Genomic DNA, 57,295 nt, shown 5'->3' on the forward strand with positions numbered 1-57,295 from the left:
AGATTCCTTGCAGGACTGATGAGTGAATATATCAACCGCTCCCCTCAATCAAAAATTCTCCAAGCCATCGGAGTTAAAAGCGGGATCATAACAAGTTTAAAAAAAGGGGACATTGATTTAGGAATAACAGGTCATCCGATTCAAGATGAAGAGATAGAGAGTTGTGTGCTGGTAAATGAAGATATTGTTCTGGCTTTGCCCTCAAACCACCGATTTACGGGTAAAACCGAAATTTCTTTACGTCTTGTCGCCGATGAACCATTTATTACCCTTGCTAATAATGAAGAGTATAGCGGTTTTACAGCCTCGCTTTGTGAAAAAGCCGGTTTCACCCCAAATATTGCATTTGAGGCGGATTCTCATTTACTTGTCGAGATTATAAAGCTGGATCGAGGTGTTGCGTTGCTTCCTATTTCAGTTTGCAGAACATTGGGGCTGAATTTTATAAAAGTGACTGATCACTCTGCTTCATATCCAGTCGGCTTATCTTGGATGAGACATAGGCTGTTATCTTCTTCGGTAAGAAATTTTCGTGACTTTATTATGTCGTACTATAAAGATAACGATGAAATGTTTAAGGTTTATTAAATAATTTTCACCCCCGATTTCCAATGAGGCGGAAGACTGGTCATTCGGAAACGGAGAGGCCAAGATGATATAAAAAAATCCCGCGGCATCCGCGGGATTTTTTTGTTAAACGGCTTTCGCCTTTTCTTCTTGTTTGCCTGTCTTTTTGTTTGTCAGCTTAATTGATTTAACAAACAGCGTGAGGATCAATCCGGCAGCGATAAAGGCCAGACCTGTGAAAAACACGCTGTGAAGCGAATCCATCAGTGACGTTTTCAAAACCGGCACGATATGGGAAGAAAATGCGGCCGGAATCTGCTTAATCGATTCCTGACTGAATAAGGATTGAAGCAGCCCTTCAGGATTCTTGTCAATCATCCCTTTAAACTGGGCGGCAAAGGCACTTGCCTGTTTCGGGAGTGAATCTAAGTAAGGCACCAGTCTGTCGGTTAAAAGGCTTCCTGATCTGGCATTCATGACAGCGCCGAGCACCGTAATGCCGAACGTTCCCCCGATCATCCGGAAAAATTGGCTTGATGAAGTCACAACGCCCAGCTCTTCTTTTGAAAACGTTTCTTGCAGAGCGAGTGTGAGAAGCGGCATGACAAGCCCCATTCCCAGACCGATCACGGCCATATAGCATGTAGCCGCGAGCTTGCTTGTATCCAGCTGCAAGGTCGTTAATAAGAAGAAGCCGACGGCCATGATCAGCATGCCGATCATGATTTGCGGTTTAATACCGATCTTATAAACCAGCTGGCCTCCGATAATACTTGTGATAATCATAGATACCATCATCGGCGTCATAATCGTGCCGGACGCGGTGGCGCTGACTCCGATAATTCCCTGCATAAAGAAAGGAACGAACGTAACGGCGCCGAACATGCCGATACTCATGAAAAACCCGATCAGATTCAGTACGGTAAACGTTCTGTTTTTAAACAGGTACATCGGCAGAATCGGTTCTTTTGCCTTGATTTCAGCGAAAATGAAGCCGACAATCCCGGCAAGCGCAAGCGCAAAGAGACCGAGAATCTGCCAAGAGCCCCATGCGTAATCCTTTCCTCCGAAGCTGAGCGCGAGGAGGAGGCTGACGATTCCGACGATCATTGTGAAAATGCCGGCGATGTCAAAGTTAATCGGCCCAGTCTGTTTTCTGCCTTGAAGTCCTCTTGCGATAAAGATCACGGCTAAAATTCCGACTGGCAGGTTGATATAGAAAACCCATTTCCAATTTAAAGAGTCAACAATCCAGCCCCCGATTTGCGGGCCGATAACGGAAGCAAGCCCGTAAATCGCCCCGAAAAGCCCTTGGAACTTGGCACGCTGTTTCCCTGTGAACAAATCCCCGATGACGATCATGGCCATCGGCATCATGACACCGCCGCCGATTCCCTGAAGTCCGCGGAAAATAATCAGTTCCGTCATGTTGCTGGCCATTCCGCACAGTGCGGAAGCTCCCATAAAAATCAATAAACCTGACACATAAACGACGCGGCGCCCCAATAAATCTGCAAGTTTCCCCGCAATCGGAACGATCGTCGTCGAAGTTAAAAGATATGCCGTGGTCAGCCACGTCATCATACTTAATCCCCCGAGGTCACCCACGATTTTAGGAATCGCCGTTCCTACGATGGTGCCGTCAAGGGCTGAGAAAAACATGGCGATGATTAAGCCCGTTATTAATAATGTGCGTTTTGGATCTTTCTTTTCAATGCTCATGTTTCGGCAGCTCCTCTTTCTATTCGTTTTCTTTTTGATCAGCCGCGTATTTCTCGGCGGCTTCCGCTACTTTGCGGATGATGTTCACGGACTGAATCAGTTCGTCGTCAGTCAGAACGGACAGGTTTCGCGCCAGTATCGCTTTCCGTCCTTCCACAACATCTTCGAATTTTGTTTCGCCTTTTTTGGTCAGGCTGATGTCGATGACGCGTCTGTCCTGCTGGTTATGTTTGCGGACGATAAGTCCTTTTTGTTCGAGGCGGTCGGCCATCAGCGTCACTGCGCTCGGCTTTACCTCCATGCGTTCCGCAATTTCGGAAACTTTGCAGCTCCCGTGTTTTTTCAGGCTGGCTAAAACAAATAATTGGGCAGGCGTCACCTCGTGTTTTGCCATGCTTTCCACCATTTCAGGCTGTATGTTTTGCAGCAGCGTCTGAAGAGATTTCTGGATGTCAGACACATATTGATCCGCGTTTTTCATAACTCCTCCTCATCTTGTTCCTCGAGAAAATAATTAACATTAGTTAAATATAAATAAGGATTAATGATAAGTCAATCTTTTTGTGCAAAAATAAAAAAGGATTGATGCTTGGCGAAAACATCAAATCCTTCTTCGTTTTACTGCTGGTAGGGAGACTGCTGCTGAATGGTCTGCCGGAACTTCTGATACGATTGCTGAAGCTTTTGGGTATCGGCTGCTTCAATGGAATACCAGCCATTTTGAAACATCACATCGTATAATCTTCTTTGCGCTTTTTGTGACTCATCGAAAATCGCCTGAATATCTTGATAAAGAGACTCGTGGCTGAACTCGTGCAGGGCTGTGCAATATGAAGCCGTGATGTATTTTTCTGTCGTCAGCAGCTCATTGACCAAGTCTCTATCATTCATTTGCGCCGTATTGGGCACGGGCGTTTGCGGATTCGTGATTTTTTGATTTTGCTGTTCCATGTATTGTCCTCCTATTGCATGTAGCCTGTTGTTGTCTGTCCGCCTTGATCGGGGTTCAAGCGGCCCAATATGTGCTGATAATGCTTCTCATGCATCCGGCCGATCTGATCAAGCTCTTGTTTTAACGTCTGATTCTGGCAGTGTTCCGCCATAAAATGCGCTTTTTTCATGGCAAGCAGATTCCAGTTCAGCATGTCCTCAAGATACAAATGGTCTTTCGTTGAGATGACGGCAGGCGGCAAGTTTCCGTGCTGCTCTTGGTTGTTCATATAAACGCCTCCTTCAATTCTGTTCTTTTTAGCTTTCTCTGCGATCGGAAATTCATACACGAATAAAAGAAAAAGGAGGGAGTTCATCCTTGCTGCGGAGTATATGTTTATTTTTGTCGAAAAATAAAATGCTTACAAAATTCGCCCAGGCTTACGGAATCCGCTTCGGCGCGGGAAGGTTCGTTGCAGGGGAAACGCTCACGGAAGCTGTGAAAACGGTAAAGCGGCTGAACCAAAAAGGGCTGTCGGCTTCGATTGATTATCTAGGTGAATATGCGGGTTCAGAGAAGGATGCGAAAAGGACGGCGGAAGAATGTAAAAAAGCAATCAGGGCGATTGCCGAGAATCAACTGGATTGTGAGCTGTCGCTGAAATTAACATCCATCGGTCTGGATATTTCCGAGGAACTCGCGGAACAGCATGTCAGAGACATATTGACGGAGGCAAAAGAACGCGGCGTGCCTGTAACGATTGATATGGAGGACTATTCAAGATGCGGCCGTACGCTTGAGCTGTATAAGCGGTGCAAGCCGGATTTTCCGATGCTCGGCACCGTCATTCAGGCTTATTTGTACCGGGCAGCTGAAGACATCAGCGGTCTGATGCCATATAAGCCGCGGCTCAGGCTTGTAAAAGGCGCTTATAAAGAATCGGCGGCCGTTGCGTTCCCTGATAAAAAAGCAACCGATCTTCATTTTCAGCAGCTGATTAAGCTGCAGCTTTTGAGCGGCCATGAAACGGCGGTGGCAACACATGATGATGACATCATTTCTTATACGAAAACACTCATCAGCGAGCATCAGATTCCACGGGAGCAGTTTGAATTCCAAATGCTGTACGGCATCAGAACGGAGCGCCAGAAGGAGCTTGCCGAAGAAGGATACAGGATGAGGGTGTATGTCCCGTACGGCACCGATTGGTACGGGTACTTGATGAGAAGAATTGCCGAGCGCCCGGCAAATGCGGCGTTTGTGCTGAAAGGAATCTTCAAAAAATAACGGCTGCTCCAAAAAGCAGCCGCAGTATGTTATTCCATGTTGTCTTTTTTATATTGCTGATTTTGGCTCGTCCGTTTGCCGCCGCCGTATTTTTGCCTCGGTCCCGCATTTCCTTTCATGCTGGCCGCGCTCACTGCGGCAGAAGACGGATCTTTTCTCCCTCGCACCATTCCCTTCACCTCCGGGTTTAAGTTTCCCGCCCGCGCCATGGAACATGCGGAAGCCGAAAAATTTAAAAAAATTCCATATTTGCTATTGAAGTCATCCTGAAAATCTTTTAAGATGAAAGAAGAAAAGGGTTTCATTTTTTTTGCCGAAAAAATGAATGACTATTCATTCAAAGTTCAAGGGGGATGACTCATGCACAAGTTTATAAAGAAAGCAGCCGTTCTCGGATCAGGCGTCATGGGGTCCGGAATTGCCGCGCACTTGGCTAACATCGGAATTCCCGTCCTGCTGCTTGATATTGTGCCAAACGAGCTGACAAAGGATGAGATGAAAAAAGGGCTGACATTAGAAAGCCCGGAGGTCCGCAGCAGACTGAGCCGATCGGCTATGCAAAAGCTGCTGAAGCAAAAACCGGCGCCGCTGACTTCGGCTGCCAATCTCGACTATATAACGGCGGGGAATTTGGAAGATGACGCAGCTCAATTGAAGGATGCTGATTGGATTATTGAAGTCGTCGTCGAAAATCTTGACGTAAAAAAACAGATTTTCTCACTCGTTGATGAATACCGGAAACCGGGAAGCATCGTGTCGAGCAATACGTCCGGTATCTCCGTCACAAAAATGGCGGAAGGCCGATCTGCCGATTTTAAAGCTCATTTCTTAGGAACCCATTTCTTTAATCCGGCCCGCTACTTAAAGCTTCTGGAAATCATTCCGATTCAGGAAACAGATCCTGACGTTCTGGAGTTTATGACTTCATTTGCAGAAAACACGCTTGGGAAAGGTGTCGTCATCGCAAAAGACACGCCTAACTTTATCGCCAACCGCATCGGTACGTACGGCCTCCTGGTCACGGTAAGAGAAATGCTTTCTTCCGGCTGCCGCATCGGCGAGGTGGACACGGTGACCGGGCCTTTGATCGGCAGACCGAAAAGCGCGACCTTCAGAACCCTTGACGTTGTGGGGCTTGATACTTTCGCTCATGTGGCAAAAAATGTGTATGATAAAGCCGACGGCGCTGAAAAAGACATGTTTAAGCTTCCTGAATTTATGAATGACATGCTGAAAAACAATTGGCTGGGCAGCAAATCAGGCCAAGGATTTTACAAAAAAGAAGGTAAAACAATATATGAACTCGATCCGCTGACCATGACATACGGTGAGCGCTCGAAAATGAAGACGCCCGCTTTAGAAGCCGCCAAACAGGCAAAGGGTGCCAAAGGCAAAATGAAAGCGCTTGTATATTCCGATGACCGCGCCGGACGCCTGCTTTGGAATATCACATCGCAAACACTCTTATACTCAGCCCGGCTTTTAGGTGAGATCGCTGATGATATCAAAGCAATTGATGACGCCATGAAATGGGGCTTCGGATGGGAGCTCGGACCGTTTGAGATGTGGGATGCCATCGGCGTCAGAAAATCAGCGGAGCGGCTCGAAGAAGAAGGCGCAGCACTCCCCGGCTGGGTGAAAGAAATGCTTGATCAGGGTCATGAAACATTTTATATGAAGGAAAACGGAACACAATTTTATTATTCAGACGGCCAATACAGGGCTGTGAAAGAAAATCCGAAACGGATCAGCCTGCAGACGTTTAAAGAAACAAAAGGCGTTATCACTAAAAACAGCGGCGCAAGTCTGATTGATCTCGGCGATGATATCGCGCTGCTGGAATTTCATACGAAAAGCAACGCGATCGGCTTAGACATTATTCAGATGATTGACAATGCGCTTGAGGAAACGGAGCGGAATTATAAAGGTCTTGTCATCGGTAACCAAGGCAGACATTTCTGCGCGGGAGCAAACCTTGCGATGATTTTAATGGAAGCCCAGGATGATAACTTCATGGAAGTCGATTTTGTCATCCGCCGTTTTCAGCAGACGATGCTGAACATCAAATACAGCGCTAAACCCGTTGTAGCGGCGCCATTCGGGATGACACTCGGCGGCGGTACGGAAGTCTGTCTCCCGGCGGCACGCGTTCAGGCGGCGAGCGAATCGTATATGGGTCTCGTTGAAACCGGCGTCGGTCTTATTCCGGGCGGCGGAGGAAACAAAGAGCTGTACATGAATTATTTGGACGGCGGAAGTGAACTGATGGACGCAGCGATTAAAACCTTCGAAACAATCGCGCTTGCCAAGGTGTCCGGTTCGGCACACGAAGCCCGTGACATGAAGATTTTGTCTGCGGCAGACCGTGTCAGCATGAATCAGGATCACCTGCTGCACGATGCGAAACAGCTGGCTGCTTCCTTATATGACAGCGGATACCGTCCGCCTGCCCGCAAAAAAGTGAAAGTCACCGGAGAAACCGGCTGTGCGGCATTACTGCTCGGAGCAGACCAAATGAGACGGTCGGGTTATTTATCCGATCACGATATGAAGATTGCGAAGAAGCTGGCCCATGTCATTGCCGGCGGAAGAGTCCCGTTCGGCACGGAGGTTTCAGAAGAATATTTACTCGAGATTGAAAGAGAAGCCTTTTTAAGCCTCGCTGGCGAGGCGAAATCTCAAGCGAGAATGCAGCATATGCTCGTCAAAGGCAAACCTTTACGGAACTAGGAGGGTGTTTATGAGAGAAGCAGTCATTGTGGCCGGTGCGAGAACCCCGGTCGGTAAAGCGAAAAAAGGATCGCTTGCAGCCGTTCGTCCTGATGATTTAGGCGCGCTTTGTGTAAAAGAAACGCTGAAACGGGCTGGCGGCTATGAAGGAAATATCGATGACTTAATTATCGGATGTGCAACACCTGAAGCCGAACAAGGATTAAATATGGCGCGGAATATCGGTGCGCTGGCGGGGCTTCCTCATACGGTGCCGGCCATTACGGTGAACCGCTACTGCTCTTCCGGACTCCAGTCCATCGCTTACGGTGCGGAAAAAATTATGATCGGCGCGGGCGACACCGTAATCGCCGGCGGTGCGGAATCCATGTCGCAAGTTCCGATGATGGGGCATGTGACACGGCCGAATATCGCTTTGGCGGAGCATGCGCCTGAGTATTACATGAGCATGGGGCATACGGCGGAGCAGGTCGCCGAAACGTACGGCGTATCCAGAGAAGACCAGGATGCATTTGCAGTCCGCAGCCATCAGAATGCCGCAAAAGCCCTTAAGGAAGGGAAATTCAATGACGAAATCGTGCCGGTTGAAGTATCGCTGACAGAAGTCGGGGATGACCATAAGCCGCGGAAAAAACAATTTACCTTTTCTCAGGATGAAGGCGTGCGCCCCGGCACATCGGCTGACGTCTTGGCGAAGCTCCGCCCGGCTTTTTCTAAAACGGGAACCGTGACGGCCGGGAACTCTTCACAAACGAGTGACGGCGCGGCGGCTGTCATGCTGATGGATCGCGAAAAAGCTTCGTCGCTCGGATTGGCGCCGCTAGTCAAATTCCGTTCCTTTGCCGTAGGCGGCGTTCCCCCTGAGGTAATGGGGATCGGTCCGATTGAAGCCATTCCGCGGGCGCTCAAGCTTGCCGGGCTCGAATTACAGGATATCGGGCTTTTTGAATTGAATGAGGCCTTTGCTTCACAGGCCATTCAAGTCATCAGATCGCTCGGGATAGATGAAGAAAAGGTGAACGTCAACGGAGGCGCCATCGCGCTCGGACATCCGCTCGGATGCACGGGGACGAAGCTGACCCTGTCACTTATACATGAAATGAAACGGAGAAACGAGCAATTCGGCGTGGTGACGATGTGCATCGGAGGCGGCATGGGCGCTGCCGGCGTATTTGAACTCATTTAAACAAAGGGGGAAACGAACATGAAACAGGAAACGGTCAACGTCAAAAAAGGCGGCAGCTTTCTGATTGAAGAGACGGGATATGATCAAATATTCACTCCGGAGGACTTTACAGACGAACATAAAATGATCGGCAAAACGACAGAAGACTATGTCGTAAACGATGTCCTTCCTTATATCGATGAAATTGAAAACCATCAGTTTGAGCATTCGGTCAGACTGCTGAAAAAAGCCGGGGATCTCGGCCTCCTCGGAGCAGACGTGCCTGAAGAGTACGGCGGAATCGGCCTGGATAAAATCAGTTCAGCCTTCATTACGGAAAAGTTTTCACGTGCCGGCAGCTTTTCGCTATCTTACGGCGCTCACGTCGGTATCGGCTCATTGCCGATCGTGTTCTTCGGAACGGAAGAACAGAAAAAAAACTATTTGCCGGACTTGGCTTCAGGACAAAGAATCGCGGCATACGCCTTAACTGAGCCCGGTTCAGGTTCAGATGCCCTCGGCGCGAAAACGACGGCTGTTTTGAATGAAGCGGGCACACACTATATTCTTAACGGGGAAAAGCAATGGATTACAAACTCCGCCTTTGCAGATGTCTTTGTCGTCTACGCTAAAGTGGACGGAGATAAGTTTTCCGCATTTATCGTAGAAAAGAACTATCCGGGCGTATCAACGGGACCGGAAGAGAAAAAAATGGGGATTAAGGGTTCATCGACAAGAACGCTGATTTTAGATCAGGCGGAAGTCCCGAAAGAAAATCTTCTCGGCGAAATCGGAAAAGGCCATGTCATCGCCTTTAATATCCTGAATATCGGGCGCTACAAGCTTGCCGTCGGCACAATCGGCGCTTCAAAACGGGTGATTGAGCTGTCTGCCGCTTATGCAAACCAGCGCCGGCAATTTAAAACACCGATCTCAAGCTTCACGCTCACTCAGGAAAAGCTTGCGACGATGTCAGCCCGGCTTTACGCCATGGAGAGCTCTGTATACAGAACAGTGGGCTTATTCGAAGATAATATGAGCAGACTGACGGAAGAGGAGCAAAAAGACGGACGCGAAGTCGCGAAGTCAATCGCCGAGTACGCGATAGAATGCTCGCTCAACAAAATGTGCGGTTCTGAAACGCTTGATTACATTGCCGACGAAGGGGTTCAAATTCACGGCGGTTACGGATTTATGCAGGAATATGAAGTGGAGCGCGCCTATCGCGACTCAAGAATCAACAGGATTTTTGAAGGCACAAATGAAATCAACCGCCTGATCGTAACGAGCACGTTTCTGAAAAAAGCCGTAAAAGGTCAGCTGCCGCTCTTTGAAAAAGCAAAAGCGCTCCAAGAAGAACTCATGATGCTGATGCCTGAAGAGCCGGGCTCAGAACCTCTTGAACAGGAAAAATACATTGTCAGACAGGCGAAAAAGATCGCCCTCTTGACAGCGGGTCTCGCGGCGCAGAAATACGGCAAAGAGATCGAAGGCGAGCAGGAAATCATGGTGAACATTGCCGATATTGTCAGCGCGCTGTATGCTTTGGAATCTGCCGTCCTCAGAACGGAAAAAGCAATTGCGGCGGACGGTGCCGAAAAAGCCGCGCAGAAGCTGTTATATACGGAAATCTTTGCCCAGGAAGCCCTTCAGAACATTGAAGCGCACGCCAAAGAATCACTGATCGCCATGGAGGAAGGAGATTCCCTCCGCATGATGCTTTCCGTGCTGCGCAAACTGACGCGCCTGACGCCGAAAAACCTCATTCAGAAAAAACGTGAAGCGGCAGCAGCCGTCTTCCGTGAAGAAAAATATACAGTCTGATCACATGCTGAAAGCGCTCCTTCATCAGGGGCGCTTTTTCATGAAGCAACGTTATAGGTTTTTACAAGTGATTGTGTTAAAATAACGACGATCATTTACAAGGGGTGAAGAAGATGTCGTTAAATTTTTACTGGTACCCTAAATGCGGAACGTGCCGTAATGCGAAAAAATGGCTGGAAGACCGCGGTAAGGAAATAAACGAAATACATATCGCGGAGGAAACTCCGTCGAAAGAAGAAATTAAAGACCTCTATGAAAAGAGCGGTCTTGAGCTGAAAAAGTTTTTCAACACGAGCGGAATGAAATACCGCGAGCTGAACTTAAAGGAAAAACTGTACCATATGTCAGAGGATGAACAGCTTGAACTCCTTGCATCAGACGGTATGCTCCTGAAACGCCCGATTACGACAGACGGCGAAAAAGTCACTGTCGGCTTTAAAGAAGACCAATTCGAAAAATATTGGATGTAATGCCAGGTTCAAAGAATTATGGTATCTTCTTATTATAAGAAAAAAATGGAGGGATTTAGATGAGCACACCGAAAGATATGCGTTATTCCAAAGAGCACGAATGGGTCAAAGTTGAGGACGGAAAAGCCCGTATCGGGATTACACATTTCGCGCAAGCCGAACTTGGCGACATCGTATTTGTCGAGCTTCCGGAAGTCGGCGCCGAAATTAAAGCGGACGAGCCATTCGGCAGCGTGGAATCCGTCAAAACCGTATCCGAACTGTACGCACCGATTAACGGAACGGTGACGGAAGTGAACGAAGACCTTGATGACAGTCCTGAATTCGTAAACGAGTCTCCGTATGAAAAAGCGTGGATGATCGTCGTGGAACCGGCTGATGCTGAAGAAATCGAAAACCTCATGACTTCTGAGCAATATGACGAAATGACACAGGAAGACTGATCGGATAGCAAAGGGGCCATTTGGACACTCTATCTGTAACGGGAGGTGTCTAAAATGGCTTTTGATAAACAAAAGGTCGATGTGACGGAGAACGTCACGGGCCGCTTTCAAAACGGCCGATTTTCCTTGTTTCATGAAAATGAAGCCATCGGCGAGATGACAGGCATGGACCAGTACGAGCTCAAACAGGGCTTTTCATTTGAAAATCAAAAATTTTATAAAACAGCCGATGTCATAAACGGCAGCGATCCGAAATATGTCGATTGCGATTATGAGAATGGCTGGTGTTAACAGTTGGCGGTGAATTTCACTGCCTTCTTTTTCAATCTGACGCTAAAACAATCGGCAGGTGACGCGCTTATGTACAACGGAGATGAAAAGGTCATTATCGTAGAAGGAAAATCTGATAAAATCAAAGTCAGGGAAGTGCTCATCGAACCCGCGGAAATCGTCTGTACAAACGGGACAATCGGCCAAACCGAACTGGAAGATTTGGCGGACCGCCTGTTTGACAGAGACGTCTATATTTTAACGGACGCAGATGACTCCGGAGAAAAACTAAGAAAACAGCTGAAACGGGAGCTTCCCGAAGCGCGCCATATTTATATAGACAGAACATACAGGCAAGTCGAGTCGTGCCCGGGCCATCATCTCGCATCTGTGCTGATCAGAGCCGGCTTTGATGCTGACACTGTATTTTTGAAAAAGAACGACCTGAGGTGGTAATCATGAAAGAACTCCAAGAAAATGAACTCGAATCGATTCAGGATGACGTTTATCTCCTGTATTTGTACACCCCGTTTTGCGGCACATGCCAGCTGGCGTCCAAAATGCTTACTGTCGTCGAAGAAATGCTGCCCGGCGCCGCCTTCTATAAAAACAACGTGAATTATTCCCCCGCATTCGCCAAAGCCTATCAGATTGAAAGCGTTCCGTGCTTTTTGCTGTTTAAAGGCGGAGAGCTTGTTGAGAAAGGATACGCCTTCCGCTCCGTTTCCTATTTATATGAGCTGATTAAACAAAAAACATCGCAAACGTTCCCGATGTGACAATATTTACAGGAAAATGTCGTGCGGTTTATAAAGGGTTCTGTCCGTTAAAAAGAGAAAGTGTATGTATGGCCATTAAAACGGGAGGTTATACGAGTGGAGAAAATAGAAGTTTCAGAGAATGACGGACAGCATCTGTTTTTGAAACCGCTATTAAACGCCTCAACGCTGCTGATTACATTCCAAGGAGAAACAGAAGCCTTAACGGTCTCAATTAACGGACAGGGAGAAATGAGAAAAACGTCGGCTTCAAAGGAAAAATCTAATTTGACCTTTTACGGAAACCAGACGGAAATCATCCATCTCCTGCATGGTGATGTCTCTTTGCAAAAGCTTATCCAAAGCGGAAAACTCAAAGTGAAAGGATCATTCAGAGCCCTGCTGAAGCTGGAGGCCATCCTCTGGCTGACAAACGGATTTTTTCAGGCGATCAGTAAACGGCCGTAACTGCCAATCTACTATGTGACAATAGCTTCCAATATTTATTTTATTGACTTTTTATCATTCGCCGTGCTATTCTACAGTAAGAATTTCCGGACGAAAATACGATATGTTTTCTCTTATCAAGAGAGGTGGAGGGAAGTGCCCTATGAAGCCCGGCAACCATCAACAATGTTGAAATGGTGCCAATTCACTCGAAGCGGTCTGCTTTGAAAGATGAGAGAAAGGCCTTTTTCAATAAGCCTTTCTGCTCATTTTTGCAGAAAGGCTTTTCTTTTGCGGAGAAACCCGGAAGATTTCTTAGAATAGTGTAAGGCGGGTGATTGCTTTGATCCATCTTCAAAATGTTTCAAAAATTTACAAAGCGAAGCATGGGGATGTCAATGCTGTCCAAGATGTCACTCTTGATATCAAAAAGGGCGAAATATTTGGAATTATAGGATATAGCGGAGCTGGTAAAAGTTCCTTAATCCGTCTCCTGAACGGCCTTGAAAAGCCGACGTCGGGAACCGTGGAAGTCGCGGGGACGGAATTAAATAAAGTAAGCAGCCGCGGGCTGAGAAAAGCGCGCCAGGAAATCAGCATGATCTTCCAGCATTTTAACCTTTTGTGGTCGCGCACCGTCCGGGAGAACATTATGTTCCCGCTGGAAATCGCCGGCGTGAAAAAAAGCGAACGGGTCCGCCGCGCTGATGAATTGATTAAACTGGTCGGATTAGAGGGGAAAGAAAAATCTTATCCGTCGCAGCTGAGCGGCGGTCAAAAGCAGCGTGTCGGCATCGCCCGGGCGCTCGCCAATAATCCGAAAGTCCTTCTGTGCGATGAAGCGACATCAGCGCTCGATCCGCAGACGACCGATTCAATTTTGGATCTTTTATCCGATATAAATGACAGACTCGGTCTGACGATCGTGCTCATTACCCATGAAATGCACGTCATCCGAAAAATCTGCAACAGAGTCGCCGTCATGGAAAACGGGAAAGTCGTTGAAGAAGGCGAAGTACTCCAAGTTTTCAGAAACCCGCGCGAACCGATGACCAAGCGTTTCGTTCAGCAGGTGACAGAACCGGAAGAGACGAAAGAAACCATCCAGCATTTTCTGCAGGAAACAGCGACAGGGAAAACGATTCAGCTTTCATTTGTCGGGCAGGCCGCCGAGCAGCCCCTCATTACGGAAATGATCCGAAACTTTGATGTGGACGTCAATATTCTGCAGGGGAAAATTTCACAGACGAAGGACGGAGCCTACGGTTCATTATTCATTCATATTGACGGTCAGGAAAAAGAAGTAGAAAACGTGATCCGGTTCATCAAAGACAAACAGGTAGAAGCAGAGGTGATCACAAATGTTTGAAAAATGGTTCCCGAACGTTGATATAACCGAGCTCTGGACGGCCACATACGAGACCCTTTATATGACGGTCATCGCTTTAGTTTTTTCATTTATCATCGGAGCGATTCTCGGTCTTCTGCTCTTTTTAACGGGCAAGGGAAGCTTATGGGAAAATAAAATCATTAACACCGTGATTGCGGCGGTCGTTAATATTTTCAGGTCTATTCCGTTTCTTATTTTAATTATTCTGCTTCTCGGCTTTACTAAGATTTTGGTCGGATCGATTTTAGGACCGAATGCCGCATTGCCGGCGCTGATTATCGGCTCCGCGCCGTTTTACGCCCGTCTTGCGGAAATTGCGCTCCGGGAAGTCGATAAAGGAGTCATCGAAGCTGCCAGATCAATGGGAGCAAAGACATCGACGATTATTTTCAAAGTGCTGATTCCTGAATCAATGCCTGCGTTAATTTCAGGCATCACCGTGACGGCCATCGCCCTGATCGGATCTACCGCCATTGCCGGCGCCATCGGTTCAGGCGGACTCGGAAACCTTGCATATGTAGAAGGCTACCAGTCCAATAATACGGATGTAACGTTTGTAGCGACAGTATTTATACTCATCATCGTCTTTATCATTCAGATTATCGGTGATGTAATTACAAATATAATAGACAAAAGATAAGGGAGGATTTACATTGAAAAAGATTGTATTAAGTGCGCTGCTGCTTGTGTTCGCGGGAGTTTTAGCCGCCTGCGGATCAAACGGCTCGAATAAAAAGGAAATCGTTGTCGCCGCGACAAAAACACCGCATGCTGAAATTTTAAAAGAAGCGGAACCGCTCTTGAAGGAAAAAGGCTACACATTAAAAGTAAAAGTGCTGAACGATTACAAAATGTACAACAAAGCGTTAGCTGATAATGAAGTGGATGCGAACTACTTCCAGCACGTTCCTTACCTTGAACAGGAAATGAAAGAAAATAAAGATTACAAACTCGTGAATGCCGGAGCCGTTCACCTTGAGCCATTCGGAATTTACACGAAAAAATATAAATCACTGAAAGACCTGCCTAAAGGCGCGACCATCATCATGACTAACAATGTCGCTGAACAAGGCCGTATGCTGGCGATGCTTGAAAAAGCCGGACTGATCACACTTGATCCGAAGGTAAAAACGATTGAAGCGACTACGAAAAACATTACGAAAAACCCGAAAAACCTGACATTCAAAAAAATCGCCCCTGAATTAACGGCGAAAGCATATAATGAAGAAGAAGGCGATGCAGTCTTCATTAACGTCAACTATGCGATTCAAAACAAACTGAATCCGTTAAAAGATGCGATTCAAGTGGAATCAACGAAAAACAACCCGTACGCAAACATCATCGCCGTACGCAAAGGTGACGAAAAATCAGAGAAAATCAAAGCGCTTATGGAAGTGCTTCACTCTAAGAAAATCAAAGACTTTATTGAGAAAAAATACGACGGAGCCGTGCTTCCCGTATCTGAATAAAGCGAAAACCCCGGATGATCCATCCGGGGTTTTTTTCGGGTATTAATCGGAGAACTGTCCATAATAAAAAGGAAGGTTAACGATTGGAGGGAATGGCAGTGGCTCAATACCAGGATAACGGAAAAAGCGTGCATGACGCATTGAAACAATATAAAGAAGGTTTAGGCATATTCGAGCAAAAAATGCCGATGATGGGGCGGAAGTTTAATGAATTTACTGAGCAGTGTTTCTTAGCGGATTCATTAACTGAAAAAGAGAAACAATTAATCGCTCTGGGCATCAGCATCAGCGCTCAAGATGAATTTTGCATGATTTATCATACGAAGGGCTGCCTTGACCAAGGGGCCACAGAAGAAAACATCCTTGAGGTCATCAGCGTCGCGGCGGCATTCGGGGGCGGCGCGGCTCTCAGTCAGGGAGTGACCCTCGTGCAGCAGTGTATTCAGGAATTCGGACATACGACGCATTAGAATGAGCAATCGTGTGAATACCGTTTTTCAGATAAAGCGAGCGCCGGTTTCCGGCACATTCGAAAGGATTCAGGGGCACACACTCTTTGGCCGGAGCAGCGGATCATTGTTACAATAGAAACAAATATATGAAGGGATTGATTCATTATCTGCACCAGCCACGAGAGACTGGACCTTGACTATACGCCTGAAATGGAAAAAGCGATGCAGAAGTCACACGGCATCGGCTACGAGGAATACGGACGGCGTCTTTCAAAAAGGATGGAAGTCGAACGGCAGAGGGAGCTTGAATATCAAAAAAGCAAGTTCCTCGCAGCGCAGCTTAATGAGAAAATCGGTCAGTAAAAAAGGGTGGATTTCCGCCCTTTTTCTGTTTCAAACAGCTTTAATTACGCCTTGATCTTTGATAAACTTTAGGAATGTTCCGGGTAATATAAAAAGTTGTATTTACTTTTCATTTGTTATAAAATTAGAATGAGAATAAATTGAGAATAATGATTATATATTTTGGAGGTATAGATATGGCTGCTTCAACATTAACGATCAAGGATCTTCACGTTGAAATCGAAGGAAAAGAGATCTTAAAAGGTGTAAACCTTGAAATAAAAGGCGGCGAATTCCACGCTGTCATGGGGCCGAACGGTACCGGTAAATCCACGCTCTCAGCAGCGATTATGGGACACCCGAAATACGAAGTTACAAAAGGCAGCATCACGCTTGACGGCAAAGATGTACTGGAAATGGAAGTGGACGAGCGCGCTCAGGCGGGTCTTTTCCTTGCGATGCAGTATCCAAGCGAAATCAGCGGTGTGACAAATGCCGATTTCCTTCGCTCTGCGATTAACGCACGCCGTGAAGAAGGCGATGAAATTTCTCTTATGAAATTCATCCGCAAAATGGACGAAAACATGGAGTTCCTTGAAATGGACCCTGAAATGGCGCAGCGTTACCTGAACGAAGGTTTCTCAGGCGGGGAGAAAAAACGCAACGAAATCCTTCAGCTTATGATGATCGAGCCGAAAATCGCCATTCTTGACGAGATCGATTCAGGTCTTGATATTGATGCGCTTAAAGTCGTTTCTAAAGGAATCAACAAAATGCGCAGCGAAAACTTCGGCTGCTTAATGATCACTCACTATCAGCGCCTTCTGAACTACATCACGCCTGATGTCGTTCACGTTATGATGCAGGGACGCGTAGTGAAATCCGGCGGCGCGGAGCTTGCACAGCGCCTTGAAGCGGAAGGTTATGACTGGATTAAACAAGAACTAGGCATTGAAGACGAAACTGTAGGCCAAGAAGCGTAAGCGTTAGGGGGATAATCATGACATTGGAAACGAAACTATCCGTAGATCAGGAATATGTCAAAGGCTTTTCCGAAAAGCATCAAGAACCTGCCTGGCTGAAAAACCTGCGCTTACAGGCTCTTGAAAAAGCTGAAGATCTGCCGCTGCCTAAGCCTGATAAAACAAAAATCACAAATTGGAACTTTACAAAGTTCAACAAGCATACAGTAGAAAACGCGCCGCTTGCTTCTTTAGAAGATTTAGCTGATGAAGCAAAAGCGCTGATCGATATCGAAAACGAAGACAAAACATTATATGTGCAGCGTGACCAAACGCCAGCTTTCCTTTCTCTTTCCAAAGAACTGAAAGACAAAGGCGTCATTTTCACGGACATCTTAACGGCTGCCCGTGAGCACAGCGACCTCGTTGAGAAGTATTTCATGAAAGACGGCGTTAAGGTCGACGAACATAAACTGACTGCGCTTCATGCGGCATTAATGAACGGCGGGGCATTCCTTTATGTTCCTAAAAACGTTCAGGTGGAGACGCCTGTTCAGGCCGTTTACGTTCATGAAAGCAATGACACGGCATTGTTCAACCACGTGCTGATCGTCGCTGAAGACCACAGCTCCGTCACTTACGTTGAGAACTACATCAGCACGGTGAATCCGAAAGAAGCGGTATTCAACATTATCAGTGAAGTGGTCACAGGTGATAATGCCAGCGTGACGTACGGCGCTGTTGACAACCTGTCAGCAGGTGTCACAACATACGTCAACCGCCGCGGAGCCGCGCGCGGACGCGACAGCAAAATCGAGTGGGCGCTCGGACTGATGAACGACGGCGACACGATTTCTGAAAATACGACAAACCTCTACGGAGACGGCACATACGGCGATACGAAAACCGTAGTTGTCGGAAGAGGAGAACAGACGGAAAACTTTACGACGCAGATCATCCACTTCGGTAAGGCTTCTGAAGGTTATATCCTGAAGCACGGAGTCATGAAAGATGCCGCATCTTCCATCTTTAACGGAATCGGCAAAATCGAGCACGGCGCGTCTAAAGCAAACGCTGAACAGGAATCCCGCGTCCTGATGCTGAGTGAAAAAGCACGCGGAGATGCAAACCCGATTCTCTTAATTGATGAAGACGATGTAACTGCAGGACATGCGGCATCTGTCGGCCGTGTGGATCCGATCCAGCTTTACTACTTAATGAGCCGCGGAATTCCGAAAGAAGAAGCGGAGCGCTTAGTCATTTACGGATTCCTTGCTCCGGTGGTAAAAGAGCTTCCGATTGAAGGAGTTAAGAAACAGCTCGTCTCCGTCATCGAAAGGAAAGTAAAATAATGAATATCACCGATATTCGTGAACAGTTCCCGATCCTTCATCAGCAAGTGAACGGACATGACCTCGTGTACCTTGACAGCGCGGCGACTTCCCAGAAGCCGCGTGCTGTCATTGAAGCAGTGGATCAGTATTACAGCAAATACAATTCCAATGTTCACAGAGGCGTTCATACTCTTGGCACGAGAGCGACAGACGGCTATGAAGGTGCGCGTGAAAAAGTCCGTAAGTTTATCAATGCGAAGTCAATGGCTGAGGTCATTTTCACAAAAGGTACGACAACTTCACTGAATATGGTGGCGCTGAGCTATGCCCGCGCCAGCTTAAAACCCGGTGATGAAGTGGTCATCACCCAAATGGAGCATCATGCGAATATCATTCCGTGGCAGCAGGCAGTAAAAGCAACCGGCGCGACTTTAAAATATATCCCGATGCAGGAAGACGGCACGCTTTCGCTGGACGACGTCCGGCAGACTGTCACAAGCCATACGAAGATCGTGGCAGTCGCTCATGTGTCAAACGTGCTCGGCACGATCAACCCGATAAAAGAGATCGCCAAAATCGCTCATGACAATGGCGCGGTCATCGTGGTGGACGGGGCGCAGAGCACACCGCACATGAAAATCGACGTTCAGGACCTGGATTGCGACTTCTTCGCGCTTTCTTCCCATAAAATGTGCGGCCCGACGGGAATCGGCGTGCTGTACGGCAAGAAAGAACTGCTTGAGAATATGGAGCCGGCCGAATTTGGCGGCGAAATGATCGACTTTGTAGGGCTTTATGAATCAACTTGGAAAGAGCTTCCGTGGAAATTTGAAGCAGGCACGCCGATTATCGCAGGCGCGATCGGATTGGGAGCCGCGATTGATTTTCTTGAAGAGATCGGACTCGACGAGATTTCCCGGCATGAGCATAAGCTTGCAGCCTATGCGCTTGACCGTTTCGAGCAGCTGGACGGCGTGACGGTATACGGTCCGAAAGAGCGGGCGGGACTTGTGACATTTAATCTTGATGAGGTTCACCCTCATGATGTCGCGACTGTCCTCGATGCTGAGGGCATTGCGGTCAGAGCCGGCCATCACTGCGCCCAGCCGCTCATGAAATGGCTGGATGTATCTGCTACTGCGAGAGCGAGTTTTTATCTGTATAATACAGAGGAAGAGATCGATAAGCTCGCGGAAGCCCTCCAAAAGACAAAGGAGTACTTTACAAATGTCTTTTAATGCAAATTTAGATACATTATACAGACAAGTGATCATGGATCATTACAAAAATCCGCGCAACAAAGGGGTTTTGGATGACAGCATCGTCGTCGATATGAACAACCCGACTTGCGGCGACCGGATCAGACTGACAATGAAGCTTGACGGCGATACCGTTCAGGAAGCGAAGTTTGAAGGGGAAGGCTGTTCCATCTCCATGGCTTCAGCTTCCATGATGACGCAGGCGATTAAAGGAAAAGATATTGATACCGCCCTTTCCATGTCTAAGATTTTCTCAGACATGATGCAAGGGAAAGAGTATGACGACTCAATAGATCTCGGGGATATTGAAGCCCTTCAAGGCGTTTCGAAATTCCCGGCCCGGATTAAATGTGCCACCCTTTCATGGAAAGCACTTGAAAAAGGAGTCGCTGGCGAAAAAGGCGGCAATTAAAAGATTGGAGTGAAAATGGATGGCTAAAAAAATGCCTGAAATTGGTGAATACAAGTACGGTTTTCACGATAAGGACGTTTCCATTTTCCGTTCAGAGCGCGGATTGACAAAAGAAATCGTAGAAGAAATTTCACGCATGAAAGAAGAGCCTCAATGGATGCTCGATTTCCGCCTGAAATCTCTTGAGCATTTCTACAATATGCCGATGCCGCAGTGGGGCGGGGATTTAAACTCTTTAAACTTTGACGAAATTACGTATTACGTAAAGCCGTCTGAGCGTTCAGAGCGTTCTTGGGATGAAGTGCCTGAGGAAATTAAACAGACATTCGACAAACTCGGTATTCCTGAAGCTGAGCAAAAATACCTTGCCGGTGTTTCTGCACAGTACGAATCTGAGGTTGTGTACCACAACATGAAAGAAGATCTTGAAGCGCAAGGCATTGTCTTCAAAGACACAGACAGCGCGCTGAAAGAAAATGAAGACATTTTCCGCGAGCACTGGGCGAAAGTTATCCCGCCGACTGATAACAAGTTTGCGGCGCTGAACTCAGCTGTTTGGTCCGGCGGATCTTTCATCTATGTGCCTAAGGGCGTGAAGGTTGAAACACCGCTTCAAGCTTACTTCCGCATCAACTCTGAAAACATGGGTCAGTTCGAACGTACGCTGATCATCGTTGACGAAGAAGCAAGCGTTCATTACGTAGAGGGCTGTACGGCTCCTGTGTACACAACAAACTCGCTTCACAGCGCGGTTGTTGAAATCATCGTTAAAAAAGGCGGCTACTGCCGTTATACAACAATTCAAAACTGGGCGAACAACGTTTACAACTTAGTAACGAAACGTACGGTTTGTGAAGAAAACGCGACAATGGAATGGGTTGACGGAAACATCGGTTCTAAATTGACGATGAAATATCCGGCTGTCATTCTGAAAGGTGAGGGCGCGCGCGGCATGACGCTCTCTATCGCTCTTGCGGGCAAAGGACAGCATCAGGACGCAGGTGCGAAAATGATTCACCTTGCACCGAATACGTCATCCACAATCGTATCAAAATCGATTTCGAAACAGGGCGGAAAAGTAACATACCGCGGTATCGTCCACTTCGGACGGAAAGCGGACGGCGCCCGTTCAAACATCGAGTGTGATACGCTCATTATGGATAACAAATCAACTTCTGATACAATCCCTTACAATGAAATCCTGAACGACAACATTTCATTGGAGCACGAAGCGAAAGTATCAAAAGTTTCTGAAGAACAGCTTTTCTACTTGATGAGCCGCGGTATTTCTGAAGAAGAAGCAACAGAAATGATCGTTATGGGCTTCATCGAGCCATTCACAAAAGAACTTCCGATGGAATACGCCGTTGAAATGAACCGTTTGATTAAGTTCGAAATGGAAGGTTCTATCGGTTAATAGTAAAACCCCGCCATATGGCGGGGTTTTTTTATTTATTGAATAGTGAAACTTCCGTATTCGCTTGACCGGACATGAATCGGCCCGTTTAAATTGTAGTTCTTCTCTTTGACAATATCGCGGAAAACGTCGACTCGGGCAACCGATTCTCTCCATTCATCCTGGGTGTCCTCATCTGACGGATTCATCAGATCGTCATAGCGCACATCCAAGAATTTATTGAGCCATTTCTTCTCGTCCGTTCCGTCTTTCGGTGACCCGCCCATTTTTTTGTTCGTGCGTTTAATCAGGGCATAAAAGGAGTCTGGATCATCGCCGTCGCCATGCTGAATCACCGTATCGTACATCACCGCTTTGGCCAAGGCCGTTTTCAGTCCGGCATTTTCTGAACGTTTCATCGCCGGCTGATAATACAAGCTGTCATTTACCTTATCCTGAGCAGCGCGGAAGGCTTTATCATTGCCAAGTGAGCGCCAGGCAGAAGCGAATCCTTTCAGATTGCTGATGTCATCGCTTTCGTCCTTCGCAAGACGACGCAATTCAGGCAAATACTTTTTCAATTTGTTATTCGGCACCGCTTTCGTGTATACTTCGACTACTTCCAGCGCATCTCCGGTAGCCGTCGTAAAGCCGGCCCGCCCGCAAGTGTAACCTCTTCCGTCATCCAACGCTTCAACATATCCGTATTGGATTTCCGTCTTTCCGTTTTCAAAAATGCTGGTCAGCTGTTCCGCCCGGCGCTTCTGATCCTTATTCAGCCCGGCCGCAAAAACCGTACCGCTCATCATCAGGGTAAAAAACATGGTGAAAATAAGTGACGAAACCGCCGTCTTCTTCCAAAAACCTGCTTTTTTCTTCAAGCTGATTTTCATTGCCATACCCCTTTCATATGTAAGTTACGCACTCAGTATACATGAGGGGGTTGTTTTTTTGTTGAAAACACACGAATTTGTCAATATTTTGAATCATAAGCCCTATCCGGCGCTTCATAAAAAGAACGCATCTTCACCAGACAGACAATCTCGTTCTCGCGTCATTCTCATCTGTAACATAGTCAACGTGGTGAAACCCGCATTGTACAGCCTGCTGAAAAAGAGCTTCGAGCATGTCCGGATCTTTGCAATATAACGTTACATACGAGCAATCCGCGATGAGAAGCACAAGTTCACAGGAACTATCCAAATATTCCTCATACGTATTGATTTCCGTTACCATCCCGCTCGGGAAAGCTTTCAATTCAGCAAAAATCATATAATAAGGGTTTCCTTCCAGACGCTGACGAAGTTCTTGACCCTCAATGATGCGCTTATTTTGCGGAAACAGGTCTGTATCGGTGTCTTCTTTGAAGTCAGTATACGCCTCTCCATCACCGATAAACCATGTATAGGAAGAGATGGGGAACGGTTTTAATATGTCTGCCGCAAACCGTCCGAATTGATTTGGGATGTTAAAAGTAATCTCGCGTTTCATATGGTCGTATCTCCTTTCGGTTTTTGCTAGAATAATATGGTATGCCATTTGGATAAATATTGAAAGGGGTGACTGTTATGACAACACGATACGGAATTGATGCGCCTTATGGAGCGTTTGGATTTATCTTTCTTGCGCTCCTTTATGCCGCAGGCACGTTATGCGGTATGATTCCTCCTTACTGGGGCTGGCTGACGGGCACCTTGTTTTTATTGCTCGGTCTTTGGATGCTCTTGTATTCAACGGCCATTAAACTTTCACACCGCCATCGCATTCTTGCGCTTTCCGGGTTAAAGCCGGACATGAAAGTGCTTGATATTGGGACGGGACGGGGCTGCTAGCCATCGCCGCGGCACAAAAAGGCGCTGACGTCTCAGCGATTGACAAATGGTCAAGCTGGGATCTGGGCGGAAACGGAAGAGACGCATTTGAAAAGAACAGACAGGCAGAAGGAGCGCCGGAAATTGATTTGTATGACGGACTCGCGCAAGCCATGCCGTTTCCTGATAAAACGTTTGACCTTGTCATTTCGCATTTTGTCGTACACAACATTTCAGGCAGAAAAGAGAGGGAACGGGCGATCACGGAAATGGTGAGGGTGCTGAAGCCTGGCGGCACATTGGCCGTGTCAGATATAAAAAATACATCACAATACAGAGCAATTCTTGAGGAAAACGGCTTTCACACAAGAACGTATTCCTTTTATTATACGTTTCCGTTTTCAAAACTCATTGTCGCCGTCAGGACTCCGGTAGGAACCGGGCGCTCCATTTGTTAAAATAAATAAGACAAAACAGATAGAAAAGGTGTTACACATGAAGTCTTATATAATTATCGGAGCCGGCATTCTCGGTGCGTCCGCGGCTTATCATCTCGCAAAGGCCGGTGCGGATGTAACGGTCTTTGACAGGAAACACCCGGGGCAGGCGACTGACGCCGCGGCAGGGATCGTCTGCCCATGGCTGTCGCAGCGCCGCAATCAGGCATGGTATGCGATCGCAAAAGGCGGAGCCCGCTATTATAACCAATTGATACAGCAGCTTGTAGCTGACGGAGAAACGGACACCGGTTATCAAAAGGTCGGTGCCGTCAGTCTCCATACGGATGAAAAAAAGCTCAGCCAAATGGAGGAAAGAGCTTATAAAAGAAGAGAGGACGCTCCTGAAATCGGTGACATTACAAGACTGACTCCGGAAGAAACGAAGGCGCTGTTCCCCGCGCTGTCGGAGGAATACGGGGCGGTTCATGTCAGCGGCGCGGCCCGGGTGAACGGGAGGGCGCTTCGTAAGGCGCTGTTAAACGCGGCCGTTAAGCACGGCGCGGCTGTTTACAATGAAGAAGCGTCAATATTGACAGAGGACGGTGCCGTTATCGGTGTGAAAACCGCAGAACGCACGCTTACTGCCGGCCAGGTTCTCGTAACGGCTGGCGCTTGGGCGAGAGAGCTGCTTGAACCGCTCGGCATCCGTTTTTCAGTATCATACCAAAAGGCACAGATCGTTCATTTAGAGCTTCAGGGAGAGGATACGGGCGGCTGGCCTGTCGTCATGCCCCCAAACGATCAATACATTCTCGCGTTTGCAAACGGTCGGATTGTAGCGGGCGCGACTCATGAAAACGATACCGGCATGGATTTGCGGGTGACGGCCGGCGGCCTCCGTGAGATTTTTGACAAAGCATTAACCGTGGCGCCGGGCCTTTCAGACAGTACTGTGATAGAGACAAGAGTCGGTTTCAGGCCGTTTACTCCCGGTTTTCTTCCCGTCATCGGCAAAGTGCCGAATATCAGCGGACTCCTCGTTGCCAACGGGCTGGGCGCCTCAGGGCTGACGAGCGGGCCGTATCTGGGGGCGGAACTGGCAAAACTCGCACTCGGCCAGCAGACGGAAATTGATTTGAGCCTTTATGATCCGGCCGGGGCGCTTGAATAAAAAATAGCTTTTGGCGCATTCTTATGATAGGATGGAGCTTTAATGAATAAGAGGACGTGACCCATTTTGATAAAAATAAACCTTCCTGCTCCTGATGTAACCATTACGGAACGGCAGCAGTCACCGTCGGAAAATGAACCGGCGATTAAAGCGATTTACGGTTTCATTGATTTTCACCAAATACCGAGAGACAAAGGCGGCATCTTTATGTTTTATAACATTCATGATGAGCTGCTGTTTGTCGGGAAAGCCCGTAAATTAAGACAAAGAATCAAAAAGCATTTTGAAGACAATGTGTCGCCTGTTAAACATCACAGGGACGAAGTGTATAAAATTGAAGTATGTGTCGTCAATGATCCGATGGAAAGGGAGATTTACGAAACGTACGCGATCAATACCCTTCAGTCGAAATACAACATTGAGAAAGTATTTTATAAATAAGAAAAACCGGAGCTTAAGGGCTCCGGTTTTCTTTATGTTTACAGTGCCAGCCACATCACTGCAATATGCACGATCAGCAGACAGTAAACGACGAGGAACAGCTGGACGACCTTTTTTCTGAATAACATGCAGATCATCATGAGCACAGGAAAAATCAGGACGCCGGCCGTTTTATTGATTGATGTATTCGGACGGTTCGACACGTCATAGTGAATGGCCATATCAGCAGGAAGAAACGGATAAAACACAATCGACAGAATAAAGGCGAGAACCACAGCTCCCCACAGCACCTTATCATTCATCAAAAACATATGAACACTCCCTTTTTTATATATAATAGTATATTAATGTTAAAAAGTTTATTTTCAGTATTCATTTGATGGCTTTTTTCGTGAGACCCGTCTGCCTGGCGGCTTCTTTTATATTCATTCTGAATCACTCCCTGCTTTTCATTCTAAACGTGTCTCTAAGGGTCAGGTCAAGAGAGGGCGGGAAATTAGACGGGTTTATTTTATATTTTAGAAATTTCAGAAAATATGATTGACAACGCACCTTTGTTGCGATTAATATAACGTTATATAATGTTATATAACATTATATAATAAAACACTGAGGAGTGAAGGATTTGAGTCAAACTGCCGCACAAGTGAATCACAAGGTTCAGGCTTTCTTGGATGATCTGAAAGGAAAAACGATTGACCACGTCTTTTTTGTCGCTTGCGGGGGTTCTTCAGCCATTATGTATCCGAGCAAGTACGTGTTTGACAGAGAGGCGAAAGCCATCAGCTCTGATCTCTACAGTTCAAATGAATTTATTCAGCGCAATCCCATTCAGCTCGGAGAGAACTCTCTCGTGATTTTATGTTCTCAGTCAGGCAATACGCCGGAAACGGTGAAAGCCGCCGGTTTCGCCAGAAAAAAAGGCGCGCTTACGATTGCGATGACCTTTGAGCCTGATTCGCCGTTAGCGAAAGAAGCCGAATATGTCGCGGTTTATGACTGGGGTGAGAACGCACAGGCGATAAATACGAATTACGGGGTTCTGTATCAAATCGTGTTCGGCGCTTTACACGTGCTGGAAAACCATCCCGCGTTTGAGCAGGCGATCGACGGACTCAATAAGCTCCAGACCGTATATGACAAAGCGCTTAAACAAGAAGCGGATCACGCAAAGGCATTCGCGAAAGCCCACGAAAAAGAAGATATCATTTACACGATGGCAAGCGGTGCGAACTACGGCGTCGCTTACTCCTACAGCATCTGCATTCTCATGGAAATGCAATGGATTCATTCCCACGCCATTCATGCCGGAGAATATTTTCACGGACCGTTCGAAATCATTGATGAATCCGTTCCATTTATTATCCTGCTCGGCTTAGACGAAACAAGACCCCTTGAAGAGCGGGCGCTTTCCTTCTCAAAAAGATACGGCAAAAAACTGACTGTGCTTGATGCGGCAGCATATGATTTTTCCGGAATTGACGATTCTGTAAAAGGCTACCTGGCTCCTCTCGTATTAAACCGGGTGCTCAGAAGCTATGCGGATGCGCTGGCGGAAGCAAGGAACCATCCGTTAAGCCAGCGGCGTTACATGTGGAAAGTCGAATATTAAGAACGCGCATTATATTTCACCGGACTATAATGATATATAACGTTATAGTCCGGTGCAAAGGAGGAAAAGCATCTGAAAAAGCTCATCTGCCTGTTCGTTCTGTTAGCTGTATGTCTGTCAGCCGCCGCCTGTTCAAGCCAAAGCAGTTCCTCTGACGGAAAAGTGACCCTGAAGTTTTTTCACAGGTGGCCGAAGGAGCCGGAAAAAAGCTATTTTGAAGAAGCGGTCAAAGAATTTGAAGCCGCTCATCCGGATATTCATATCCAAACGGAAGCGGTCTTGAACGATTCTTATAAAGACAAGGTGAAAGTCATGCTCGGAACAACGAGCCCCCCTGACATTTTCTTTTCTTGGAGCGACCGGTTTGCTTATAAATTCATCAAAGGAGAAAAAGCCCTCGATCTGTCGTCTTACTATCAGCAGGATAAACATTGGTCCTCACAGCTTGTGCAGTCACAAATCAAACCCTTTACGCATGACGGAAAACAGTACGGTGTTCCGTGGCAAATGGACGCTAAATCATTCTTTTATAATAAGGACATTTTTAATACATTACATTTGAAGCCCCCGGCGACATGGGATGAACTGATCACAGTCTGTGAGAAATTGAAAGAGAACGGATATATTCCGATCAGTTTCGGCACAAAAGCGCCTTGGACCATTTCTCATTATATCGGGACGCTGAACCAGCGTATGGTGGATGAGAAAACGCGGGCTAAGGATTACAGCCCGGAAACCGGGGAGTTTACGGACGAAGGCTATGTCAAAGCGCTTGAAAAGCTTCAGGAACTTCTGCCGTACTTTACAAAGCACGTGAACTCCGTTGATCACGAATACGTGCGCCAGCAGTTTACGAGCGGCAAAGCGGCGATGATTTATGCGGAAACGGCAGAAATTAAGCTCGTCGAACCGGTCAATCTGGGCTTGTTTCCTTTCCCGAAAATCAGCGGCGAAAAGGGATCTCCCCGTGCACTGACCGGATCTCCGGAAGGATTTATGATTTCCTCAAAAACGAAGCACCCGAAAGAAGCTATGGAATTTCTTCAGTTTTTAACCTCGAAAAAAATGGGAGAGAAGCTGATAAAAGACGTTGGTAAATACAGCGCGGTTCAGGGAACGGCGACAGAAAACAATTCCACCCCGATCCAGCGCGAAGCCGTGCAGGATATCGTCCGCGCCGAAACAATGGTGCCGTGGTTTGATATGGATGTTGACGTTGAAATCGCCGATGTGTATGCGGCAGGCGTTCAGCAGATGCTCGGCGGCACAATGACACCGCGCGAGGTGATGAATTCCGTGCAGAAAGCGGCGCGTCAGGTCAAAGCGTCATCTGAATAGAACAGATTTCTTTGGAGAAAGGAGATGAGGATTTCCTTGGTCAGCCGAAAACGTTTCATTCCGTATCTGTTTCTCGCGCCCGCGCTGATTTTTCTGCTGTTCGTTTACATTCCGATTATTGAAAATGTGTTTTTCAGTCTGTTTGAATGGAGCTCATTTCAACCCGAAAAGACGTTTATCGGTTTGAAAAATTATATTGACCTGTTTCACGATCCCGTGTTTTTTACAGCACTCCGCAACAATGTGCTGTATGCGGTCATATCGCTGATTTGCCAGGTTGGCGGCGGCTTAATTCTGGCGGCCGTGCTGGAAGACAGATTGGTAAGAAAATGGTCGCCGTTTTTCCGTACGGTATTTTTTCTTCCGGTCGTCATTTCCATGACCGTCATTGCGCTGTTGTTTGATTTTATTTATAACCCGGAAATCGGGCTTTTGAATCAGCTGCTGGAAGCCGTCGGACTTGATGAACTGACCCGCGCGTGGCTGGGCGATGAAAACACCGCTATGCTGTCTGTCATTTTTGTGTCTCAATGGCAGTCTGTCGGTTACATCGCCATGCTGTACATTGTCTCGATTCAGAGCATTCCCGCTGAATTATATGAATCGGCGCAGCTGGACGGAGCCGGAAAAATCCAGCAGTTTTTTCACATTACGGTGCCGCAGACGAAAGAAATGTCGTTTGTTGCCGTGGTGATGACGCTGACCGGCGCATTTACCGTATTTAATGAACCGTATATTCTGACCGGCGGAGGGCCGGGCAATGCTTCAGAAGTGCTGAGCACATTTTTGTATAAGAGCGCTTTTACAAAGGATATGATGGGCTACGCTTCTGCGATCGCGACGGTGGTGCTTTTGCTGACGCTTGCTCTGTCGCTTATTCAGATGAAATTCTTTAAGACCGGAAAGGAGGAGTAGCCGATGCTTCCTGAAAAGACGGACTTGCGTCATGCCCGTCAGGCCGTCAGAACAGGCGGAAAACCGAGAAAATGGTATGTCGGGGAAACGTCTGTGTGGCTGTTTCTCTTTATCTACCTCATTGCCGTTGCATATCCGCTGTTATGGATGGCGGTCAGCGCCTTTAAAAGCTCGGATGAGATTTTTGAGCACAGCTGGTCGCTGCCCTCTGTCTGGCATCCCGAAAACTTCGTATCCGCATGGAACCAAGGGATTTCCGCTTATTTTATGAACAGCGTCATTGTGACCGTGCTGACTTGTCTCATCACCGTATTTGTGAGTGCCTGGGCGGCATACGGGCTGGCCCGTTTTCAATTTAAAGGAAAAGGGTTTGTGCTGATCATTTGTCTTGGCGGCTTGATGCTGACGCCGCAGGTCAGTCTTGTGCCGCTGTACTCCATTATCCAGTCATTGGGACTGTACAATACGTATTGGGCATTGATTCTTCCGTACGCAGCCTACCGTATTCCGTTTACCGTGATTCTGATCCGTTCCTATTTTTTGTCGATTTCCAAAGAGCTTGAGGAAGCGGCCTATCTGGATGGATGTACAAGTTTCGGAATATTTTTCAGAATATTCTTACCTATGAGCGTGCCGATTCTGGTGACATCAGGCATTTTGACGGCTTACCATACATGGAATGAGTTTATGTTTGCGATTATTTTTATCGATGATGAAAATTTACGGACGATTCCGGCCGGGCTGATGCAGTTCAGAGATGCGCTGCAGACGGATTGGGGCGTGCTGCTGGCCGGGCTGACGATTTCTGCTGCTCCGATCATCGCGCTGTTTTTATTGATGCAGAGATATTTTATCCGCGGCATTGCAGCGGGAAGCGTGAAAGGATAAGGGGGATGAAAAGATGAAACTGATAGCGGCCGGAGATAATGTAGTAGATTATTATCAGGATCAGGAGACGTTTTACCCGGGCGGAAATGCGTTAAATGTAGCCGTGCTTGCCCGGCGCTTAGGCCACGAAACTTCTTATATCGGGATTCTCGGCAGTGATGAAGCGGCGGATCACGTATTGAATGTGCTGAAACTGGAAAAGGTGAATGCCGATCTGATCCGCCGGGCATACGGAGAAAACGGGATGGCGGTCGTCACGCTTGATGAAAGAGGGGACAGGATATTTGCCGGATCGAATAAAGGCGGCGTGCAATCGCGTCTGACGCTCGCTTTTCAGGAGAATGACATCTCATTTATCTCCGGACATGATCTGCTGCATACGAGCGTATACAGCAGGATAGAACGTGACCTTCCGATGCTGAGCGGCCATGTGCCGATTTCCTTTGACTTCTCTGTAAAACGTGACGAAGCCTATTTAGAAGCGGTCTGTCCGTACGTAACGTATGCATTTTTTTCCGGGAGTGATTTGGGTGAAAGTGAATGTGTGCGGCTTGCCGAAAAAGCCCGCGGTTTCGGAGCGAAAATCGTCTGTCTGACAAGGGGAGAACATGGCGCGGTGTTATCGGATGGGGAACGCGTCTATCATCAGCCGGTGGTAAGAGCTGATATAATAGATACATTGGGCGCGGGTGATTCTTTTATTGCCGGATTTCTTACCGATTTCTTCGAGCATCAGGATATTCGGCGAGCGCTTACTGCGGCCGCCGGGACGGCTGCCAAAACATGCGGAGGGTTCGGAGCGTTCGGTTACGGGCATCCCTACAGGCCGGACGGCGGGAAAAGCAGTGAAAAAACGAGAATACGATAAGCATTGTCTCGTTTTTTATACTTGTTACGCATAGGGGCTGTTAATGGTAAACGTGACGCGGTCGGTATGCATTACAAACAGCGAGCTGTATATCGGCTGGTCTTTTGACATAAAAGCGGTTTTGTCAATTTCAAAAAGCGCATCCCCGATATCACAAGCCAGATAGCGGCTTTCTTCCTGCTTGGCGTATACGACATTTAACAGCTTCGTATTATGGGTGGGCACCACCTGATAGTGCTGTTTCAAAATGTCATGCATCGACACGCCGCCTTTAATATGCTTGCCGATGTCGGGAAATAAACTGAGCGGATAGTGGGCGATTTCGAATGAGAGCGGCTGGTCGTCGTGAAATAAAACGCGTTTTAATTCAAGAACGGGACTTTCGGAAGCGACGCGAAGTTTTTGAGCGATGGATTTAGGCGCTTCAATGATTTCATGGGAAAGGATCTGGTGTTTCGGTTTTTTTCCCGTTGATTCCATAAATTCAGAGTAGCCGTTGACCGCGATGAGCTCCCGCTTCAGTTTAGGGCTTTTAACGAACGTTCCCTTTCCCTGCTGCCGGACGAGCCAGCCTTCTTCCACAAGATCAAGGATGGCCTTCCTGACCGTTATGCGGCTGACGTTGTACGTTTCGCACAGCTCATTTTCAGTCGGCAGTTTTACGGACGGCGAATAAACGCCCTTCTTGATATCGTCCGCGATAATTTGTTTCAGCTGAATATATAAAGGTTTCGAGCTCCCGTTATTTAGCAATGGGACGGACCTCCTTTGTCAAGTAGTAGTACTATTATATGTATTATGACGTTATAATACAAATTTGCTTTTCATTTATGAATCTGTCAGAAACCCCGAACATTTTTAACATAACAGAAAGATGTGGCGGTTTCCAGTATTGGAGGAGGTTTCGAATGGCATCATTAACATTTGACCATATCAAAAAAACATACGGCGCCCAATCGGCGGCAGTGAAGGATTTTCACTTAGATGTAAAGGATGAGGAGCTGCTGGTGCTTGTCGGTCCCTCCGGCTGCGGCAAATCTACGACACTCAGAATGATTGCCGGACTGGAGAGCATTTCTGAAGGGAAGCTTTATATCGATGGAGACGCGGTGAACGATCTGCCCCCGAAGGATCGTGATATCGCAATGGTTTTTCAGAATTACGCGCTGTATCCCCACATGACGGTGTTTGATAATATGGCGTTCGGTTTGAAGCTCAGAAAGCTGCCGAAAAAAGAAATCGCAGAGCGAGTCCGGACGGCTGCTGATATTTTGGAAATCGGGCATCTGCTCAAGCGGAAACCGAAGGCTCTTTCAGGCGGGCAGCGGCAGCGGGTTGCGCTCGGCCGGTCGATCGTGCGGGAGCCGAAAGTGTTTCTGATGGACGAGCCGCTTTCCAACTTAGACGCGAAATTGCGTGTGACGATGCGCGCCGAAATCAGCAAGCTCCATCAGCGTTTGAAAGCGACCATCGTTTATGTGACGCATGATCAGACGGAAGCGATGACAATGGGCGACCGGATTGTCGTGATGAATGAAGGAGATATTCAGCAGGCCGCGAGCCCCCATGAGATTTATCATTATCCGGCGAATATGTTTGTGGCGGGTTTTATCGGTTCTCCGAGTATGAATTTTATAAAAGGCGTCATAGAAGAAAGTCACGGGCAATGGTATTTTGCCGGTTCGTCCGTTCGTCTGCCCATTCCGAAAGAAAAAGCGGCCGTTCTTGTCCAGAAAGGATACAGCGGTAAGGAGATGACTGCGGGGCTGCGTCCGGAGCATTTGACGCTTGCCGGACAATCAGAGCACCCGCCTGAAGCGGTGTGCCGCGCTGTGGCGGAAGTATGTGAAAACTTAGGCGCGGAGATGTACGTTCATGCGGTGAGCGGAGATGACCGCATGACGATCCGTCTTGACGGCGCTTCAGAGGTGAAACCCGGCGATGCCATTCTGCTTGCGGTCAATATGAACCGGGCCGTCTTTTTTGATGCCGACACTGAAAACGCCGTATATTGAAAAAGGGAGCCTGATGATGGGGCTCCCTTATCACTTCTTATGATACGATTACCAGATTTCGTCCGCCCATTCCGGGTGGTCGATAAACGGATTGCGGTTATGCTGATAGTCTTCGTAAATGATTTCGTTCCGCCGTTTTTCCTTACTGTCGACGGGGTCTTGTTTATTCCATTTGAGCAAAACGGACAGTTTTCCCATGTAAGGAGCTGAGCCGTTTCCGGTTTTATCATTCAGCTCAAGGTCGGGATACCCGTCGCCGCCTTCATAACGCACCGCCATGTAAAACAGCATGCGGGCGACGTCTCCTTTGACCTCATCGCGCGGCTCCCAGGAATCACCGTCGTAATAATTGCCCGGCGCTTTCGGGTATTCTGAGCCGCCGTTATCAAAATCCATGTTTCCTCTGGCGCTGTTCACCTGGACGTCTGCAGGGCGCAGATGATGAATGTCCGTCCCGGGGCCGGCAGCTGTTCCGAAGTTTCCGTGTGACTTTGCCCACACGTGTTCACGGTTCCAGTCCCCGACGCTGCCGCCGTTTTTACTTTTGGCCCGTGATTCCTGGGTGTAGAGCAAGATGACATTGTTCGGGTTTGCCGGATCTTCGTCAGTTTCCTTCAATGCATTCCATACTTGGCTGTAAGACAGCTTTGTATGTCCGCTGATGATGCGGTGCAGGGCGCTCTTTAAGGCTGTTCCGCTTTTTCCGGAAGCTTCTTTATAATATGTGTCCGTATCCGCAGACGGAGTGATGACAGCTGAGGCAGTTTGCGGAAAAAGAGTTGTGCCGCCGGAAGTTGAAACCGCGAGCCGGCTGTACAGATTCGTGTCAGCCGGCGCGCCCGCAGAGACTGACGGCGCGGCCCATCCAAAAATGAAAAACAGGCAGACAATCGGCAGAAACCAAAGTTTTTTTGTCATGACTTGCCCTCCTTTACCTCTATTATCCAAAAAATAAATCTAATATTCTATCTTTTTTGAAAAATGGTTCCTTCGGCTTATGGGACAGAGGGGCGGTTTCTTGGTCAAAGTATCCGGAAAATCATTGATTTTTTAGAGGTTATGATAATGAACTCATAATGCGCTCCTTCTATAATGAAGATCATCTTGTCAGTTTTTCAGTTTAAAAGGAGGGCGTGTATGGAACATCAGCAGCTTTCGGCGGCGAATATCGGAATTTCCGACAACATACAATGGCTGTCTCAATTCGGCGCTTCCGCTTCCGGCGGAGTGACGAGGCTTTTATATACGAAAGAATGGATGAACGCCCAGCTTGCCGTCAAAAAGAAAATGGAGGCGTTCGGGCTGGAAACGGCATTTGACGATGTCGGTAACGTATTCGGCCGGCTGAGCGGCACAGAATCGCCTGATGAGGTGATTCTGACCGGGTCGCATATTGACACCGTTATTGACGGCGGCAAATATGACGGTGCATTCGGCGTGCTGGCGGGCATGCTGGCGATCCGGCATTTGCATGAGACGTGCGGGCGTCCGAAAAAAACGCTGGAGGCTGTGTCGCTCTGTGAAGAGGAAGGGAGCCGTTTTCCCATCACCTATTGGGGCTCAGGCAATATCACCGGTGCTTTCTCGCTTTCAGATGCGGAAACGCCGAAAGACGCGTCCGGCATTTCTCTGAAAGAAGCCATGCGGCAGAACGGCTTCGGTGCAGGCCGTTATCCGGCGCCGCTGCGCACTGATATTAGTGCCTTTCTGGAAATTCATATAGAACAGGGGCAAACGCTTGAACGATCGGGAAAGGATATCGGGATTGTCACCGGGATTGCCGGACAGAGGCGCTATACCGTTACGCTTGACGGTGAATGCAACCATGCGGGGACCACTTCAATGAAATGGCGGAAAGATCCGCTCGCGGCGGGAAGCAGCATCATCCACGAACTCATGCTCTCAGCGGAAAGACAGCCGGAAGAGCTCCGCCTGACGTGCGGGAAAATGACGGTTGAGCCGAATATGGCGAATGTCATTCCGAGCCGTATCCAGTTTTCCGTTGATATTCGCCACCAGCAGGAAGACGTGCTGGCAGCCTTCCATCAGAAACTGGTGTCGATTATTGAAAACATCAGCCGCAGCAAAGGAGTCAGACCTGTTATTGATGAATATATGAGGATAGAGCCGGTTCAAATGGATCAGACACTGACACGAACCGCAGCAGAGGCTGCAAAAGAGCAGGGGGCGGACCCGGAGAAGATCGTAAGCGGAGCGGGACATGACGCCCAGATGCTCGGCAGAACCTTTCCGGCCTGCATGCTGTTTGTGCCGAGCCGTGGCGGGATCAGCCACTCGCCGCTTGAATTCACACCCGCACATCAGCTTGAAACCGGCGTCCTTACGCTGGCGAATGTATTACATAAACTTGCCTATTAACGTAAAGGGGGAATCGGCGTGCCGACCAGAAAAGAATTGTGCATTCCGCAAAGAACGATTATGACACCGGGACCGACAGAAGCTGAACCGAGAGTGCTGAGGGCGATGGGCGCTCCGATCCTCGGCCAGTTTGACCCGGCATTTACCGGCATCATGAACGAAACGATGCAAATGCTCCGTGAATTATTTCAAACGGAAAACCGCTGGGCCTATCCGATTGACGGCACATCAAGAGCGGGGATTGAGGCTGTTCTCGCAAGTGTGATAGAACCGGGCGACAGCGTGCTCGTTCCGATATACGGACGCTTCGGATACCTGCTGACTGAAATCGCCGAGCGGTACGGAGCAGACGTTCATACGATCGAGTGTGAATGGGGAACGGTCTTCCGGCCTGAAGAGATTATCAGCGAGATGAAAAAGATTTCCCCGAAAATCGTCGCTATGGTGCACGGAGAAACATCAACGGGGCGGATTCACCCGCTGAAAGAAATCGGGGAAGCGTGCCGCGCCCAAGACGCACTCTTTATCGTGGATGCCGTAGCCACGATCGGAGGCTGCGCCGTAAAAACGGATGAATGGAAGATTGACGCAGTCATCGGGGGAACGCAAAAATGCCTATCGGTCCCTTCCGGAATGGCGCCGATTACTTATAATGACCGGACGGCAGCTGTCATTGCCGCGCGTAAAAAGGTAGAACGGGGCATTGCGACGGCAGCTGACGGTAAAATGCTGTCCGGTCATCGGCCGGTTACGAGCAACTATTTTGATCTGAGCCAGCTCGAAGATTATTGGAGTGAAAGAAGGCTGAATCACCATACAGAAGCGACAGCAATGCTTTATGCGCTGCGGGAGGGTGTGCGCCTTGTCCTGGAAGAAGGACTTGAAGAACGGTTCCGCAGGCATCAGCGTCATGAAAAAGCGCTTACGGCGGGACTTGCAGCGATGGGCCTTGATTTATTCGGCGATCCGGAGGCGAAGCTGCCTGTCGTCACATGTGTGAAGATTCCGCCGGAAGCAGACGGCGAATCGATCAGGAGTATGCTTTTGTCTCAATTCGGAATTGAAATCGCCAGCTCGTTCGGTCCGCTGCAGGGGAAAATTTGGCGAATCGGAACGATGGGCTACAGCTGCAGAAAGGAAAATGTGCTGTTTGTGCTGGCCGGACTTGAGGCGGTTCTGATCAGACACGGAGTTGCAGTTAAAGCCGGGGAAGCGCTGCAGGCGGCCCTTAACATATATGATCTGCCGGCTGAAACCGGTGTGCTGTCATGAGACATGAAAACGAGATTGAAATCATCTGGACTTTTTTCCCTTTTCCCCGTTATACTGAATGGTATAAAAAATGACAAATATGGAATGATCATCTGTTTGTCTGGGGAGAAGGTAAGAAATCATGGCGTACATAGGCCGATTGTCAATTTTAATGCTGAATATGTTTATTGCGATGCTTGGAATCGGATTGATTATTCCGATTATGCCCGCATATATTACCGAATTCGGAGCGACGGGGAGCACGATGGGTCTGCTTGTTGCGGCGGCGGGGCTTACACAGCTTTTATTTGCGCCTATTGCCGGGGAAATAACCGACAAATACGGACGGCGGAAACTGATTATTTTCGGCATTGCCGCCTTTGCCGTGTCACAATTGATCTTCGCCTTTGCCGGAAGCCTGTGGCAATTGTTCGCATCCCGGCTTTTGGGCGGGATGGGCGCGGCGTTTTTAATGCCGTCAATGTTCGCTTACATAGCGGATATTACGACCGAGGAAGAACGCGGGAAAGGAATGGGGCTGTTCAGCGCGGCGATGACGCTCGGTGTCGTCATCGGGCCCGGTGTCGGAGGCTATTTGGTTCATTACGGCATGTCTGTGCCGTTCATCGTGTCCGCAAGTCTCGCCTGCTTTTCAACGGTGCTTTCATTTTTCTTTCTGCCCGAAACGCTTGGACGTGAAAAGCAGCTGGAAGCCCGGGCGAAAACGGAAAAACGTGAGCATCTGTTTAAGCAAATGTCACGCGCGCTCAAATCGCCGTTCGCGTTTATGCTGATTCTGGTTTTTGTGCTGAACTTCGGAATTATGAACTTTGAATCCGTTTTCGGCCTTTACGTTGACCATAAACACGGATTTAAAGCCTCTGATATTGCCTTTATTATTACGGCTGCGGGTCTCATCGGCGTGTTTGTGCAGGCGGTCGGCGTCAGTTATCTCGTCCGCAGGTTCGGGGAAAAGCGCGTCATTAACGTGACGTTGATCGGGGCTGCTGCAGGACTTGTGTGGTGCCGGTTTGCGGGTTCATATTGGGCCGTTTTTGCCGCGGCAATCTTTTTCCTGACGCTGACATCGCTGCTCCGGCCGGCCGTTAATACGATGCTGTCGAAGCTCGCCGGTGACCAGCAGGGGTTTGCCGGCGGGATGAACACCTCATTCATCAGCTTAGCGAATATCGCCGGACCGTCAGCCGCCGGTTTTCTCTTTGATGTAAATATGGAATTTCCGTATATGCTGGGAGCGGCCATTCTCGCCATCAGTTTTCTGGCCGCGCTTGGCTGGGGCAAAAAGACACAGACCCGGCCGTTCACGCAGCAAGGATAAGAATCAAAAGCCTCCGGGTATCCGGGGGCTTTTCGCTTTTTCTCAATTTGAAAATATCCATTTTTACTTATCTTCCAAGTTTGCTTCTGTTGTATTTTCTGTCTGTAATGAGGATATGAAGCAGGCTGACAGTAATAAAGTGGCCGAATACACCTTTTTGGTGAGTTCCGCCCCGGCTTCATCCGTGCTTTTCTGCAATTCCAGAATACAAGCAGTCGAGAAATAAACAAGGCAGAAAGTTGACACGGCAACAGAAGCTATTGGGAAGCCAATAACAGATTGATACGCACAGAAAAAACGGCTTTTCGGCTAAAAAATCACAATGTCTTCCATTATTACTCAAGCCAATGAGAACTGAGGAGAAATTGAGGCGGAGGCTTTTGTTCTTATCAGATATCGTTTTTAAAAGTTATTTATAAAATTCATACAATGTCTTTTTAAAACTCATCTTATTCTTATCTAGTTTTTGTAACCAAAAGATTATTTAGTCTTTAAAAATCGGAAAATATGGGTTAGAATGTATAATAATCTTGTGTTTACAAGTATAATTATTAATGGAGGGATTTATCATGAGAAGTAAAACTAAGAATATTCTAGCAGTATTGTTGGCAGGTATTATGACTTTTGGCCTGATTATAGGATTCAGTCAATCAGCGCAAGCAGTAAGCAAAACAACGAGCTTTACTTACAATACTGGAACTGTTTCTGCAAAATCATATATACATACATCAGATAACTACAAAAATGTTAATGCCACAGTTGAATTAGGAAGATCAGGCACATGGGAGACCGCAGCTTATTGTAAATTATACCTTCAGCGGTATACAAGCGGTTCATGGAAGACTATTGATACTGCTTCCGGTAATGCGTCATACGGCAAAAAATTGAATGTTACTTTTACGAATATCGCTAAAAAATCTGCTTCAACTCGTGTAAAAGTGAAACTTTATAACAACTGGAAACACTCGGAACTACTTCAAACTGTAAATTCAAGTAAATGGAAACGCTAATGTCTAAAATATGATTTTGACTGATTAGTAATAATTATTCTTCTAAATTAATTTTTAAAGGCTGAAAATTTTCTGAATGTACTTAGGATGCAGGGGACCCCTGCATCCTTTTCATTGAGTATGAAACCCTAACTCCCAGGTACAACTGATAGCCAAATAGGATTAGCAGGAGCGGGATGTGGTAGTCCTTTAATGCATCGATATATGAAAATGGATGGAGAGGGGGATTTTCAAGCAAGCCTAAACGGGAGAAGCAAGCACCCGTATGATTCCATTATATTTCTCCGAGCTGCATCTGTTCGCTGAGAAGATGGCTGTCGAGCCGCCCGTCTTCGTTTTTCCTTCCGAGCATGGAATCTCACCGACGACTGTATCCCAAGTATGCTTTTGAGATTGGAAGGTAATGTGAAACAGCTAAGGAAATCTGCATCTAAATCAGGGTTCGCTATTGAGAGGGCTTGTTTGTGAAATACAGAAGCGGTTAGGGCATGAACCTCTTCTGCGGCACTGTAGCCTTCGCGAAGCTTTCCGTACGATTCCCTTTGTATTCAATAAATCCCACCGAATAAGGGAATGTAATGGCTCCTGCGTACATGGCAACTACATACTGAGAGCGGATGGCCAGTGCTGCAGTTTTTCTCTTATCCCAACTCCTCATTTTTCCGAATGTGATGTTTAAAACACGTTAGTATGCGGAAGACGGGCTGGCATCAGGCTTTATCGCTGAAATATTCGTATTTTTTTGGCGGAAACGCCAATGAGAGTGGATTTCATTTGAGGATAGCAGCAATTCCTTACCCGATCAGCCGCTGCATTCTCAGCGCGAGCCGCAGGCGCATCGTCGTCTCCGGATCTTTTAAGCTTTTGCCGAGCAGTTCCTCGCATTTTTCTAAACGATAGATCACCGTATTTCGATGGACGTACAGGCGCTTAGCCGTTTCTGAAATCTGGCAGTGGGTCTCCAGGTAAACAGACAGCGTATGAAGCAGGCTCTGGTCCTCCTTTTGCCGATCGGCCAGACTTTGGAGGGTGGCTTCGTAAAACTTCTTCACATCTTCCGCCGGAAGCAGGCGGAGCAGCTCCGGCACGTCTTTGGCATGATAGATTTGAATAAACTCCGCGCTTCTGGACAAATGCCCGGATGAAATAGCGTCTGAAGCTTCAGTAAAAGCGTCAGGGACATCGATCAGCTTTTGGCATATGTTTGAGATGCCGAAGGAGACAGTCCGTTTAAATTGCGCCCGGACCTGTTTTTGAAACTGCTCCAAAAAGCTGATGACAGACGCGTGCATTTCATTCCAGCTGTCTGTCGCTTCAATTAAAAGAATACCGACATTTCCTTTAATAAAGAGATGAGGGGGAAACGGAAAGGATGACAGCTCCCCTTCAAGCAGATCAAATACATGATCGGAAACGAGCTGATTTTCGGTAAAGCTGATCGTTTTCTCATTTCGGTCGAGTTTTCCGCAGATGCACATGTATTTCTGATCCCAGCGGAGCCGGAATTCTTTGGCGCGGCTTTTGATTTCTTCATGGCCGGTAAACGAGCGGTCGATGAAATTGCTGAAAAATTCATTGCGCGCCCGTCTGCCGAATTGTTTGACGGCATTTTCTTTCAGCAGTTCAAAGGAAATGACGTTGGCCGCCTGTTCAATTGTCAAAATCATGCCTTTATCAGCGGTCTGCACCAGCTCCGGAATCACCAGATAACCGCAGTTTTTTTCAACATTCAGAATCGGCAGGACAGAATACGCCTTTCTGTCGGAGAGCATGGAAAAGCAGGTGAAATAAGGACCGGAAAGGGAATAACAGATGTTTTTCAATAAAGACGTGTCAATAGGTATGCTGTGGGACGATGATAAGAGTTTTGTATGCTGATCCAAAAGCAGCACGGGAAGCCGGAGAATGTCTGAGAGCTTCTTAAGCAGGGATTGCAGCCCTTTGCCGCTCATAATGTGGTTTGTGAATTTTTTATGGGCGTAAATGGCCTGCTGCAGCTCATTTGAACGCATATCAAGAATATGGCTCAATGTAGCATTGACGATATCTCCCAGCCTGATGTCTTCCGGAAGCTCAATAATCGGAAATTCATACCGGTCGGCAAGCTCCGCGGCATCTTTCGGAATGACATTAAGATAGCGCTTCGTTTTGATCCCCAGTCCCGCGCATCCCCGTTTTGCCATGAGGCGGATCAAATCTTTCAACAGCTGCGGGCGGTCCTTCAAGTGGTAAGCCGTCGTGACGAGCAATTCGTTTTTATGTAAAAAATCAGCGATGTCCGGCGCATCCATCATGTTGACGTGCTGCACCTCCCTCCAGCCGCCGGATCTGCCTGCGATTAATGCGGCCCGCTCATAAGCGGGAATCTTCATCACATCATAAATGTTCATCAGTCAATCTCCTTTCAGGTTCTAAAGACAACCATTAGTTAATATGAATAAAAATCATCAAAAATTATAGCGGTTTTGCTGATGTATTACGATCATAGTAGCAGTAAACTGGCAATCATAGACGCATGTTGTGATAAAAACTGACAGAAAATCGTCATCCTTACAGGGAGGAAGATAAAATGGCCTATGACGTAATTGTAAAGGGTGCGAAAGCTGTGCGAAAAGGCGGGACAGAGCGGGCCGATATCGCCGTCAAGGACGGGAAAATCGCATTGATCGAGCCCGGCATTGACGAAAACGCGGACCAAGTGGTGCAGGCAGACGGCATGTATGTGTTTCCGGGCGCGGTCGATTGTCACGTGCATTTCAATGAACCCGGACGCGAAGAATGGGAAGGCATTGAAACCGGCTCAAACATGCTTGCTGCCGGCGGCTGTACGGCATATTTTGACATGCCGCTTAACTGCATTCCTTCGACGGTAACTGCTGAAAACCTGCTGGCAAAGGCGGAAATCGCCGAACGGAAGTCAGCGGTTGATTTTGCGCTTTGGGGCGGTTTGATGCCCGGGTATACCGAACATATCCGGCCGATGGCAGAAGCGGGGGCAATCGGGTTTAAAGCGTTTCTGTCTAAATCGGGAACGGATGAATTTCAATCAGCCGATGAACGGACTCTTTTAAAGGGAATGAAGGAAATCGCGGCGTGCGGCAAGATTTTGGCCCTGCACGCAGAAAGCGACGCCCTCACCCGATTCCTTGAAGCCGAGTACGCGCTCCAAGGGAAAATTGATGCCCGCGCTTACGCTTCCTCCCGTCCGGAAGAAGCCGAATGCGAGGCTGTGCAGCGGGCGATTGAATATGCAAGAGCGACGGGATGCGCGCTTCATTTTGTACATATCAGCACGAAACGGGCCGTGCTCTCCATTCAGCAGGCGAAAAAAGACGGATTGGATGTCACCGTTGAAACGTGTCCGCACTACTTATTATTCAGCTTTGAAGACTTCCTCAAAAAAGGGGCGGCCGCCAAATGCGCTCCGCCGCTCCGCTCAGAGGCTGATAAAGAGGAATTGATCGGGGTTTTGGCTGAGGGTCTGATTGATATGGTGTCTTCGGATCATTCTCCCTGTCATCCGTCTTTGAAACGCGAGGATAATATGTTCCTGTCGTGGGGCGGGATCAGCGGAGGCCAATTTACGCTTCTCGGCATGATTCAATTAGCGATCGATCATGGGATTCCGTTTGAACATGTGGCCCGATGGACGGCCGAAGCACCTGCCAAGCGCTTCGGTTTAACGAATAAAGGCCGGCTTGAAGAAGGATTTGACGCTGATTTTGCCATTGTCCGGCCGGAACCTTTTACCGTCACAAAAGAAACGATGTTTTCCAAACATAAGCAAAGCTTGTATGAAGGCCGCACCTTTCCATACCGAATTGCTGCGACCTACAGCAAGGGACGCTGTGTGTACCAAGATGGTCGTAAGCAGAGCGGGGCTTTCGGAACATTTCTGAAGCCTTCTGAAATAAAAGAGCCGATTCTCTGAGGAGAATCGGCTTTTTTTGTCGTTTGGAAAGCGGGTCTCGTGGTATCTTTTTATAAAAAGGAGTAAAACACATTGTATGATCAAATCTTGAACATATTAACGGCATCCTGGTCGCGCAAGACCAGTACAAAATGGACGGAAGATTGCCCGGCCAAAGGCCAGTGCGGCGTGACGGCTTTAGTCATCCAAGATGTTTACGGCGGTGACATTCTCAAAACAAAAACCGGCACAAGCTGGCATTTTTATAATCGAATAGACGGGGAGATATATGATTTCACGAGCAGTCAGTTTTCAGAGCCGATCGTCTATCAGCACATTCTTTCTTTCAGAGATGAGGCATTTTCGGACACCAATGAACATCAGTACCGGTTCCTGAAAAGTGCATTCAGAAAAAACATGGAAACGGAAAGAGAAAAACACCTGTGATAAACTAGAATGAGAGGTGAAGGATTGTGATTTATATCGGACTGACGGGGTGGGGGGATCATGACAGCATCTATCCGCCTAAAACAGCGGGCCCGCAAAAATTGCAGGCGTATTCCTCCCATTTTCCCATCGTTGAGCTGGACGCGAGCTTTTACGCGATACAGCCCGCCCGCAATAACGAAAGATGGGTCAAAGAGACGCCGGAATCTTTTCAATTTGTCATTAAGGCATATCAAGGAATGACGGGTCATCAGCGCGGCGATATTCCCTTTGAATCGAAGGAAGAAATGTTTGAGGCGTTTAAGCTGTCATTATCGCCGTATATAGAGCATGGAAAGCTTGCCATGGTGCTGTTCCAATTCCCGCCGTGGTTTGACTGCAAGAAAGAAAACGTCGCATATTTAAGATGGTGCAGGCAGCAGATGGGGGATATCCCGTGCGCGCTTGAATTCCGCAACCGGTCTTGGTTTTCCCCGCCATTTTACGAGCAGACCCTTTCCTTTATGAAGGAGGAAGGCTGGATTCACAGCATATGTGACGAGCCGCAAATCGGCGAGGGCAGCATTCCGACCGTCCTAAAAGCAACGGATGAAGAAAAAACGCTTGTCCGTTTTCACGGACGGAACAAGCAGGGCTGGATCAAACCTGACGGCGGACAAAACTGGCGTGAGGTCAGATATTTATACCGCTATAACAAACAGGAACTCAAAGATTGGAAAAACAATCTTCAGGAGCTGAAAAAGCAGTCGCGCAATCTGTATGTGCTCTTCAACAATAACTCAGGCGGAGACGCCGCCGATAACGGGCTTGAGATGCTTGAAATGTTAGATATCTCATATACCGGGCTTGCTCCGAAGCAGCTCGACCTATTCAGCTAGAAAAGAGGTTTCAAGACACATGTCTTATCTTATTTTGATCATATTGGGATTTATCGCGGGAACGGTCGGCAGCCTGATCGGGCTTGGGGGAGGAATTATCATCGTGCCGGCGATGCTCTATTTAAGCACGATGACTCCGTTTTTCCATGACGTAACACCGCAGACTGCCATCGGCACGTCCCTTTTGGTGATTATTTTTACGGGCCTGTCATCAACTCTGGCCTATATGAAATATAAAACTGTTGACTACAAAAGCGGACTGATCTTTTTTATCGGTTCCGGCCCGGGAAGCATCATCGGCGCGTATTTGTCTAAACTTTTTAATGCGCATACGTTTTCCGTCTGGTTCGGACTTTTTATGATTTTGATTTCCATTACATTAATGCTGAAGGCGAAAGCAAAACCGGTCAATAAAGCGCATAAAGGCATGATCCGGACTTATGAGGATGAATCGGGTGAGCTTTATACATATTCGTACCGTATTTTTACCGGTATCGCCATTGCCTTTTTCGTCGGTTTATTGGGCGGTCTTTTCGGCATCGGCGGCGGCTCTCTTATGGTTCCGGCCATGATGCTGTTATTTTTGTTCCCGCCGAAAGTGGCTGTGGCGACGTCAATGCTCATCATTTTCTTATCCTCCGTGACGGGTTCCGTGTCACATATCGCAGAAGGCCATGTCAATTGGCTGTATGCGCTGTGCCTCGTTCCGGGCGCGTGGTTCGGCGGCAAAATGGGCGCGTGGGTCAATAAGCGGGTGCAGACGAAAACGATCGTGCTTTTCATGCGGGTCGTCTTGATTTTGATCGGCTGTGAATTGATTTATCAAGGGATATTCAGCTAAAAGGTAGGAGAGATGGTATGTTAGAGAAGCTCCGTTTATATCATACGAATGATTTGCACAGCCATTTCGAAAATTGGCCGAAAATCGTACATTATATTGAGCAGAAGAGAAGTGAGCATGAAAAGGACGGGGAGGAAACACTCGTATTCGACATCGGCGATCATATGGACCGATTCCAAATGATAACGGAAGCGACCTTCGGCAAAGCGAATGTCGACTTGTTAAACCGTCTTGAGATTGATGCGGCTGCCGTCGGGAATAATGAAGGGATTACGCTGCCTCACGATGAGCTGGCGGATTTATATACTCATGCCGCGTTTCCCGTCATTGTGTCCAACCTGTTTGACGCGGACGGACAGCGCCCGGAATGGGCCAAGCCCTACGTGATCAAAACGCTGAAAAACGGGATGACCGCCGGCATACTAGGCGTCACGGTGCCGTATTATCCCGTCTATCAGAAACTCGGCTGGACGGTGACGGATGCGGAAAAAAGCATTCAAGAATCACTTGACGATATCAAGGGTAAAGCGGACATCATCATTCTGCTTTCTCATTTAGGCCTGATCGATGACCGGGCCGCAGCGGAAAAATTTCCCGACATCGATGTCATTCTTGAATCACATACGCACCACCTTCTTGAGGACGGACAGGACATAAACGGCGTATTGCTTGCATGTGCGGAAAAATACGGGAACTATGTCGGCTGTGTCGAGCTCACGATAGAAAGTGAATCACGAACCATTGTCAGCAAACAGGCATCTGTACAGAAAATGGCTGATTGGCACGGGGAATCTGAAGATACGGCGGCTTTTCTGAAAGAGAAAGAACGGGAAGCGGAAAACCTGCTCTCCGTACAAGTCGCCAATCTGAAGGAAGAAGCCGGCGTGAAGTGGTTTGAGGAATCGCCGCTGCCGCTTCTATTAGCCGAAGCGCTGAAAAGCTGGTGCGGCTGTGAAGTCAGCATGGTGAATTCAGGCGTCATTTTGGGGCCTTTACAGAAGGGGCCTGTCACAAAGCTTGACCTGCACCGCATCTGCCCTCATCCGATCAATCCGGTCGCCGTTCGTCTTTCAGGCAGGGAGCTCCAGGAAACAATCAGCCAGGCCGCCTCGGAACAAATGGAGCAGCTGCGGATTAAGGGCCTCGGCTTCCGCGGGGAAGTGATGGGCAGGATGGTATATGCCGGAGCGGAGGCAGAGGCCGGCATTCTTGAAGACGGTGTGACGCATCTCCTCAATGTGAAAGTGAACGGAGAAGAGGTGGATCCGGAGCGGATATACTCGGTTGCCGTTCTCGACATGTTTACACTCGGAAAGCTGTTCCCTTACATCCGCGATTCAAAAGAAAAACAATACTTTATGCCGGAGTTTTTAAGAGATCTGCTCGCCTGGGAGCTCGCGCGGCAAGCGTAATGTCAGATATCCGCCGGCCGTTCCATCTCATTCGAGTGAAGGTAAGCTTGACTTTTTAAGAGTAAAAATAAAATACTATGTCCCCTCTTACAAGCATACATTGTGATATGTAAGGGGGGATTTTTCTTGCCTAGATACCGGAGCGCTCTTCGCAAGAGAGGGCCTTTGCCTTTTCGATATGTGCTTCTTCTGTCGTTTGCTTTTTTTATCATATCGACGGTCATCAGCCTCTGGATGATCAACTCCTCAATCAAACCGGTGCTGATGAACATCGGAGAAATGGAAACCAAACGGGTGGCGACAGAAGTCATTACGGAATCCATTGAAGAATACATGTCTCACAGCGACAATGTGAAAGATATGGTCGATATGAAAACGGATGAAAACGGAAAAGTCACAACGATGGATTTTAATACACAAATGGTCAACAGCATGAAGGCGAAAGTGACAAAGCAGCTTCAGGCTCATTTGAAGGAAGCGGAGTCGAACAATAAGCAGCATGAAACGGAGAAAGGCGCGAAAACTGCCGATGAAATTATGATTAACATCCCTTTAGGGCAGGTCACGGGAAACAGCATTCTCGGAAATCTGGGGCCGAAAATCCCCGTGCGCTTTAACCTGATCGGTGATGCGTTAACTGATGTGAAAACAAAAATAAAGCCGTACGGCATTAACAATGCCCTGATCGATATCAGTATTTTTGTGGAAATTAAGGTAAAGGTTATTATCCCGTTTGCCAGTAAAACATCAGTCGTGACAAATAATATACCGGTCTCCATTAAAGCGATTCAAGGAGAGGTGCCGCAGTTTTATAACGGAAGCGGCGGATCAGGTGTGACGCCTTCCATTCAGCTGCCGAATGAAAAACAGAAGAAAGATAAATAAAAACACACAGCCGCAATCTTTCCTGGCGGCTGTGTGTTTACTTTTTCCTGCGGATTTCTTTTCGCTCCCATGCCCTTAAATGGGGATACGGGTCAAAAGACCATTCCGATCTGCCGTTATCTTTATACATCCCGTAGTGAAGATGCGGCGGAAATTTTCCCGCGGTGCCAGGCGGTCCGTATCCGGAACTGCCGACAGAGCCGATCACCTCTCCGGGTTTGACGATCTGGCCTTTATGCACACCTTTTGCAAAACCGTTCAGGTGAGCGAAGTAGTGATACGTGTTATTGATATCCCTGATGCCGATTCTCCAGCCGCCGAAACGGTTCCAGCCCTTCATTTCAACAATACCGTAGCAGGTCGATCTGACGGGGAGCCCGTAATGGGCGAACAGATCCGTTCCTTCGTGAATCCGGCGCCCGCCGAAACCCCGCGCGGCGCCCCATGTGCTGCGGTAGCTGTAATCCGTCTTCACGGGAAGCGGAAAAGCGTGCTCTCCGAGATCAAGGCGGCCGAACGTTTTAAACAATGTCATGAATTCGGTGATAATGCCGACCGTCTGATCACGGCGGTAATAATTCCAGAGGCCGATGCGGATATGGTCAAGATCCGTTCCGAATCCCGCTAAATACTGTGCAAATGTATAAAGAATATCCTCATCATTGCTGACCTCGGCTTTTCCGTCGCCGTCGCCGTCCAGGCCGATCCCGTCAAATACTTTAATGCTGAGGGGCGCCTCGTCCTTAGGATTTGGATTTTCAGGCCCGCTCCACAAATGATCCGGAATATAAATGCTGATGATTCCCGCTTTTTCCGGCAGATCCTTTCGGTTCGAGCGGACATTTTCTTCATATTGATCAACCGCCGCAAGCACATACCAAGGAATCTGCGTGACTGCTTCGGCTTTGCGGTACAACTGCATCCGTTCACCGTAAACAGGAGCCGATTGTTCTTTCCCGCTTGCAGCCGGACAGAAAAATGATAAAAGGAGAAGAGCAGATAACAGAACTTTCACAACATGATCTCCTTTCAGGATTAATACAAATAGTTTGCGGCAACAATCCGAGAAAATGTAAGTAATTCTCTTCCCTTGTCGAGAAATTTTTCCTATGTTAAAGTGACTATTGAATAGAAATCTGCAAGTTTTATATCCATCGTGAAATAGAAATTTTTCGCACACGAACATGAATAAAGGGATAATGGAGATGATGGGGAAATGGCAAAGAAAGACGAGCATCTGAGAAAGCCGGAATGGCTCAAAATAAAGCTGAACACGAATGAAAACTATACGGGTCTGAAAAAATTAATGCGTGAAAATAATCTGCATACCGTATGTGAAGAAGCAAAATGCCCGAACATCCATGAATGCTGGGCTGTCAGACGTACGGCGACGTTCATGATTCTCGGTTCCGTCTGTACGAGAGCATGCCGCTTCTGCGCTGTCAAAACGGGTCTGCCGACTGAGCTGGATCTGCAGGAACCGGAACGCGTAGCTGATTCCGTCGCGCTGATGAACTTAAAACACGCCGTCATCACGGCCGTGGCGCGTGATGATCAGAAAGACGGCGGAGCAGGCGTCTTTGCGGAAACGGTCCGGGCGATCCGCAGAAAAAGCCCGTTCACGACAATTGAAGTGCTGCCATCCGATATGGGCGGAAATTACGACAACCTGAAAACATTAATGGATACCCGTCCTGATATTCTGAACCACAACATTGAAACCGTGCGCCGCCTGACACCGAGAGTCCGCGCCCGTGCAACATATGACCGTTCTTTGGAATTCTTGCGCCGTGCGAAAGAAATGCAGCCTGACATCCCGACGAAATCAAGCATTATGATCGGTCTCGGCGAAACGAAGGAAGAAATTATTGAAGTGATGGACGACCTGCTTGCGAACAATGTCGACATCATGGCGATCGGCCAATACCTGCAGCCGTCGAAAAAACATTTAAAAGTCCAAAAATATTATCATCCGGACGAATTTGCCGAACTGAAAGAAATCGCGATGCAAAAAGGCTTCAGCCACTGTGAAGCAGGCCCGCTTGTCCGTTCTTCCTACCATGCGGATGAACAAGTGAACGAAGCGTCTAAAAAACGCCAGGCCCAAGCATAAGATAAGCCGAAAAAACCCAAAACGCCGCAGGTTTTGGGTTTTTTGTGATGGAGCCGTCTGTGCAGGGAAAAAGTCATTCTTGAATAAGGATCGTCAGAACCGCTACACTGGATATAAAAGGGAAAAATTTTTCCGTCCGTCAGAACCGTCTCATTTTGCAATTGATGGACAGAAGTCAATGAATTATGATAGTAAAGAGTGATAAAAGAGGTGAAGACATGATTCTTATTCAAAATGCCGAGTTTGAACTCGTACACGATTTTAAAAACGGCTTTAATGAAGAAGCGTTCAAAGCCCGCTATTCGGACATATTAAATAAATATGATTACATTGTGGGAGACTGGGGATACAGTCAGCTGCGGCTCAAAGGCTTCTTTGATGACCAGAATCAAAAAGCAACCTTTGAAACGAAAATCAGCACATTGGACGAATACATTTACGAATACTGCAATTTCGGCTGCGCGTATTTTGTTTTAAAACGAATCAGAAAATAATTGATGCAGAAGGGGATGCTGTCACGTGTATTTTGTTGACAGAAATAATATCGAACAAACACTCCGTTTTTTTGAGACCCAGCTGGCGCTGTTTGACAGCACGCCTGCATGGCAGAGCGAAATCGAAAAAAGGGCGCTTGAGCGGATCAGCCATCTTATGATCGAATGCATTCTCGATGTCGGAAATGATATGATTGACGGCTTTATCATGCGCGATCCGGGGAGTTATGACGACATCATGGATATTCTGACGGATGAAAAGGTGGTAGCTGAGGATGAAGCGAATAAGCTGAAGCAATTGATCTCTTCCAGAAAGCGGCTTGTTCAGGAATATCAGCAAGCCGATCATCAGGAGCTGTTTACGCTGATCACGTCAAACAGGGACGTGCTGAAAGCCTTTCCGGCCCGTGTAAGAACCTACCTGGAAACAGAATTAGGGCCTGTTTCCGCATTTAAATAACAACGAGTGAGAAAATCCACAGGAGTGTTGAGTATGAAGGATTATAAAGGATATTTGATAGATTTGGACGGCACAATGTACAACGGGACGGAAAAAATCGAAGAAGCGTGTGAATTCGTGAGAACGCTTAAAGCGCGCGGCATTCCGTATTTATTCGTGACGAACAATTCTTCCCGGACGCCGAAGCAGGTGGCGGACAAGCTGATGAGGTTTGACATTCCGGCATCTGAAGAGCAGGTCTTCACGACGAGCATGGCGACTGCGCAGCATATCGCCCAGCAGAAAAAAGACGCGTCGGTGTATGTGATCGGCGAAGAAGGCATCCGTCAGGCCATTGAAGAAAATGGGCTGAGCTTCGGAGAAGAAAACGCGGACTTTGTCGTTGTGGGAATCGACCGCGGCATTACATATGAAAAGTTGGCAACGGGATGCCTTGCGATCAGAAACGGCGCCCGGTTCATTTCAACAAACGGCGACGTCGCCATTCCGACTGAAAGAGGGCTTTTACCAGGGAACGGTTCGCTCACATCCGTTTTGACGGTGTCAACGGGCGTTGAGCCTGTCTTTATCGGCAAGCCTGAATCGATTATTATGGAACAGGCGATGCGTGTGCTCGGAACGGATATTTCCGAAACACTCATGGTCGGCGATAACTATGCAACGGATATTATGGCCGGCATCAATGCGGGCATGGATACGCTGCTGGTTCATACCGGAGTGACAAAGCGTGAGCATATGGCAGATTACGATCGGAAGCCGACATATGCGATTGACTCTTTAACCGAATGGATTGAACATCTATAAAAAAAGGGACGGCCATGACGGCCGTCCTTATTCTGTATTTCTGGCGCTGTGGGCAAGCCGGCTTGAAGCCGCTGCTGCGATTGCGCCGACGATATCATCAAGAAACGTATGGCATTCGCCCGTAGATTTATCATTTAACCGCCCGAGAATGCCGGGTTTTTCTTTGTCAATGTAGCCGTAATTCGTAAAGCCGATTGAGCCGTATATATTCACGATAGAGAAGGCGAGTACCTCGTCAACCCCATACAGGCTTTCATCAATCGCCAGAATGGTCTGAAGCGGTTCAGACAGCTTTTTTTGTTCGGCGAGCACATCTAATTCTATTCCCGTTAAAATGGCGTTTTGCACCTCGCGTTTTGCGATGACACGGTCCACATTGAGCCTGCATACTTCCATCGTCAAATCAGGATGATATTTTTTCTGAAGGAAATACACCAGCTCGGCAATATCGTCCGTCTCAACCCCCCGTTCTTTTAAACGCGCTCTGGCGACAGCTTCCACCTGATTCAGTTGTTCCTTTTCTGACATTTGCTTCACCCAATCTTTTTTTACTAGTTTATACAACACCCTTCCGATGTGTACGATGTTTCTCCACTTGATTCAAAGGATTACAATATGTATTCATAATTCCGCCGGCGTATGACTACGATGTGAATAGCTCTAATTTTTCAGGCAGGTGATTATGATGAAAAGCATCATTAAAGAAAAGTACGGCATCCACGTCAGACAGCTTTCCGTTTATCAGAAATACCAATGCTTCCAGACGCCTAATTCCTTCTTTCTTATTATTCCCGTTTCCGGATTTTCGCAATCAGAGCTGACGGAGCTTTACTACATGAGTCAGTATTTACAAGAACAAAGTGACCCATACGTTTCAGTGTTTATCTTTACGAAGGAAGGAGAACTGACCTTTGAGGACGAAGGCAAAACGTATGCGCTCTTAAAAGCGCCGATCCCCGTCGCAAACCGGTCGTTTTCTGTCGGAGGGGAGCTTGCCGAATTTCACAGAAAAGGGCGGGGTTTTCCGTACGAAGTGAAAGAAGCGGGCAGGATCGGCCAATGGAAGGACTTATGGGGAAAACGGGTGGATCAGCTGGAATCATTCTGGATGCAGAAAATTCATATGTCTCCGCTCGAACCGTTCGAAAAGAAAATGATCGAAGCATTTCCTTATTATTCAGGCTTAGCGGAAAATGCGATTCAATATTTAGTGGATACGGAGCTGGATGACAATCCCGGCGCAGAAGACTCGGGGACAATCTGCCATCAGCGGATGGAACGGGATACCTGGTCGGAGGAATCATTGATCCGCATCCCGGGCGATTGGGTATTCGACCATGCCGCCCGTGATATTGCGGAATATATGCGCAGCACATATTTGTATCATCGTGACGACTTGCTTAACGAAGGGTTTTTGTTTTTGCAGGAATATGAGCAAGTTACGCCGTTATCCTCCTTTTCCAAGCGCCTGTTTTACAGCCGCCTGCTGTTTCCGCTTCATTTCTTTGAGACGGTGGAGAGCTATTACATTTCTCATGATTCTGAAAAACAGTTTTACGAAGAGCAGCTTGACTACATTCTTGCAGACTGCACCCGCTATGAACAGTTTTTGCAGACATGTCACGACATGCTGAATGTCAGAGCGGCGCAGGTTTTTGTCCCGCCTGTGGCGTGGCTAGGAAAAGGAATCAGTTCGTAAGAAAATATGACGTAAAAATATTTAGAAAATAGGGAATCTTGTCATATCAGTGTGTTAAGCGTTTTCATAGCCGCAGAAACAATATTCACCCGCTTGTCAAAACAAATGCGGGCTTATATAATATTTGTAACTTAAATGTCTGTGAAGGGTTAACAATTGTCCTTTTCTAGTGGACAAAAGGAAGAAAGGTGGAGTTTCTCTTTGGAAGCGATTCGTATTGGACTGTTAGGACTGGGAACCGTGGGAAGCGGAGTCGTCAAAATTATACAAGATCATCAGGATAAGCTTATGCACCAGGTCGGCTGTCCGGTGACGATCAAAAAAGTGCTGGTTAAAGATATTGATAAAAAACGAGACGCAGACCTGCCGAAAGAAGTGCTGACGACAGAAGTCTATGATGTAATCGATGACCCTGAGGTCGACGTGATTATTGAAGTCATCGGCGGTGTCGAACAGACGAAGCAATATCTTCTTGATGCCTTGAAAGCGAAAAAACATGTTGTGACCGCAAATAAAGATCTGATCGCCGTATATGGGTCAGAGCTTTTAGCCGCCGCAAAGGAAAATGGCTGTGACTTGTATTATGAAGCGAGTGTCGCCGGCGGAATCCCGATTTTACGCACGCTCGAAGAAGGCCTTTCCTCTGACCGGATCACAAAAATGATGGGAATCGTCAACGGAACGACGAACTTCATCTTAACGAAAATGATTAAAGAAAAAAGCCCGTATGAAGAAGTGCTGAAGGAAGCGCAGGATCTCGGATTCGCGGAAGCGGATCCGACCGCCGATGTAGAAGGACTCGATGCCGCGCGCAAGATGGCGATTTTAGCCCGTCTCGGCTTCTCTATGAACGTCGATCTGGACGATGTCAAGGTAAAAGGAATTTCCCGGATTACGGATGAAGACATCAGCTTCAGCAAACGGCTCGGCTATACGATGAAGCTGATCGGCATCGCCCAGCGTGATGACAATAAAATCGAAGTCAGCGTTCAGCCGACACTGCTCCCGGATCATCATCCGCTCTCTGCCGTGCATAACGAGTTTAATGCCGTTTACGTGTACGGAGAAGCCGTAGGCGAAACGATGTTTTACGGCCCCGGAGCCGGAAGCATGCCGACTGCGACATCAGTCGTTTCCGATCTGGTCGCGGTCATGAAAAACATGCGTCTCGGCGTAAACGGAAACAGCTTTGTCGCCCCGCAGTTTGAAAGAAATCTGAAGCAGCCGTCTGATATCTACGCCCAGCAGTTTTTAAGAATTCATGTCAAAGACCAGGTCGGCTCTTTTTCAAAAATCACATCAGCCTTCTCAGAGCGCGGCGTCAGCTTTGAAAAAATTCTGCAGCTGCCGATCAAAGGCCATGACGATCTCGCGGAAATCGTGATCGTCACGCATCATACATCGGAAGAAGATTTCAGTGACATTCTGCAAAACTTAAATGACCTCGAAGTTGTACAAGAAGTAAAAAGCACATATCGTGTAGAAGGGAACGGTTGGAGCTAATGTGGAAAGGACTCATCCATCAATATAAAGAATTTCTGCCGGTGACGGATCGGACGCCGGCCCTGACATTGCATGAAGGCAACACGCCGCTGATTCACCTCCCGAAGCTTTCTGAAAAGCTCGGAATTGAACTGCATGTAAAAACAGAGGGTGTTAATCCGACGGGATCTTTTAAAGACCGCGGCATGGTCATGGCGGTCGCCAAAGCGAAAGAAGAAGGCAATGATACCATCATGTGCGCCTCAACAGGCAACACATCCGCGGCGGCTGCGGCATACGCGGCGAGAGCAGGCATGAAATGCATCGTCATCATCCCGGACGGGAAAATCGCCTTCGGAAAGCTTGCGCAAGCCGTCATGTACGGTGCGGAAATCATCGCGATTGACGGAAACTTTGACGACGCGCTGGCCATCGTCCGGTCGATTTGTGAAAAATCACCGATTGCATTAGTGAATTCAGTAAACCCTTACCGGATTGAAGGGCAAAAAACAGCGGCCTTTGAAGTATGCGAACAGCTCGGCGGAGCGCCGGACATTCTGGCGATCCCGGTAGGAAACGCCGGGAATATCACGGCCTACTGGAAAGGATTCAAAGAATATCATGAGAAAAACGGCACCGGACTTCCGAAGATGCGCGGTTTTGAGGCGGAAGGTTCTGCGGCCATCGTCCGCGGCGAGGTCATTAAAAATCCAGAAACCGTTGCGACGGCAATCCGGATCGGGAACCCTGCCAGCTGGGACAAAGCTGTGCTTGCAGCGGAAGAGTCAGCCGGAAAAATTGATGAAGTCACAGATGGAGAAATCCTTCACGCTTATCAGCTGATTGCCCGTGAAGAAGGCGTATTTGCCGAGCCGGGCTCCTGTGCATCCATCGCCGGTGTTTTAAAACAGGTGAAATCCGGTGAAATTCCAAAAGGAAGCAAGGTTGTCGCAGTCTTGACCGGAAACGGCCTGAAAGATCCGAACACGGCTGTGGACGTATCTGACATAAAACCGATCACGCTGCCGACAGATGAGGACAGTATTCTGGAATACTTAAATGGAGCGGCGCGTGTATGAATGAGGCGGAGATGCTGTTTTCCATTACGGTTCCGGGAAGCACCGCCAACTTAGGGCCTGGGTTTGATTCCATCGGGATGGCGCTCAGCAGATATTTGAAGCTTTCGGTTTTCCGAAACGATGAATGGCAGTTCTCGGCGGAAACCGAAACTGTCGCGGGCATCCCTCAAGGAACGGACAACCTCATCTACCAAGTCGCCAAACGGACGGCTGACCGCTATCAGAAAGAGCTGCCGCCCGCCCATGTCAAAGTATGGAGTGACATCCCCCTTGCGCGGGGGCTCGGAAGCAGCGCGGCCGCTATCGTCGCCGCCATTGAGCTTGCGGATGAGTTATGCGGCCTGCAGCTGTCGGAAAGCGACAAGCTGCACTTAGCCAGTCTTGAAGAGGGACACCCTGATAATGCCGCTGCTTCCCTTGCAGGAGGGCTTGTGATCGGCCTTCACGAAGAAGATGAAACACATATCGTGCGTGTTGCCGAAGCGGATATCGACGTTGTGGCAGTGATTCCGTTTTACGAAGTTCTGACCAGGGACGCAAGAGACGTGCTCCCGAAAGAGCTGCCGTACCGACGCGCCGTTAAAGCAAGCGCCGTCAGCAACCTTCTCGTTGCTGCGATCATGTCAAATGACTGGGCGCTCGCCGGGAAAATGATGAGAAAAGACATCCTCCATCAGCCGTACCGCGCCATGCTTGTTCCTGAGCTTTCAAAGGTGGAACATGCGGCCGAAATGAAAGGCGCTTACGGAACGGCGCTGAGCGGAGCGGGACCGACGATTCTTGTCCTGATTGAAAAAGGAAAGGGAGAAGAGCTGAGAAAGCAGCTTTCTGAGCATTTCCCTCACTGTGAGATTGCGGCGCTTACCGTCCCGTCAGAAGGAAGCGTAATTGAACGGAATCCTTTAGAACAGGTGAAAAGTGTATAATCATAAAAAAGCGTTCTTCCCATCAGAGAAGGACGCTTTCTTTTTCTGGAGAAGGATTTTTATTTAGGGAAGCGAAATAAAAAAGAAAAGGAGGAGAAACGATTTGAAAAAACTCATAACCGAGGAGGACATTGCGTCTCTCGTATCCGTGACAGACCCGCAATATGCCCCTGACGGCAGAAGAGCCGCTTACGTCCGGACAACAGTCAATCATAAGCGGGATTCCTATTCCTCAGCCATTATGGTATATGACACAGAATCCGGCATCTCAAACCCGTGGACTTTCGGGGACGATAAAAATACAAGTCCGCGGTGGTCGCCTGACGGACGGCGCCTCGCCTTTGTTTCTGACAGGGAGGACGGCATCCCTCAGCTGTACATCATCGACGCTGCCGGCGGAGAGGCGGAACAGGCGGCCGATATTCCTTGGGGCGTATCAGATCCGATATGGGCGCCCGACGGCAGATCCGTGCTTGTGTCTGTCAGTCTGACATCAGCGGAGCGCGCCGAGGAGAAAGAAAAAAAGAAGCATGACGAGTATGAGCCGGTTGAGATTCAGTCATTAACATATAAACGTGACGGGAAAGGCCTGCTGAACGGAAGCTGGGCCCAGCTTGTGCTGATTCATCTTGAAACGGTTGAGATTCAGCAGCTGACGGATCATGAAGCGGATCATTATGGCGCGGCCTTTTCACCGGATGGCAGGCAGCTTGCGTTTACCGCCAATTTATGCGAGCCGGGTGACGCCGGAAAGCCG

General features: G+C 48.0%; 63 protein-coding genes and 1 riboswitch (2 of these 64 cut by a window edge). Of the genes, 50 read left to right on the plus strand and 13 right to left on the minus strand.

The window, feature by feature from the left end; genetic code table 11:
• Positions 1-588, plus strand: the 3' portion of a protein-coding gene (locus G9F48_RS09040) for a LysR family transcriptional regulator (RefSeq protein ID WP_101562408.1). It extends 300 nt beyond the left edge of the window; 588 of the gene's 888 nt are visible here — the last part of the coding sequence; its start codon lies off the left edge, out of view; the stop codon is at positions 586-588.
• A gap of 105 nt (positions 589-693) precedes the next feature.
• Here the strand turns inward: G9F48_RS09040 and G9F48_RS09045 are convergent, their stop codons facing one another.
• The 4 genes from G9F48_RS09045 to G9F48_RS09060 form a co-directional block, all read right to left on the minus strand.
• Positions 694-2,289 (minus strand): MDR family MFS transporter, encoded by a 1,596-nt coding sequence (locus G9F48_RS09045; RefSeq protein ID WP_007410079.1) that lies wholly within the window; start codon positions 2,287-2,289, stop codon positions 694-696.
• A gap of 19 nt (positions 2,290-2,308) precedes the next feature.
• Positions 2,309-2,770, minus strand: a complete 462-nt coding sequence (locus tag G9F48_RS09050; protein ID WP_003151828.1) for a MarR family winged helix-turn-helix transcriptional regulator — start codon at positions 2,768-2,770, stop codon at positions 2,309-2,311.
• A 137-nt stretch (positions 2,771-2,907) separates the two neighbouring features.
• A complete protein-coding gene (locus G9F48_RS09055; protein ID WP_003151830.1) occupies positions 2,908-3,240 on the minus strand; it encodes a spore coat protein in 333 nt (110 codons plus the stop codon).
• Positions 3,241-3,251: 11 nt separating this feature from the next.
• Complete coding sequence (locus tag G9F48_RS09060; RefSeq protein ID WP_003151832.1) at positions 3,252-3,509, minus strand: hypothetical protein; 258 nt, start codon at positions 3,507-3,509, stop codon at positions 3,252-3,254.
• 89 nt (positions 3,510-3,598) lie between these two features.
• Between G9F48_RS09060 and G9F48_RS09065 the strand changes: the two genes are divergently transcribed.
• A complete protein-coding gene (locus tag G9F48_RS09065) occupies positions 3,599-4,507 on the plus strand; it encodes a proline dehydrogenase family protein (protein WP_077722805.1) in 909 nt (302 codons plus the stop codon).
• Between the two features lie 29 nt (positions 4,508-4,536).
• Here G9F48_RS09065 and G9F48_RS09070 read toward each other — a convergent pair whose 3' ends face one another.
• On the minus strand, positions 4,537-4,677 hold the full coding sequence (locus tag G9F48_RS09070) for a YuzL family protein (protein WP_165409381.1): 141 nt from the start codon (positions 4,675-4,677) through the stop codon (positions 4,537-4,539).
• Positions 4,678-4,867: 190 nt separating this feature from the next.
• On the opposite strand from G9F48_RS09070, the gene G9F48_RS09075 reads away from it, so the two are divergent.
• From G9F48_RS09075 to sufB, 19 genes are all read left to right on the plus strand, one after another.
• The gene (locus tag G9F48_RS09075) at positions 4,868-7,237 is read left to right on the plus strand and encodes a 3-hydroxyacyl-CoA dehydrogenase/enoyl-CoA hydratase family protein (RefSeq protein ID WP_165409382.1); all 2,370 of its coding nucleotides are present in this window, start codon (positions 4,868-4,870) and stop codon (positions 7,235-7,237) included.
• A gap of 10 nt (positions 7,238-7,247) precedes the next feature.
• Positions 7,248-8,423 (plus strand): acetyl-CoA C-acetyltransferase, encoded by a 1,176-nt coding sequence (locus tag G9F48_RS09080; RefSeq protein WP_003151841.1) that lies wholly within the window; start codon positions 7,248-7,250, stop codon positions 8,421-8,423.
• An 18-nt stretch (positions 8,424-8,441) separates the two neighbouring features.
• A complete protein-coding gene (locus tag G9F48_RS09085; RefSeq protein WP_021494004.1) occupies positions 8,442-10,226 on the plus strand; it encodes an acyl-CoA dehydrogenase family protein in 1,785 nt (594 codons plus the stop codon).
• Positions 10,227-10,339: 113 nt separating this feature from the next.
• On the plus strand, positions 10,340-10,696 hold the full coding sequence (locus G9F48_RS09090) for an arsenate reductase family protein (RefSeq protein ID WP_003151843.1): 357 nt from the start codon (positions 10,340-10,342) through the stop codon (positions 10,694-10,696).
• 59 nt (positions 10,697-10,755) lie between these two features.
• Positions 10,756-11,139, plus strand: coding sequence for a glycine cleavage system protein GcvH (gene gcvH, locus G9F48_RS09095; RefSeq protein WP_003151844.1), 384 nt, complete (start codon positions 10,756-10,758; stop codon positions 11,137-11,139).
• Positions 11,140-11,193: 54 nt separating this feature from the next.
• The gene (locus G9F48_RS09100) at positions 11,194-11,430 is read left to right on the plus strand and encodes a YusG family protein (RefSeq protein ID WP_003151845.1); all 237 of its coding nucleotides are present in this window, start codon (positions 11,194-11,196) and stop codon (positions 11,428-11,430) included.
• A 69-nt stretch (positions 11,431-11,499) separates the two neighbouring features.
• Positions 11,500-11,865 carry a toprim domain-containing protein gene (locus G9F48_RS09105; RefSeq protein ID WP_007410083.1) on the plus strand — a complete coding sequence of 122 codons (366 nt, stop codon included), beginning with the start codon at positions 11,500-11,502 and terminating at the stop codon, positions 11,863-11,865.
• A gap of 2 nt (positions 11,866-11,867) precedes the next feature.
• Complete coding sequence (locus G9F48_RS09110) at positions 11,868-12,188, plus strand: thioredoxin family protein (RefSeq protein WP_003151847.1); 321 nt, start codon at positions 11,868-11,870, stop codon at positions 12,186-12,188.
• Positions 12,189-12,284: 96 nt separating this feature from the next.
• Positions 12,285-12,635, plus strand: coding sequence for an SCP2 sterol-binding domain-containing protein (locus tag G9F48_RS09115; RefSeq protein ID WP_003151848.1), 351 nt, complete (start codon positions 12,285-12,287; stop codon positions 12,633-12,635).
• Between the two features lie 110 nt (positions 12,636-12,745).
• Positions 12,746-12,852, plus strand: a riboswitch (SAM riboswitch).
• Between the two features lie 105 nt (positions 12,853-12,957).
• Positions 12,958-13,983, plus strand: a complete 1,026-nt coding sequence (metN, locus tag G9F48_RS09120) for a methionine ABC transporter ATP-binding protein MetN (RefSeq protein WP_003151850.1) — start codon at positions 12,958-12,960, stop codon at positions 13,981-13,983.
• Positions 13,976-14,644: a methionine ABC transporter permease gene (locus G9F48_RS09125; RefSeq protein WP_003151851.1), complete on the plus strand. Its 669-nt coding sequence runs from the start codon at positions 13,976-13,978 to the stop codon at positions 14,642-14,644. Before metN ends, G9F48_RS09125 begins: the two co-directional genes overlap by 8 nt.
• Before the next feature lie 13 nt (positions 14,645-14,657).
• Positions 14,658-15,473 carry a methionine ABC transporter substrate-binding lipoprotein MetQ gene (gene metQ / locus G9F48_RS09130; RefSeq protein ID WP_012118382.1) on the plus strand — a complete coding sequence of 272 codons (816 nt, stop codon included), beginning with the start codon at positions 14,658-14,660 and terminating at the stop codon, positions 15,471-15,473.
• A 92-nt stretch (positions 15,474-15,565) separates the two neighbouring features.
• Positions 15,566-15,943, plus strand: coding sequence for a carboxymuconolactone decarboxylase family protein (locus G9F48_RS09135; protein WP_411859595.1), 378 nt, complete (start codon positions 15,566-15,568; stop codon positions 15,941-15,943).
• A gap of 192 nt (positions 15,944-16,135) precedes the next feature.
• Complete coding sequence (locus G9F48_RS09140) at positions 16,136-16,288, plus strand: hypothetical protein (protein ID WP_003151857.1); 153 nt, start codon at positions 16,136-16,138, stop codon at positions 16,286-16,288.
• 176 nt (positions 16,289-16,464) lie between these two features.
• The gene (sufC, locus tag G9F48_RS09145) at positions 16,465-17,250 is read left to right on the plus strand and encodes a Fe-S cluster assembly ATPase SufC (protein ID WP_003151872.1); all 786 of its coding nucleotides are present in this window, start codon (positions 16,465-16,467) and stop codon (positions 17,248-17,250) included.
• A gap of 17 nt (positions 17,251-17,267) precedes the next feature.
• The gene (sufD, locus tag G9F48_RS09150; RefSeq protein ID WP_003151874.1) at positions 17,268-18,581 is read left to right on the plus strand and encodes a Fe-S cluster assembly protein SufD; all 1,314 of its coding nucleotides are present in this window, start codon (positions 17,268-17,270) and stop codon (positions 18,579-18,581) included.
• Positions 18,581-19,801 carry a cysteine desulfurase SufS gene (gene sufS, locus G9F48_RS09155; RefSeq protein WP_007410089.1) on the plus strand — a complete coding sequence of 407 codons (1,221 nt, stop codon included), beginning with the start codon at positions 18,581-18,583 and terminating at the stop codon, positions 19,799-19,801. The genes sufD and sufS overlap by 1 nt, the downstream gene beginning before the upstream one ends.
• Positions 19,791-20,234 (plus strand): Fe-S cluster assembly sulfur transfer protein SufU, encoded by a 444-nt coding sequence (gene sufU / locus G9F48_RS09160; protein WP_003151877.1) that lies wholly within the window; start codon positions 19,791-19,793, stop codon positions 20,232-20,234. The genes sufS and sufU overlap by 11 nt, the downstream gene beginning before the upstream one ends.
• 19 nt (positions 20,235-20,253) lie before the next feature.
• Positions 20,254-21,651: a Fe-S cluster assembly protein SufB gene (gene sufB / locus G9F48_RS09165; RefSeq protein WP_003151878.1), complete on the plus strand. Its 1,398-nt coding sequence runs from the start codon at positions 20,254-20,256 to the stop codon at positions 21,649-21,651.
• 35 nt (positions 21,652-21,686) lie between these two features.
• On the opposite strand, the gene csn is transcribed toward sufB, so the two are convergent.
• The gene (gene csn, locus G9F48_RS09170; protein ID WP_077722801.1) at positions 21,687-22,523 is read right to left on the minus strand and encodes a chitosanase; all 837 of its coding nucleotides are present in this window, start codon (positions 22,521-22,523) and stop codon (positions 21,687-21,689) included.
• A gap of 133 nt (positions 22,524-22,656) precedes the next feature.
• Positions 22,657-23,121 (minus strand): DUF2691 family protein, encoded by a 465-nt coding sequence (locus tag G9F48_RS09175; RefSeq protein WP_165409384.1) that lies wholly within the window; start codon positions 23,119-23,121, stop codon positions 22,657-22,659.
• 77 nt (positions 23,122-23,198) lie between these two features.
• Here G9F48_RS09175 and G9F48_RS20060 point away from each other — a divergent pair, with 77 nt between their 5' ends.
• From G9F48_RS20060 to G9F48_RS09190, 4 genes are all read left to right on the plus strand, one after another.
• A complete protein-coding gene (locus tag G9F48_RS20060; protein WP_238785813.1) occupies positions 23,199-23,462 on the plus strand; it encodes a hypothetical protein in 264 nt (87 codons plus the stop codon).
• 38 nt (positions 23,463-23,500) lie between these two features.
• Entirely contained in the window at positions 23,501-23,899 is a 399-nt protein-coding gene (locus tag G9F48_RS20065; protein ID WP_238785817.1) for a class I SAM-dependent methyltransferase, read from the plus strand.
• A 37-nt stretch (positions 23,900-23,936) separates the two neighbouring features.
• Entirely contained in the window at positions 23,937-25,052 is a 1,116-nt protein-coding gene (locus tag G9F48_RS09185; protein ID WP_146275455.1) for an NAD(P)/FAD-dependent oxidoreductase, read from the plus strand.
• 66 nt (positions 25,053-25,118) lie between these two features.
• Complete coding sequence (locus tag G9F48_RS09190; RefSeq protein WP_007410094.1) at positions 25,119-25,493, plus strand: nucleotide excision repair endonuclease; 375 nt, start codon at positions 25,119-25,121, stop codon at positions 25,491-25,493.
• Positions 25,494-25,531: 38 nt separating this feature from the next.
• Here the strand turns inward: G9F48_RS09190 and G9F48_RS09195 are convergent, their stop codons facing one another.
• The gene (locus G9F48_RS09195; RefSeq protein ID WP_007410095.1) at positions 25,532-25,804 is read right to left on the minus strand and encodes a DUF1648 domain-containing protein; all 273 of its coding nucleotides are present in this window, start codon (positions 25,802-25,804) and stop codon (positions 25,532-25,534) included.
• 314 nt (positions 25,805-26,118) lie between these two features.
• Here G9F48_RS09195 and G9F48_RS09200 point away from each other — a divergent pair, with 314 nt between their 5' ends.
• The 5 genes from G9F48_RS09200 to G9F48_RS09220 all read left to right on the plus strand — a co-directional run bounded on the left by G9F48_RS09200 (position 26,119) and on the right by G9F48_RS09220 (position 31,114).
• A complete protein-coding gene (locus G9F48_RS09200) occupies positions 26,119-27,105 on the plus strand; it encodes an SIS domain-containing protein (protein WP_003151892.1) in 987 nt (328 codons plus the stop codon).
• Positions 27,106-27,177: 72 nt separating this feature from the next.
• Entirely contained in the window at positions 27,178-28,443 is a 1,266-nt protein-coding gene (locus G9F48_RS09205) for an ABC transporter substrate-binding protein (protein WP_165409434.1), read from the plus strand.
• A gap of 24 nt (positions 28,444-28,467) precedes the next feature.
• Complete coding sequence (locus G9F48_RS09210; protein ID WP_012118373.1) at positions 28,468-29,358, plus strand: carbohydrate ABC transporter permease; 891 nt, start codon at positions 28,468-28,470, stop codon at positions 29,356-29,358.
• 3 nt (positions 29,359-29,361) lie between these two features.
• On the plus strand, positions 29,362-30,246 hold the full coding sequence (locus G9F48_RS09215) for a carbohydrate ABC transporter permease (RefSeq protein ID WP_003151895.1): 885 nt from the start codon (positions 29,362-29,364) through the stop codon (positions 30,244-30,246).
• A 13-nt stretch (positions 30,247-30,259) separates the two neighbouring features.
• Entirely contained in the window at positions 30,260-31,114 is an 855-nt protein-coding gene (locus G9F48_RS09220; RefSeq protein ID WP_165409385.1) for a PfkB family carbohydrate kinase, read from the plus strand.
• 24 nt (positions 31,115-31,138) lie between these two features.
• Here G9F48_RS09220 and G9F48_RS09225 read toward each other — a convergent pair whose 3' ends face one another.
• Positions 31,139-31,867, minus strand: a complete 729-nt coding sequence (locus tag G9F48_RS09225; protein ID WP_165409386.1) for a GntR family transcriptional regulator — start codon at positions 31,865-31,867, stop codon at positions 31,139-31,141.
• A gap of 155 nt (positions 31,868-32,022) precedes the next feature.
• Here G9F48_RS09225 and G9F48_RS09230 point away from each other — a divergent pair, with 155 nt between their 5' ends.
• Complete coding sequence (locus G9F48_RS09230) at positions 32,023-33,129, plus strand: ABC transporter ATP-binding protein (protein ID WP_065180466.1); 1,107 nt, start codon at positions 32,023-32,025, stop codon at positions 33,127-33,129.
• Between the two features lie 48 nt (positions 33,130-33,177).
• Here G9F48_RS09230 and G9F48_RS09235 read toward each other — a convergent pair whose 3' ends face one another.
• Positions 33,178-34,047 (minus strand): endonuclease I family protein, encoded by an 870-nt coding sequence (locus G9F48_RS09235; protein WP_156735742.1) that lies wholly within the window; start codon positions 34,045-34,047, stop codon positions 33,178-33,180.
• Positions 34,048-34,266: 219 nt separating this feature from the next.
• Between G9F48_RS09235 and allC the strand changes: the two genes are divergently transcribed.
• The 4 genes from allC (at position 34,267) to G9F48_RS09255 (ending at position 39,108) form a co-directional block, all read left to right on the plus strand.
• Positions 34,267-35,508: an allantoate deiminase gene (allC, locus tag G9F48_RS09240; protein WP_165409387.1), complete on the plus strand. Its 1,242-nt coding sequence runs from the start codon at positions 34,267-34,269 to the stop codon at positions 35,506-35,508.
• A gap of 60 nt (positions 35,509-35,568) precedes the next feature.
• On the plus strand, positions 35,569-36,780 hold the full coding sequence (locus tag G9F48_RS09245) for a pyridoxal-phosphate-dependent aminotransferase family protein (protein WP_217904225.1): 1,212 nt from the start codon (positions 35,569-35,571) through the stop codon (positions 36,778-36,780).
• Positions 36,781-36,901: 121 nt separating this feature from the next.
• Complete coding sequence (locus G9F48_RS09250) at positions 36,902-38,098, plus strand: MFS transporter (protein WP_077722788.1); 1,197 nt, start codon at positions 36,902-36,904, stop codon at positions 38,096-38,098.
• A 569-nt stretch (positions 38,099-38,667) separates the two neighbouring features.
• Complete coding sequence (locus G9F48_RS09255; RefSeq protein ID WP_003151908.1) at positions 38,668-39,108, plus strand: hypothetical protein; 441 nt, start codon at positions 38,668-38,670, stop codon at positions 39,106-39,108.
• A 794-nt stretch (positions 39,109-39,902) separates the two neighbouring features.
• Here the strand turns inward: G9F48_RS09255 and G9F48_RS09260 are convergent.
• The gene (locus G9F48_RS09260) at positions 39,903-41,498 is read right to left on the minus strand and encodes a PucR family transcriptional regulator (protein WP_077722786.1); all 1,596 of its coding nucleotides are present in this window, start codon (positions 41,496-41,498) and stop codon (positions 39,903-39,905) included.
• 179 nt (positions 41,499-41,677) lie between these two features.
• Between G9F48_RS09260 and G9F48_RS09265 the strand changes: the two genes are divergently transcribed.
• From G9F48_RS09265 to yunB, 6 genes are all read left to right on the plus strand, one after another.
• The gene (locus tag G9F48_RS09265; protein ID WP_165409388.1) at positions 41,678-43,039 is read left to right on the plus strand and encodes an allantoinase; all 1,362 of its coding nucleotides are present in this window, start codon (positions 41,678-41,680) and stop codon (positions 43,037-43,039) included.
• Positions 43,040-43,111: 72 nt separating this feature from the next.
• Positions 43,112-43,465 carry a YunG family protein gene (locus G9F48_RS09270; protein WP_165409389.1) on the plus strand — a complete coding sequence of 118 codons (354 nt, stop codon included), beginning with the start codon at positions 43,112-43,114 and terminating at the stop codon, positions 43,463-43,465.
• A gap of 26 nt (positions 43,466-43,491) precedes the next feature.
• Complete coding sequence (locus G9F48_RS09275; RefSeq protein ID WP_014418802.1) at positions 43,492-44,343, plus strand: DUF72 domain-containing protein; 852 nt, start codon at positions 43,492-43,494, stop codon at positions 44,341-44,343.
• A gap of 19 nt (positions 44,344-44,362) precedes the next feature.
• Positions 44,363-45,184: a sulfite exporter TauE/SafE family protein gene (locus G9F48_RS09280; RefSeq protein WP_003151913.1), complete on the plus strand. Its 822-nt coding sequence runs from the start codon at positions 44,363-44,365 to the stop codon at positions 45,182-45,184.
• 17 nt (positions 45,185-45,201) lie between these two features.
• Positions 45,202-46,596: a bifunctional metallophosphatase/5'-nucleotidase gene (locus G9F48_RS09285; protein ID WP_165409390.1), complete on the plus strand. Its 1,395-nt coding sequence runs from the start codon at positions 45,202-45,204 to the stop codon at positions 46,594-46,596.
• Between the two features lie 126 nt (positions 46,597-46,722).
• Positions 46,723-47,481, plus strand: coding sequence for a sporulation protein YunB (yunB, locus tag G9F48_RS09290; protein ID WP_039253993.1), 759 nt, complete (start codon positions 46,723-46,725; stop codon positions 47,479-47,481).
• A gap of 37 nt (positions 47,482-47,518) precedes the next feature.
• On the opposite strand, the gene lytH is transcribed toward yunB, so the two are convergent.
• Positions 47,519-48,496 (minus strand): L-Ala--D-Glu endopeptidase, encoded by a 978-nt coding sequence (gene lytH, locus G9F48_RS09295; protein ID WP_003151918.1) that lies wholly within the window; start codon positions 48,494-48,496, stop codon positions 47,519-47,521.
• Positions 48,497-48,697: 201 nt separating this feature from the next.
• Between lytH and lipA the strand changes: the two genes are divergently transcribed.
• The 4 genes from lipA to G9F48_RS09315 all read left to right on the plus strand — a co-directional run bounded on the left by lipA (position 48,698) and on the right by G9F48_RS09315 (position 51,352).
• Positions 48,698-49,594, plus strand: a complete 897-nt coding sequence (gene lipA, locus G9F48_RS09300; protein ID WP_003151923.1) for a lipoyl synthase — start codon at positions 48,698-48,700, stop codon at positions 49,592-49,594.
• Positions 49,595-49,812: 218 nt separating this feature from the next.
• Positions 49,813-50,088 carry a YutD family protein gene (locus G9F48_RS09305; protein ID WP_003151928.1) on the plus strand — a complete coding sequence of 92 codons (276 nt, stop codon included), beginning with the start codon at positions 49,813-49,815 and terminating at the stop codon, positions 50,086-50,088.
• Positions 50,089-50,113: 25 nt separating this feature from the next.
• Positions 50,114-50,548, plus strand: coding sequence for a DUF86 domain-containing protein (locus G9F48_RS09310; protein ID WP_003151930.1), 435 nt, complete (start codon positions 50,114-50,116; stop codon positions 50,546-50,548).
• Positions 50,549-50,581: 33 nt separating this feature from the next.
• Positions 50,582-51,352, plus strand: a complete 771-nt coding sequence (locus G9F48_RS09315; protein WP_165409391.1) for a TIGR01457 family HAD-type hydrolase — start codon at positions 50,582-50,584, stop codon at positions 51,350-51,352.
• A 27-nt stretch (positions 51,353-51,379) separates the two neighbouring features.
• On the opposite strand, the gene G9F48_RS09320 is transcribed toward G9F48_RS09315, so the two are convergent.
• Entirely contained in the window at positions 51,380-51,880 is a 501-nt protein-coding gene (locus tag G9F48_RS09320; protein ID WP_003151934.1) for a phosphatidylglycerophosphatase A family protein, read from the minus strand.
• A gap of 154 nt (positions 51,881-52,034) precedes the next feature.
• Between G9F48_RS09320 and yutH the strand changes: the two genes are divergently transcribed.
• The 5 genes from yutH to G9F48_RS09345 all read left to right on the plus strand — a co-directional run.
• The gene (yutH, locus tag G9F48_RS09325) at positions 52,035-53,051 is read left to right on the plus strand and encodes a spore coat putative kinase YutH (RefSeq protein ID WP_156735736.1); all 1,017 of its coding nucleotides are present in this window, start codon (positions 52,035-52,037) and stop codon (positions 53,049-53,051) included.
• Between the two features lie 201 nt (positions 53,052-53,252).
• Entirely contained in the window at positions 53,253-54,554 is a 1,302-nt protein-coding gene (locus tag G9F48_RS09330; RefSeq protein WP_003151938.1) for a homoserine dehydrogenase, read from the plus strand.
• Positions 54,554-55,612, plus strand: a complete 1,059-nt coding sequence (gene thrC, locus G9F48_RS09335) for a threonine synthase (RefSeq protein WP_156735854.1) — start codon at positions 54,554-54,556, stop codon at positions 55,610-55,612. The genes G9F48_RS09330 and thrC overlap by 1 nt, the downstream gene beginning before the upstream one ends.
• A complete protein-coding gene (thrB, locus tag G9F48_RS09340; protein ID WP_003151940.1) occupies positions 55,609-56,538 on the plus strand; it encodes a homoserine kinase in 930 nt (309 codons plus the stop codon). Before thrC ends, thrB begins: the two co-directional genes overlap by 4 nt.
• Before the next feature lie 103 nt (positions 56,539-56,641).
• Positions 56,642-57,295, plus strand: the 5' end (the start) of a protein-coding gene (locus G9F48_RS09345) for a S9 family peptidase (protein ID WP_165409392.1). The gene runs 1,323 nt beyond the window's last position; only the first 654 of its 1,977 coding nucleotides appear in the window; its start codon is at positions 56,642-56,644; the stop codon falls past the right edge of the window.

This window comes from Bacillus sp. EKM420B, from assembly GCF_011065565.1.
Lineage (GTDB): Bacteria > Bacillota > Bacilli > Bacillales > Bacillaceae > Bacillus > Bacillus velezensis.

Bases quoted from the DNA above. Each gene is read 5' to 3' on its own strand.
- sufC (WP_003151872.1), top strand. From the start codon at position 16,465: ATGGCTGCTTCAACATTAACGATCAAGGATCTTCACGTTGAAATCGAA.
- G9F48_RS09105 (WP_007410083.1), top strand. From the start codon at position 11,500: ATGTACAACGGAGATGAAAAGGTCATTATCGTAGAAGGAAAATCTGAT.
- G9F48_RS09075 (WP_165409382.1), top strand. From the start codon at position 4,868: ATGCACAAGTTTATAAAGAAAGCAGCCGTTCTCGGATCAGGCGTCATG.
- yutH (WP_156735736.1), top strand. From the start codon at position 52,035: ATGATGAAAAGCATCATTAAAGAAAAGTACGGCATCCACGTCAGACAG.
- G9F48_RS09175 (WP_165409384.1), bottom strand. From the start codon at position 23,121: ATGAAACGCGAGATTACTTTTAACATCCCAAATCAATTCGGACGGTTT.
- G9F48_RS09265 (WP_165409388.1), top strand. From the start codon at position 41,678: ATGGCCTATGACGTAATTGTAAAGGGTGCGAAAGCTGTGCGAAAAGGC.
- G9F48_RS20060 (WP_238785813.1), top strand. From the start codon at position 23,199: ATGACAACACGATACGGAATTGATGCGCCTTATGGAGCGTTTGGATTT.
- thrC (WP_156735854.1), top strand. From the start codon at position 54,554: ATGTGGAAAGGACTCATCCATCAATATAAAGAATTTCTGCCGGTGACG.
- sufU (WP_003151877.1), top strand. From the start codon at position 19,791: ATGTCTTTTAATGCAAATTTAGATACATTATACAGACAAGTGATCATG.
- G9F48_RS09210 (WP_012118373.1), top strand. From the start codon at position 28,468: ATGAGGATTTCCTTGGTCAGCCGAAAACGTTTCATTCCGTATCTGTTT.
- G9F48_RS09125 (WP_003151851.1), top strand. From the start codon at position 13,976: ATGTTTGAAAAATGGTTCCCGAACGTTGATATAACCGAGCTCTGGACG.
- G9F48_RS09090 (WP_003151843.1), top strand. From the start codon at position 10,340: ATGTCGTTAAATTTTTACTGGTACCCTAAATGCGGAACGTGCCGTAAT.
- G9F48_RS09215 (WP_003151895.1), top strand. From the start codon at position 29,362: ATGCTTCCTGAAAAGACGGACTTGCGTCATGCCCGTCAGGCCGTCAGA.
- G9F48_RS09110 (WP_003151847.1), top strand. From the start codon at position 11,868: ATGAAAGAACTCCAAGAAAATGAACTCGAATCGATTCAGGATGACGTT.
- G9F48_RS09320 (WP_003151934.1), bottom strand. From the start codon at position 51,880: ATGTCAGAAAAGGAACAACTGAATCAGGTGGAAGCTGTCGCCAGAGCG.
- G9F48_RS09220 (WP_165409385.1), top strand. From the start codon at position 30,260: ATGAAACTGATAGCGGCCGGAGATAATGTAGTAGATTATTATCAGGAT.
- G9F48_RS09140 (WP_003151857.1), top strand. From the start codon at position 16,136: ATGGAAAAAGCGATGCAGAAGTCACACGGCATCGGCTACGAGGAATAC.
- lipA (WP_003151923.1), top strand. From the start codon at position 48,698: ATGGCAAAGAAAGACGAGCATCTGAGAAAGCCGGAATGGCTCAAAATA.
- G9F48_RS09100 (WP_003151845.1), top strand. From the start codon at position 11,194: ATGGCTTTTGATAAACAAAAGGTCGATGTGACGGAGAACGTCACGGGC.
- G9F48_RS09070 (WP_165409381.1), bottom strand. From the start codon at position 4,677: ATGGTGCGAGGGAGAAAAGATCCGTCTTCTGCCGCAGTGAGCGCGGCC.
- G9F48_RS09230 (WP_065180466.1), top strand. From the start codon at position 32,023: ATGGCATCATTAACATTTGACCATATCAAAAAAACATACGGCGCCCAA.
- G9F48_RS09280 (WP_003151913.1), top strand. From the start codon at position 44,363: ATGTCTTATCTTATTTTGATCATATTGGGATTTATCGCGGGAACGGTC.
- allC (WP_165409387.1), top strand. From the start codon at position 34,267: ATGGAACATCAGCAGCTTTCGGCGGCGAATATCGGAATTTCCGACAAC.
- G9F48_RS09050 (WP_003151828.1), bottom strand. From the start codon at position 2,770: ATGAAAAACGCGGATCAATATGTGTCTGACATCCAGAAATCTCTTCAG.
- gcvH (WP_003151844.1), top strand. From the start codon at position 10,756: ATGAGCACACCGAAAGATATGCGTTATTCCAAAGAGCACGAATGGGTC.
- G9F48_RS09135 (WP_411859595.1), top strand. From the start codon at position 15,566: ATGGCAGTGGCTCAATACCAGGATAACGGAAAAAGCGTGCATGACGCA.
- sufB (WP_003151878.1), top strand. From the start codon at position 20,254: ATGGCTAAAAAAATGCCTGAAATTGGTGAATACAAGTACGGTTTTCAC.
- G9F48_RS09250 (WP_077722788.1), top strand. From the start codon at position 36,902: ATGGCGTACATAGGCCGATTGTCAATTTTAATGCTGAATATGTTTATT.
- sufS (WP_007410089.1), top strand. From the start codon at position 18,581: ATGAATATCACCGATATTCGTGAACAGTTCCCGATCCTTCATCAGCAA.
- G9F48_RS09255 (WP_003151908.1), top strand. From the start codon at position 38,668: ATGAGAAGTAAAACTAAGAATATTCTAGCAGTATTGTTGGCAGGTATT.
- G9F48_RS09085 (WP_021494004.1), top strand. From the start codon at position 8,442: ATGAAACAGGAAACGGTCAACGTCAAAAAAGGCGGCAGCTTTCTGATT.
- sufD (WP_003151874.1), top strand. From the start codon at position 17,268: ATGACATTGGAAACGAAACTATCCGTAGATCAGGAATATGTCAAAGGC.
- G9F48_RS09045 (WP_007410079.1), bottom strand. From the start codon at position 2,289: ATGAGCATTGAAAAGAAAGATCCAAAACGCACATTATTAATAACGGGC.
- G9F48_RS09055 (WP_003151830.1), bottom strand. From the start codon at position 3,240: ATGGAACAGCAAAATCAAAAAATCACGAATCCGCAAACGCCCGTGCCC.
- G9F48_RS09080 (WP_003151841.1), top strand. From the start codon at position 7,248: ATGAGAGAAGCAGTCATTGTGGCCGGTGCGAGAACCCCGGTCGGTAAA.
- G9F48_RS09245 (WP_217904225.1), top strand. From the start codon at position 35,569: ATGACACCGGGACCGACAGAAGCTGAACCGAGAGTGCTGAGGGCGATG.
- G9F48_RS09060 (WP_003151832.1), bottom strand. From the start codon at position 3,509: ATGAACAACCAAGAGCAGCACGGAAACTTGCCGCCTGCCGTCATCTCA.
- G9F48_RS09235 (WP_156735742.1), bottom strand. From the start codon at position 34,047: ATGACAAAAAAACTTTGGTTTCTGCCGATTGTCTGCCTGTTTTTCATT.
- csn (WP_077722801.1), bottom strand. From the start codon at position 22,523: ATGAAAATCAGCTTGAAGAAAAAAGCAGGTTTTTGGAAGAAGACGGCG.
- G9F48_RS09305 (WP_003151928.1), top strand. From the start codon at position 49,813: ATGATTCTTATTCAAAATGCCGAGTTTGAACTCGTACACGATTTTAAA.
- G9F48_RS09185 (WP_146275455.1), top strand. From the start codon at position 23,937: ATGAAGTCTTATATAATTATCGGAGCCGGCATTCTCGGTGCGTCCGCG.
- G9F48_RS09285 (WP_165409390.1), top strand. From the start codon at position 45,202: ATGTTAGAGAAGCTCCGTTTATATCATACGAATGATTTGCACAGCCAT.
- G9F48_RS09315 (WP_165409391.1), top strand. From the start codon at position 50,582: ATGAAGGATTATAAAGGATATTTGATAGATTTGGACGGCACAATGTAC.
- G9F48_RS09260 (WP_077722786.1), bottom strand. From the start codon at position 41,498: ATGAACATTTATGATGTGATGAAGATTCCCGCTTATGAGCGGGCCGCA.
- thrB (WP_003151940.1), top strand. From the start codon at position 55,609: ATGAATGAGGCGGAGATGCTGTTTTCCATTACGGTTCCGGGAAGCACC.
- G9F48_RS09195 (WP_007410095.1), bottom strand. From the start codon at position 25,804: ATGTTTTTGATGAATGATAAGGTGCTGTGGGGAGCTGTGGTTCTCGCC.